This is a genomic window from Vibrio sp. A1-1 (genome assembly GCF_021728175.1).
Lineage (GTDB): Bacteria > Pseudomonadota > Gammaproteobacteria > Enterobacterales > Vibrionaceae > Vibrio > Vibrio diabolicus.
On record NZ_JAKKCL010000002.1, the window covers coordinates 1 to 57,671 of the forward strand.

Below are 57,671 nucleotides of genomic sequence, written 5' to 3' on the forward strand. Positions count from 1 at the left end.
TGGCAAATACCAACCTTCGTTACATTGTCAGACTCGCTACTTTATTCAGAGTCCTAGGTTCATCTGGTGATACAGATGGTTCACTCGTTGAGCGGTGAACAGCGCTTCATACGACCTCACGTCGCACACCCCAAGCCGATTTACCATCCACACTCATCGCAGCCAGTAACTGTTCTTCTGCGTTGCTAAGACGAGTATCCGCCAACTTTCTGGAATTCAAGATAGAAAAAGCTTGCCCACTGATATCAGGATTCTCATGATCTAACACGCGCAAGATAAACTCTTCGTCGGCATGCGTTAGCGTCAAATCAAAGGGACTGAACGCTTGGGAAAGCTCCGAAAAGATGCGGGTCATTTTACCAAGTAACGATTTCGCTTCGGCGTTTGTTGCATCAACAGAAGCATAACAACTCGCAAAATTTGCAACTGTGCCCGCTAAACGACTCGCGGCTTCATTGGTCAAAATCGCATTTTGCATGATCTCTACGTTGCCGCAATCTGCTGATTGTTTATTCAAAAGATCAATACATTGTTCCACAAGAGCAATATCGTCTTGAATTCGTGGGTCAGAAAGATCGTTATAAACGATGGACAAATCCCAACTCGGCGTTGTCATTTCTATATTTCCTTTTTATGTAACTGAGTCAATTTTCGCTTCCTGCACCTAGCAGATGGGCTTCCACTGACATCTTCCGTGACTATGCCCATAAGCAGTATCGCTTTGGGCATTTTAATATTTATAAATTAACGAGTTAAAAGAGGTACGCCAATCGAACGCACCGAGGCGTAAATTTGCTCATCTATGGTAATTGTTATATGCGTGACAGAAGCGTTTCCTATCGACAACGTCGAATACCACTTTGGGTTACGCCAATCTAACTCCAATACATGAGCAAGAATCATACGAATGACGCCACCATGCGTGACGATAAGTAGATTGTCATTGATATCGTTGATGATTTGAGACCAAACGCGACATATGCGCTCAGAAAATGTGCTTAAGCTCTCAGCGTTCGGCAACGTATGTTGTGCTGGCGATTGCCAAAAAGCATCTAGCTTTTTCCACTGCTCAGTGAGCATATCAAAAGGCATACCATCAAAATCACCAAATGCCATCTCTTGTAAAGATTCATCCGTCATTACTGGTAATAATTGCTGTTCAGCAATTATATTTGCCAGTTCTTGACAACGTGAAAGAGGAGAACAAATCACTCCACCCACACCTCGTCCACTCTCGATCCAAGCCCGAGCAATGCTTTCTTGGTCTGCAGGCGTAACTTTTACATCTGTTTGGCCATGGAGTCCTGGTGGAGCATCTACTTTTCCATGACGCACAAGATAGATATTGAGTGTTTTCATTTCTTCCATCCTACTCTTTAAGAACCAACGGCAAACCAGCAGCAACAAAGGTAACACGATGGCAAACACTGGCTAGTTTTTGATTCATCCGTCCTGCATTATCCACAAAGTAACGACTAACCGCCCCCAAAGGCACAATGCCCATTCCAACCTCATTAGAGACGAATATTAACGTCGCATCTGAGCCACGTACCACCTGTATAAGCTTTTCAATTTCTGCTTCTAGCTTCTCATTGGAACATTCATCACCTAACTCAAATATCCAATTATTGAGCCACAAGGTTAAACAATCGACCAGTACAACATCGGTGTTAGCGAAATTTGTCAGTAACTCAGATAAATGAAGGGGGCATTCATACTCTTGCCACTCGCCCCCTCGTTGCTTTTGATGATGCGCTATTCGCTCTCGCATTTCTTGGTCAAATGGCAGCGCGGTTGCAACATAATGTAATGAGTGTTGAGAAGTGGTCGATAATTGCTTGGCTGTTTTTTCCGCCAAATGCGACTTCCCAGAGCGCGCGCCACCGAGTATCAATTGCTTCATGAGATGTGATAAAACCCAATCATAGTGAGATAAACAAGCAGTTCCGATAGCTGCTGCGCTGCGCCAAGACAATCCCCCGTAAAGCCGCCAATTCGCTTGGTTAACCAACGTTTGAACATCAAACGAAATACCACGAGAACAAGCGATATAAAGATCGCCTGCGTGATACCAAGCACAAGCAATGTTATGCCACCAGTAAACAACAAAATGGAGACTTCTAGAGAAGACTGGCTATTTGCCAGCGGTTTACTTTTCGACGTATCACTGTCACTGACATAAGGCATGTCATAAATAAGCGTCGCGGCTAGTGCTCGGCTTGCGGTATAAGCGACGACAATGACCAACCAAAACTGCGGCAAGTTAGCCAGTTCACTCCAAAAAACATACTTAGCCAATAACGCCATAATGAGAGTGGCTGCACCATAAGTGCCAATGCGGCTGTCCTTCATAATAGAGAGGCGTCGCTCGACAGTCATGCCACCGCCAATGCCATCCGCCATATCAGTCAAGCCGTCTTCGTGAAATGCCCCTGTTAACAATAAGCTAAACACCATTGTTAATACTATGGCAACCGATTCTGGGAAAAGAATTGAGGTGAGCGAAAATACCAGAGCACAAAGCGCTCCAAGTACGAGACCAACTAACGCGAAATAACGTCCGGCCTGATTCATGCGTTCTTCACTGTATGGCAACGCTTGGGGTATGGGTAAGCGACTAAAAAAACTGATAGCTAATAGAAACAACTCCCACTGGTATCTTAACGATGACGGCGTGACGTTCTCAGAATTATCAGGGACTGACACTATACTGTAACTCCTGCACTCTCAAAGCTCGCCATCTTGTTGTAAAACTGGGCAGCAGCTTTTAACAAGGGTAAGGCAAGAGCGGCTCCGGTTCCCTCCCCTAATCGTAAACCAAGATCGAGTAGAGGTTCTGCTTTTAGGTACTCTAATACAAACTTATGTCCATTTTCTTCGGAGCGGTGGGCAAACAACATGTATTCGCGTACTTCTTCGTCTAGCAACGTTGCTATATACGCAGCAACCGATACGATAAACCCATCCACTAAAACTGGAGTTTTAAGCCGCTTGGCTTCTAAAAAAGCACCTACCATTTGTACGATTTCAAAGCCTCCAACCTGTGCGAGAATCGCTTTAGTATCAAGACCTCGACATCGGTTCACGCCCTGTGCCACTAGTTTATATTTACGGCTCAACTGCTGTTGATTGATTCCTGTACCGACACCAACACAATAGTCAATATCTAATGAACTCAGCGCCGATAACAGTGCGGAAGCCGAACTGGTGTTACCAATGCCCATCTCACCGAACATCAATAGATTTGAGCCAGACAAAATGGTTTGCTCAGCAATCTTCGCACCATACTCTAAACCTAGCGCCACTTGTTCTGGGGACATAGCTGATTGTTTAGAGAAATTAGCCGTACCGTTACCCAACCGTTGTTCAACCAAGTTTGGATGAAACTTAAATTCTGGAACCAGCACATCAATAGGTGCCAACATGCCGCAATCTATTACTTTGAGTTGGATGCCATTGATGTCGCAAAAGCAGTTGATGGCTGCGCCGCCGGCGAGAAAGTTAGCCACCATTTGCTGAGTGACTTCGCTTGGCGCAATACTTACGCCCTCCTCTGCAACGCCGTGATCTCCAGCAAATACCAGCATGCTCGGTTTACAGATAGCGATGGAATCAACTGGCTGAGGTTTATCCTGACTTTGAATAATAGCTAGCTGTAGTGCCACCTTTTCCAATAAGCCTAAAGAACCAATAGGTTTGGTTTTGTTATCTATGCGCGCTTGTATCTCCGCTGCAAAAGAGTCATCCATTTTTTACGTTCCTTTGATGTTGTCTGGGTGAGAAGTGTTCCATTGATTAAGAAATCTTGCTCAACCCCAGTTTTGAGCGTCCACTATTGTATACCCTTGCATCCACTTGGGGCAGCGCTAATCAGGTTTCTGTCAGGAAAGTCTACTGAGTTCGCAGAGCGTCTCACCTTTCGAGCATTCGATTATAAGTAACTCCTTGAAATCCGCTACAATAGCTTAGGCTATATTCCCATATAGGAGAAAGGACATGGATAACAACACCTGCGCCATCATCGCTGGGGCGACTGGCTTAGTCGGTTCAAAAGTCATTACAAACCTCATAAATCAATCAGGTGTTGGGACCTTATATTATCTTTCTCGCCGCCCACTCGATGGCGTCCTAGATGCGGACAATAAGCTTGTTCCTCTCATTGATGCCGACCTTTCTATCCACCAATGGGATGATAACCAACCAACACCGACCATCGGCTTTATCTGTTTAGGCACAACCCTTAAGCAAGCAGGCAGTAAGGATAATTTACGTAGAGTAGATGTTGATCTGGTGTGTAAAGTCGCCCAACAGATGAAAACGATCGGAGTCAAACGCCTTGCGGTTGTTTCTAGCCTTGGTGCAAATAGTAAATCGCCATCCCATTACCTAGCCTGTAAAGGACAAATGGAACAACGAATCGAAGCTATGGGTTTTGAGGAAATTGTGTTTGTTCGCCCGGGCCCGCTTGTTGGTCAACGTCAAAGCCCAAGAACGGACGAGAAGTTAGTGCAAACTCTGTTTAAGGTAATTCGCCCATTCATGCTTGGCAAACTGTCCAACTTTTTACCTATTCGAGCGGAAGATGTCGCCAAAGCTATGATTTATCAACTTTTCAGTTATCAAGAAGACTCGGTGGTTTACTTACAAAGGCAAGAAATGCGTGACTTACTGCATCACTACGAATAACCATTTTGTACATTTAACGTGCTAATTCACACTCTCACGCGACTTAGATCTCGTTTTTATATTCATTTTAGATCTAGCTAATACCCGTTTTTCATTTTTAAAGTTATATCGCGAGCGTTATCTTACGCCCCATAAACAAATCCGTATAAAACCCCGTATAAAAAACAACCGCCATTTCGGCAGGTTGATAAGGTCAGATTATGAATTTTGCAGTGATAGCCTCTCTAGCCGTCTTTGTTGGCATATTGTTCTTTCTTTTTAACCAACAACAAAAGAAACACACACTTTCTCGTCTCGTTTTAATCGGTCTTGTTACTGGTTCTCTTTTTGGTCTTGCTTTGCAACTCATTCACGGTGAAGGCAACAGCGCAATTGCTCAAACACTTGAATGGGTAAGCATTGTAGGCAGTGGCTACGTTGGTCTACTGAAAATGGTCATCATGCCACTAGTATTGGTATCGATGATCTCTGCAGTTGTTAAATTGGAGAAAGGTGGATCATTAGGTAAAATTTCTGGCCTGACCATCTCTGTTCTTCTAGTAACGACTGCAATTGCTGCACTTATCGGTATCTTGGTGACAACGACATTTGGCCTGTCAGCAGAAGGGTTAACTGAAGGCGCGCGTGAAACCGCTCGTATCGCCGTTTTAGAAAGCCGTGCTGGTACAGTAAGTGACCTGACTATTCCTCAAATGCTAGTTAGCTTCATTCCAACCAACCCATTTGCTGATCTAACAGGTGCTCGCTCGACCTCAATTATCGCTGTCGTTATCTTCGGTGTATTAACCGGTATCGCCGCTCGCAAAGTGATGATGGAAAAAGCAGAGTTAGAATCACCGATTCGTACTTTCGTAGAAGCAGCTCAATCAATCGTTATGCGATTAGTGAAGATGATCATGGCGTTAACGCCATACGGCATCGCAGCACTGATGGCAAAAGTGGTAGCGACATCAAGCGCAGGCGACATCCTAAACCTACTTGGCTTTATTGTGGCGTCTTATGTTGCTATCGCTCTGATGTTTGTTGTTCACGGCGTATTAGTCTCTTTTGTCGGCGTTAGCCCTGCGGAATACTTTAAGAAAATCTGGCCTGTACTGACCTTCGCGTTTACATCTCGTAGCTCAGCAGCAACGATCCCACTAAACGTAGAAGCGCAAATCACGAAACTTAACGTTCCACCAGCGATTGCAAACCTATCAGCATCGTTTGGTGCCACTATCGGCCAAAACGGCTGTGCGGGTATCTATCCTGCAATGCTTGCAGTGATGGTAGCTCCGACAATGGGCATCAACCCACTGGATCTGCACTTTATCCTGTCATTGATTGCGATTATCACCATCAGTTCATTTGGTATCGCTGGTGTGGGTGGCGGCGCGACGTTTGCAGCATTGATTGTTCTTCCTGCAATGGGCTTGCCTGTGACCATCGCGGCGCTGCTTATCTCTATTGAACCATTGATCGATATGGCCCGTACCGCACTGAACGTTTCAGGATCAATGACTGCGGGTACAATTGCTAGCCGAGTGTTGAAGTCACCAGAAAACGAAACAGCATTGGAAGAAACACGAGCGTAAAGCTCAAACTACTTCCCAAGCAATAAAACGTAAAATATCAAGCCGATGGTTCGCCATCGGCTTTTTCATTTTCAAAAATTCAACTTGCATCTTTCGTTGCTAGTCAAGGCGTTGAATGGTCTAATACTGTCATCGGTTTTGTAAACGGTAAGCAGAATGCACCAAGATAATCAGCCCACTTTTTTCTTCTTTGATTATGAGACATGGGGAACAAACCCCGCGAAAGATCGCCCAAGCCAGTTCGCTGGTGTTCGTACAGATGAAAACTTTAATATCATCGGCGAGCCTTTAGTCATGTACTGCCAGCCACCTGCTGATTATCTTCCGTCTCCTGAAGCTGCGCTTATTACTGGTATTACTCCGCAAAAAACGGTTCAAGAAGGCCTTTCTGAGCCTGAGTTTATCGCTAAGATTCACGCTGAACTCGCGAAACCAAATACCACCAGTTTAGGCTACAACAGCATTCGCTTTGATGACGAAGTGACACGTTATACTTGTTATCGCAACTTTATCGATCCATACGCATGGAGTTGGCAAAACGGTAACTCGCGTTGGGATTTACTCGATGTATTACGCGCGTGCCACGCCCTTCGCCCAGAAGGCGTAGAGTGGCCAGAAAACGAAGATGGCTTCACTAGTTTTAAATTAGAGCACTTGTCTGTTGCTAACGGCATAGAACATAGTAACGCGCACGATGCGATGGCAGACGTGATTGCGACTATCGAAATGGCGAAAAAAGTCAAAGCAGCGCAACCAAAATTGTTTGACTACTTCTTTTCTATGCGCCAAAAGCGCAAGCTCAATGAATTAGTCGACATCGTCAACATGACGCCGTTGATGCACGTTTCAGGCATGCTAGGGCGCGAATGCCAGTACACTAGCTGGATTGTGCCTGTTGCTTGGCACCCAACCAATAATAACGCCGTTATCACTATCGATTTAGCGAAAGACCCTCAGCCTATTCTAGAGCTATCCGCAGAAGAGCTACACGAAAGACTCTACACTAAGCGAGAAGATCTTGGTGAATTGCTACCAGTGCCTGTTAAGTTAGTTCATTTAAACAAATGCCCTATTCTCGCCCCTGCAAAAACGTTAACGGCTGAAAATGCGGAGTCTATTGGCATTGATCGCCAGCAATGTCTCGCTAATCTCGCTTTGTTGCGCCAACATCCTGAAATTAGAGAAAAGTTGATTAGCCTCTTTTCAGTCGAGCGTAAATTCGATAAAAGTGATGACGTCGATACGCAACTTTACGACGGATTCTTCTCTCCGGCCGATCGCGCAGCCATGGATATCATTCGAGAAACCGACCCGAACAATCTTGCCGCATTGGACATTGAATTTGATGACAAGCGCATTAAACCTCTATTGTTCCGCTATCGTGCGCGTAACTTCCCAGGCACATTAGACGAGCAAGAACAGAGACGCTGGGCATTACACTGTCGAGAAGTGTTTGAAAGCCAAATTGAAGAGTACATGCTGAATTTAGAAAACTTAGTTCACGAACATGAAAGTGACGAAAAGAAGATTGCGATATTAAAATCCGTGTACCGTTATGTAGAGAGCTTAGCTTCTTAACTCCTCCCAATACAAGCGCACCTTATGGTGTGCTTGTTGTTTATATACTGTCAAAATGATTAAAGAACGATTCTTACAACTGATCCAACTGCTCATTTCAATCTTCCTCATCATGGGGGCGCTTGGCATCGGAATTACCATTCAAAAGTTCACTGGCGTTTCCGTCCCAGGAAGTGTCATCGGTATGCTCGTACTGTTTTTCTCCATGACTCTTGGGCTTGTAAAGGTCGATTGGGTCAAACCGGGCGCCACGCTATTTATCCGCTACATGATTTTGTTGTTCGTTCCTATTAGCGTGGGATTAATGCAACATTTCGATATGCTACTCGCTAATGCCCTCCCTATCATTGCTAGCGCAGTTGGAGGCTCACTCATTGTACTGGTCAGCCTCGCTTGGCTGCTGGACTACTTGCTAAAGGAGAAGCACTGATATGTGGTTAGTTGTTACCATTGCGGTTTTTCTTGTCGCGCGCCAAATCGCAATCAAAGTGAATAATCCTCTAGCAAATCCTTTGCTAATCAGTATTGCAGTGCTCATTCCTTTGCTTACTTACTTAAATGTACCGTTTGAAACGTATTATGCGGATAACGAAGGGATCAGTTTTTTACTTCAACCAGCCGTAGTTGCTCTGGCTTACCCGTTATATGAACAACTACCACAGATTAAAGCAAACTGGCGAATCATCACTTTTGCTTGCACAGTAGGCAGTGTGATGTCGATGATGACAACCACCTTGATCGCAGTCGCTTTCAAAGCGGATATCAGTTTAATCGCAAGTCTAGTGGGTAAATCCGTCACTACGCCAATAGCAATGGAAATTTCGAGTCACCTCGGTGGTGAAGCTGCCGTTGCGGCGATCTTGGTTCTGATTGTTGGTTTATTGGGCGCGATTTTGGCATACCCAATTTACAACTTAATTGGAATTAAACACCCGATTGCACGTGGCCTAACAATGGGTACCGTGTCTCATGCCTTAGGCACCGCGACATGTGCAGAGAAACAGCCCATTGATGCCGCGTTCTCATCACTCGCATTGGTTTTATGCGGCATCATCACTTCTATTTTGGCTCCAAGCTTTTTTGCTTTGGCTGTCTGGCTATATCAATAGTTAAGCGCTCTCGGTCTGCCCTCCTTCCGGCAGGCCGTGGCCTTCCCGTTTCTTCCTTATCCCTTCCAAAATTCTGTATTACCTCATCTAACAACCCGTTCTAGTAAGATCGTTAAGGTACTCTGACGAGATACACACTAATAACTTCAACATTCAGTGCAATATTACTGACTCAACGTTGCTTAGATATCTAGGAATAACGTTGTGTGGACATGTAGGCATCGTAATTAACATATCCCAGCGTCTTGGTCATATGAATATATACTGATATGGTTAATTGTGAGACGGAGATAACGCTTCACGTCAGTGCAATCGAATACATGTGTGAGCTCACTCTAATTATGTAACAGAATTATCAATTGCATTATTTATCGTGATCTAACGCACGGAACATTTCTATCCTTCACATAGAATAACTGTCCATGCAATAACAAGGATTCAACATGAAAAGTCGCATTGAACAGGCGCTAGCAGGCGCTCCAGAAGCACTTTCCAAACAACTTGCTCCTATCATCCAAGCTGATGATTTTGATGCTACGCTTTCAGTTCAACAGTTTGAGCAGTTGCTTTCAGCTACCGGTCTATCAGATAAAGAGCTTCGTGTTGCTCTACTTCCTTTTGCCGCAGCATATTCCTATGCTCCTCTTTCTGAATTTTATGTCGGTGCTATCGTTCGTGGTCTCTCAGGTCGCCTTTACTTCGGTGCCAACATGGAATTCTTTGGTGTTCAGTTAGGTCAAACAGTTCACGCTGAGCAGTCTGCAATTAGCCACGCTTGGATGAAAGGTGAACGTGGTATTAAAGATATCACTATTAACTTCAGCCCATGTGGTCACTGCCGTCAGTTCATGAACGAGTTATCTACCGCAAACGAGCTTAAAATTCAGCTCCCAGAACGCGAAGAAAAGTCGCTGCATGAATACCTACCTGAAGCCTTTGGACCAAACGATCTCGGTATCGAATCCGGCTTAATGGCAGAAGTAAAGCATCAGTTCTCATGCGATGATGAAGACACTCTAATTCAAAGCGCTGTTGAAGCGATGAACATGAGCCACTCACCATATACCAACAACTTGAGTGGCTTAGCATTAGAAATGGCTAGCGGCCGTGTATTCCAAGGTGCTTATGCGGAAAATGCGGCGTTTAACCCTAGCTTGCCGCCATTACAAGTTGCGCTGATCCAAGTACTACTTGCGGGTGAAACTTTTGACAATATCAAAGCCGCTGCTCTGGTAGAAAACTCAGAAGGCAAGATCAGTCATTTGGCTGATACGCAATCAACGTTAGAAGCGTTGAATCCAGATATTCCACTTAGTTTTGTCAACGTATAAGCGACAATTTCAGTATAAAAAGCTCTACGCCATGTAGAGCTTTTTTATTGCCTAAAAACCAAAAGCAAACGTTTGCTTTGTCATGAAACTTCAGTATGATCTCCTGCAATTTCTGTCTCACCACTCTATTTTGTAAGGGAACACTATGTTTGGCACTGCAACCAGCGCAAATGCTACCCGTGTATTACTTTTAGGCTCTGGCGAACTCGGTAAAGAAGTCGCAATTGAATGTCAGAGACTTGGTTTAGAAGTGATTGCTTGTGATCGCTATGCTAATGCTCCAGCGATGCAAGTTGCTCACCGTAGTTACGTCATCGATATGTTAGATGGAAGCGCCTTAGAAGAAGTTATTACGAAGGAACAACCTACTTACGTCGTACCTGAAATCGAAGCTATCGCAACCGACAAACTGGTAGAGCTTGAAGAAAAAGGGCTGAATGTTGTTCCAACCGCTAAGGCAACCAAGCTAACAATGAATCGTGAAGGTATCCGACGTTTGGCTGCAGAAGAACTAGAACTGACGACATCACCTTATCGTTTTGCAGATACTTTTGAAGACTTCAACGCCGCGGTTGAGCATGTAGGCATCCCGTGCGTAGTAAAGCCAGTTATGAGCTCTTCAGGTAAAGGGCAAAGTGTCATCAAGACCGAAGACGACGTTGCAAAGGCATGGGATTACGCACAGGAAGGCGGACGTACGGGGGCAGGTCGCGTGATCGTGGAAGGTTTTATCGACTTCGATTACGAAATCACTTTATTGACCGTAAGAGCCGTTGACGGTGTTCACTTCTGTGCTCCAATTGGCCATCGTCAGGAAGATGGCGACTACCGCGAATCATGGCAACCGCAAGCCATGTCAGAAAACGCAGTAAAAGCAGCAGAATACACGGCAGAGAAAGTAGTCAACGCACTCGGTGGCTACGGCATCTTTGGTGTAGAGTTATTTGTTAAAGGCGATAAGGTCATTTTCAATGAGGTCTCTCCTCGCCCACACGATACAGGCATGGTCACTATGATTTCTCAGGAAATGTCAGAGTTTGCTCTCCACATACGTGCATTTACCGGAATGCCGATTAATAATATCGTACAATATGGCCCATCTGCGTCGGCCGTTATTCTTGGTCAAGGGACTTCCACAAACATTCGCTTTGACAACCTAACCAAAGCCTTAGCTCAACCTCAAACGCAAGTTCGTCTATTCGGCAAGCCAGAAATCGATGGTCGCCGTCGTTTAGGTGTTGTCCTTACGCGACGAAAAACCACCGAAGAGGCCGTTCAAGGTGCTATTGAAAGTGCATCAAAAGTGAATATTACTTATTAAACGAGCTCCAATCCTACAAAAAACAGCGCAGCTCTAATTGCTGCGCTATTTCGTGTTCCAAACCGAGAAAAACCTATTCACTCTCGATTAAGTACACTTCTTCAGAGAAGCGCCTTAAGCCTTTTTTAGCAATTTTAGGATGGTTTTCATCAGCTTCATCTACGTTCAAGCAGGTAACTTTGTAACCTGAAAATAACTGCTCAATCTCTTCAACTGGCACGCTAAATGGAGGCCCCGCCATCTCTTCTTGAGGATAGTTGAGTGTAACAAGCAAAATACGACCGCCTGGATTCAAAAGTTGCTTGAGACGCTCTACATACTCCTCTCTCATATCTTGCGGTAAAGCAACCAACGCAGCGCGATCATAAATGATATCGGCTTGAGATACTGGAGCAGTGAAAAAGTCCCCAGTATAAATAGAAAGCTCATCAAATTGATAAAGCTCGTGCATACCATTAACAGGCGTCACGGTTGGCGTATAAAAATGTTCAGCAAAAAAGGCACGAACAGCGATATGGCTCAGCTCAACACCTTCAACTGAATCATGCTTCATCGCTAACCAAATCAAGTCTTCTGACTTTCCACACAAAGGCACTAACACTTTGTCTTCACGCTTTGGGTTTGTGTGTTGCCAATATGCAGGTAATAGCGGGTTTACATCTTCCAAGTGAAATCCGATTTGATTACTGGCCCATTTATTATGCCAAAACTCTTGGTCTCTCATTTTACTTTCTACTTGTCGGCTGATTTTCATTTTGAGAAGTAAGACTAACGATTTTTTTCAATTTGTCTATGCCGTTCATCTTTGGTTAATACAGCGGTGATAGGATGTAAACGTTCTTATAGGAACCACGCCTTTATCTGATAAACAGAATAAAGAAAAGAGAAATGGTGATCTAACGCACGATTCCACTTCAAGACAAAACTGAAACCTTGGAATCTTTCGTAATGACCCCATTAATAAGTTAGTACCTGATTTGCCGAACTTAGCGACCTTTATGTTCCCTATTTTCTAAGTACAAGCAAGTTAAGGAGAGTGAATGAGCTTATTTCTTCGTACTACAGCATTGATGCTTTTGGTACTTAGCCGTGCACCGGCATTTGCCGCACTTCCAATTACCCCAGCGCCGAGTGGCGATCAAAATCGTTCAACAAGTCAAAACGAAGTTTGTTCGAAACTCTTTAAACATAGCCTTAGCGGCTTGTATGGTATTCAGTCAATCGACGCAACTCCAATTCAGCCATACACTGACTTCGACATTCTTTACAGCAAAGCTCACCAAGCACAATTTGAGCTTGAAACTATCTGTAAAAGTACCGCACTTCTTAATGATGCTCAGCCATACTTCGCAGGCGTAAAGTCCAAACAACGAGCAGAAGAAAAAATAGCTTTGGAGTTAGATGGAAAAGTCGAACGCATTACTGACCTAGCCCGTGCCACGATTGTTGCTGAAGACGTCGCGAGCTTAGTCTCCATTTATGAAACCTTAGAGCGTGAAACAACAATTGTTAAAGTAAAAAATCGCTTCAAAAAACCTGGTCCTTCAGGCTATAGAGACTTGAACTTACTCGTTCGTTTACCAAAGACAAATCTAGTTGCCGAAGTTCAACTGCACTTAAAAGCCATCGCAGATGTGAAAAGCGGTCCTGAACACGACCTATACGAAAAAATCCAGAAACTAGAACGCCAAGCGATGATGGAGAAACGCGAACTAAGCGAACTAGAACTCGCTTCTATTCGCAACATGCGTGCACAGTCTAAAAACTTGTACCAACAAGCATGGCAACCATACTTAACAACGCACCTAGAAGCAGCGTAATCCATATCATTAAGATATACTCAAAAACAGAAAAACCACCGCATTGCGGTGGTTTTCGTTTATATGCGACACAAGTTTTACGCAAAAAAAAAGACCACGCCTTAGCGTGATCCATTTATTCGGCTTACTGTACTTTCTTCAGGTTTTCTACACGAGCTTTTAACTTCTGACCCGGGCGAAAAGTCACTACACGTCGAGCAGTAATTGGAATATCTTCACCGGTTTTCGGGTTACGACCAGGTCGTTCATTCTTGTCACGAAGATCAAAGTTACCAAAACCTGACAGTTTTACCTGTTCGCCACTTTCCAGTGCCTTACGAATCTCTTCAAAGAACACTTCCACCGTTTCCTTGGCGTCCCGCTTACTAAATCCTAATTTATCAAACAGGTTTTCTGCCAGTTCGGCTTTTGTGAGCGCCATAAAACTTTCCTCAAAGCTATGTTAAACAATGCTACGTTAGTGTAGCGCCAGAGCAGTTTTACCCTACCAATTCAACAACATATCGGGGTTACATCAGGAAGTGTATGACAAGCTTATGATTTTCGCCAACTTTTTTCTTGGCGAACAAAAGGAATAGCACTATGTAAATTATTGTTAAACGCCAACATTTTGATATTTTTGTTTTTGTTTTCTCTTTAATAGGAAAAATATCCAGCTGATAAAACTAAAAGTAGTTTAAATATCAACATTAATCACTATTTAATAAAAATATCAGAGATTGGTTATTTAACAGACACTTGACATAGAACTTGTCGTAAATTCAGTGATTTGTATGTAACTCGATACGTAACAATTGAACTAAATGGTATGACCACCTGGCTTTGCAACTGTGCTTAGAAAGCTTGATTAAACCCACGCTTCTCACTGTTCAGCGATGACGCAATATATAAAGGTTGATAATGTGGTTCTTCGTGTATCTCCACATTAGCTCCTTACACTTCATCTAGGCGACCATGATTAATCAAATCATAAATATTCTTTTCCCTGTTTTTGCTCTTGTCGGCGTCGGCTATTTGGTAGGTCGTTACATCAAGCCTGACTTTCGTCCAATCAACCGCATTAACATTGAGGTTTTCACACCTGCGCTGGTGTTTTCTTCGCTCGTTAACATGCCGTTAGACTCGAATCAGGGACCACTCCTTTTTGCAGCAATTGTCGCGGTTTTGGTTCCCGCACTACTCATGATCCCAGTATGTCGATTGACGTCACTGTCGTTTAAAACCTGGGCACCACCACATATGTTTCGCAATAGCGGAAACCTTGCTATTCCTTTGTTTACCTATACGTTTGGAGAAATTGCGCTATCCTCAGCAGTACTGCTATTTGTCGTATCAGCATGCTTGCACATTAGTTTAGGTGTAATGCTACTTAGTCATGGCAACCCTTTTAAGCAAATAGTCAAGATGCCAATCTTTTTAGCTGCGTCGTTGGCTCTGTTTCTCAACGTGTCAAATGTGGGGGCATGGGCACCTTTATACGAAACGACTGCTCTACTTGGGCAAGCGGCAGTACCCGTGATGCTTTTATCCCTGGGGGCGCAAATGTGTCATTTAAGAGTGGACGGTTTAAAGGTTGGTGTATTGTGTACCGTGCAGTCGCTTGCAACTGGGGCGGTTGCATTTGCACTTATTTATTGGTTAATTCCCCTTCCAACGATGCAATTGCAAATGATGGTACTCTTCACAATGCTGCCACCAGCCGTCATGAATTACCTATTTGCGGAAAGGCTGAATATAGAGCCCATGAAAGTGGCGTCAATGGTACTATTTGGCAACTTTTTCAGTATTCTTACGCTGCCACTTCTGCTTAGCTATACCCTCTCACTCGCCGCCTAGCCGCCAATAAGCTAGCGTTAGCGTCTGTTGGCTGAAAAACGATATATGCCAAGTCTCGATTAAGCGTTACCTCAAGTTTGGTCCAGATTTTTGAGGTTGTTGGAGGAGACGTAAACGGCCTAGTACGTGAATCACAATAAGATAATGCTCAACATAAAAAAACCCTGCCGATTTGACAGGGTTTTTAGTTTCTTAAGAGAGATAGTTCGTCTAACGCTTAGTCACGTAGAGCAGCACCAAACTTCTCAGAAACGTGAGCAACGATAGCATCTACCGCACCTGCGATGTCTGCATCTTCAAGCGTGCGCTCAACTGATTGTAGAGTCAAAGCGATTGCTAGGCTCTTCTTACCGTCTTCAACGCCTTTACCTACGTACACGTCGAACAGCTTCGCATCTTTAAGGAACTCGCCACCTTGCTCTAAACAAGCATTAACGATGTCACCAGATGCTACCGCTTCGTCCACAACTACTGCGATGTCACGACGGTTTGATGGGAATTTAGAAAGCTGAACAGCTTCTGGGATCACTTTACTGTTGATTGCAGACCATTCGATTTCGAATACGATAGTACGACCGTTTAGACCGAACTTACGCTCAAGCTCAGGGTGAACGGTACCGATCACGCCCACTTCTTTGCCATCTACGATGATTGCCGCAGATTGACCTGGGTGAAGTGCTGGGTTAGCTTTTTTGCTTTCAGGTGACAGTGCAGCGAAAGAGTACGCTTTTTCGTTAGCAGACAGTTCTAGAACTGCTTCTAGATCGCCCTTAAGGTCGAAGAAATCAACGGTGTTAGTTTCGATATCCCAGTGCTCTTCACCACGAGTACCAGCAATAACACCTGCAAGCATAGGCTCTTGGCGCATGCCGTTTTCTGCAGATTCACATGGGATGAAACGTAGGCCGTATTCGAATAGACGAACGCGTGGCTGTTGACGTTTCTGGTTGTGAACAACCGTGTTCAGCAGCCCTTGGATAAGACCAAGACGCATTGCTGACATGTCTGCTGAAATTGGGTTTGGAAGCACTAGAGGCTCAACACCAGGTACAACTAGCTTTTGTTGCTCAGGCTCAACGAAGCTGTATGTAATTGCTTCGTGGTAACCACGGTCAACAAGAAGATCACGAACGCGTTTCAGTGGAAGATCCGCTTCAACGTGGTTGTGCATCTTAAGTGCTGCGGCTGGGTGTTGGTTAGGAATGTTGTCGTAACCGTAAATACGGCCAACTTCTTCAATCAGATCTTGCTCTATAGCGATATCGAAACGCCATGTTGGCGCTACTGCCACCCAACCTTCTTCTGAAGCTTCAACAGTCAAACCTAGGCGCTCTAGGATTTCTACTACGTCAGCATCAGCAATGTGGTGACCTAGTAGGTTGTCTAGCTTCGTACGACGTAGAGCAACTTTGTTTGGCTTAGGTAGGTCTGCTTCAGACTCTACTGCAACAACAGGTGCTACTTCACCGCCACAAATTTCAACAAGAAGCTGAGTTGCACGCTCCATTGCGTTCACTTGCAGTGCGTAATCCACACCACGCTCGAAACGCATTGAAGAATCAGTGTGAAGACCATAGCTACGAGCGCGACCGCGGATATGGTCAGGTGCAAAGAATGCACACTCTAGTAGAACGTCTTTAGTCTCAGTTGTTACACCAGACTCTTCACCACCAAAGATACCTGCGATTGCAAGTGCTTTGTTGTGGTCAGCAACAACTAATGTATCTGCGTTTAGTTCTGCTTCGCTGCCATCAAGAAGTGTTAGCTTCTCACCTTGCTCAGCCATACGAACTACGATGCCACCTTCGATCTTCGATAGATCGAATGCGTGCATTGGTTGACCTTGCTCTAGAAGAACATAGTTAGTGATGTCTACAACAGGGTCGATAGAGCGAATACCACAACGACGCAGTTTCTCTTGCATCCATAGTGGCGTTTCAGCTTGAACGTTTACGTTCTTAACTACACGACCTAGGTAACGTGGACACGCTGCTGGCGCTTTCACTTCAATAGACACTTTGTCGTCGATTGAAGGCGCAACTGCTTCTACTGATGGCTCAGTCACGTCAGCACGGTTTAGTACGCCAACTTCACGAGCTAAACCACGGATGCTGAAACAGTCAGCGCGGTTTGCTGTTAGATCTACGTCTACCGTTACGTCATCTAGACCTAGGAATTCACGGAAATCAGTACCGATTACTGCGTCTTCTGCTAGTTCCATGATGCCGTCTGACTCAACATCGATGCCTAGTTCAGTGAACGAACAAAGCATGCCGTGAGATGGCTGGCCACGTAGTTTCGCTTTTTTGATTTTGAAATCGCCTGGAAGAACAGCACCAACTGTTGCTACCGCTACTTTCAGACCTTGGCGACAGTTAGGTGCGCCACAAACGATGTCTAGAAGCTCTTCTTCGCCTACATCTACTTTAGTAACGCGAAGTTTGTCTGCGTCTGGGTGTTGACCACATTCAACAACGTGACCCACTTTAACGCCAGTGAAAGAACCCGCTACAGGAAGAACGTCGTCTACCTCTAGGCCGGCCATTGTAATTTGATGAGTGAGTTCGTCAGTAGTAACCGCTGGGTTTACCCACTCACGAAGCCATGATTCGCTGAATTTCATGTTGATGAACCCTCTGGATTACTTGAACTGTTTTAGGAAACGAAGATCGTTTTCGAAGAACGCACGTAGATCGTTCACGCCGTAACGAAGCATCGTTAGACGCTCAACACCCATACCGAATGCGAAACCAGAGTATTTTTCAGGATCGATGCCTACGCTACGTAGTACGTTCGGGTGAACCATACCGCAGCCTAGTACCTCTAACCATTTACCGTTTTTGCCTTTCACGTCTACTTCAGCTGAAGGTTCAGTGAATGGGAAGTAAGATGGACGGAAACGTACTTCTACTTCTTCTTCGAAGAAGTTACATAGGAAATCGTGCAGGATGCCTTTCAACTGTGCAAAGTTTACGTTCTCATCAACCAGCATACCTTCCACTTGGTGGAACATTGGGGTATGAGTTTGGTCGTAGTCGTTACGGTATACACGGCCCGGAGCGATGAAACGGAATGGTGGTTTACCATTTTCCATCGTACGGATCTGTACGCCTGACGTATGAGTACGAAGCATCAAATCTGGATTGAAGAAGAAAGTATCGTGGTCAGTACGCGCTGGGTGGTCAGCGGCAATATTTAGCGCATCAAAGTTGTGGAATGCATCTTCGATCTCTGGGCCAGCTTCGGTGTTGAAACCAAGTTCGCCAAAGAACTTCTCAATACGCTCTACAGTACGAGTTACTGGGTGTAAACCACCGTTCTCAATACGACGACCTGGTAGTGTTACGTCGATTGTTTCTGCTGCTAGTTTCGCTTCAAGCTCTGCACGTTGTAGTGCGTCTTTACGAGCTGCGATGGCTTGCTGAACGACGCCTTTCGCTTTGTTGATTTCTTGACCAGCTTCACGGCGTTCTTCTGGTGGTAGTTTACCTAGGCTTTGAAGTTGAGCAGTTAGCTCACCTTTTTTACCCAGATACTGAACACGCACTTCATCAAGTGCGACTAGCGATTCGGCAGCTTCAATTGCAGTGCTCGCGCTAGCAATGATCTCTTCTAGATGTTGCATCGTTTCCTCATCTACCTGTTGGTAGTGTCCATAAGGGAGTGATTGGTTTTTTGATAGCTGTACATAGTAGCCAAACCGGGCACCAATGCCAAATTGAATTACGAAAAGAAGAGGTTATTGAATAAAAAGAGCACAAAAACGTCAAAAATGTCATCTTTCATTAATCTGCCGTTAAGTTGTGCCCTTTGTGTTTTAGAAATAGTATTGAATAGATAGCTCGATAAAATCGTCATCTCGGGCGAAATAGAGCAAATCGTTTGGCGTTTCATTTTGGAACAACCAAGCATCAATTTGCCACTTAAAGTTATTCGATATTCGGCTCGAGGCTTCTAACTTGGCATTGTAAACATCGGCGTTATCTAAATCCTTTGTGATTCCCGTCAACACTTCCGTTCCGTCCTCGTCGTTGAGCGCCCAACGAATGCCTGCAAACACATCATTTTGACCGATAGTTTGTGCGTTATTCCCACGACTGTCGTAGAGGTACTCACCAATCACACCCACATCCCAAACCGTGTCAAATGCGCCAACGAAGGTGTACTCAAATCCCGTCACAAGACCGACATGATTATCAGCACTATCTCGATAAACACTTTCCAGCTTCCATAACCAATCGCCAACGATTCCTTGTACATCGAGACCGACATGACTCATCAGAGCGTAGTAAGGCTTTAATTCCCCGTACTCAAAACGAAAGTAAGGATCCCGGTTTGTTCCATATAAATAGCTCAGGCCTACGTCCCAATCGCCAAGCATTTTCGAATATCGAAAAGCCACATCTACCTGCTTTTCTTCTCTGCTTGATTCATAGATAGCATCATCTGAGACAACAGGTTCGGTTCGTAAACGACCGTCAGTACCCGCAAACGTTCGTTCCCTAAAGTAAGGTAATAACATTGCATGGACGGTGCCCCAGTCTTTGAATGAGGTGAAATGCAACATTGGCTGACCGAGTTTATCTTCACCATCGACGGCTTCAATGGCGTCTGTCTGGTTTACTACATCAACCAAATGGGCGGATTCCGTCACTCCCCAAAAGACCTTACTAATCCCAACTCGAAGCTCATAATCATCCCAATAAGTCAGATAAAGCGCCTCTCTTATGTCTCCGTGACTTCGCTCATCGTCTAGACTATCCAAACGATAGAAAGGTGTGAGGGTAAAGCTCGCATCACCATTTTGCATCTCCCAGTAAAATTCTGGCTGCAAAACCAATGACGTTTGCGCTTTGCTCTGACCCTGAGAGCCAGAATCAAAAAACTGACGATGCTCAATATTGACTTGTCCTGCAAGCTCAACGGCGGCAAGAGGCATCGAGTAAAGAGAGGTTGCTGCGCTAAGCAACAACCCAACATTTGATCGGTTCATTTCTCCTCCACTACCTCACTCGTTTTAACACATTCTTATGAAAATCATTGTCTTCGAGACCAGTGTTAAAGCGCATTTCACTTGTTGTTAGCTCAGTGCTTTTTCCTGTTTGATGATTTGTCATCGCCATAGTGTGCGCTCGCCAATATTGGTTGAGGTACTGCTTGTAATCGGAAAAAGAAAGCGTTTTTAACAACGACCCTTTGCGATCGTAAAACTCAACTTTCAGTGGGCGGTAATGCGCTTTATCTAACCACACCGTTTGCTTGGTATAACCTGAGTTCTTATCGGTCGGAATTTGCTCTACGACGAAAACATCTTGCCCGTTTATGCTGTCATCTTTTAGGTAGTTGAAACGGTATTTTTCAATCTCAAAGGAACTGAGATCCTCATACGCAAATTCACTGCCCATGAAAGGGCCTGATTTGTTACGCGAGGAAATACGTTTCACACGCTTCAATGCTGGAAGGTAAAGCCACTGGTCATCGGCACCCACTGTATGAGAGTGGTTGAGAAACGCGGTGCCTTTCACATCTCTTGGTTCATCAAATATTGTGAGTCCTTTGTCACCATCGTCCTCAACTTCGAGTGATTGGAGGCGCATTAAACGTGTGCTGCTTTCTCCTTGTGCGTTCCGCAGAATCATTTTCATGGTAGCAACAGAATCCCCCCACCCTTCATCACGGGCTTTGCGCTCTTGAGCAATTTCTAATCCTTTCGCTTCATCCGCTAACACCGCATGACTCATAAAAAGCGAGACAGAAAGTGCAGATACTTTTAAGGCATTTTTTAGTAAATTCATGTTCAATCCTTTGATTCGTTATGACTGAATAACAGCCGTGGTTTGAGAGTCAGTTGATTTAAGCTTGTTTCGGCGGTCCACCTCGTCGTAGACGCCTTTGTCAAACAACATCAGTAGAGTCGGTAGAAAGATGAAATCCACAACAAGAGCAATGAAGATAACAATGGCACTCAACTGCCCCATATCGGCATTTAAGCGGAAGCTCGACATCGCCAGAACGGAGAAACCAGCAACAAGCACGACAGTCGTAATCCAAAGCGCGCGCCCCACGGTGCGAAAAGCGTAACGAACCGCTTGTTCCGCGCTATGGCCATCTTTACGAGCGTGTTGGTATTTAGAGAGAAAATGAACGGCATCATCAACCACAACGCCAAGCGTCAACGTCACAACAACAGACAACCCCAAATTAATTTCACCAGAAACCAGCGCCCAAATACCAAAACCAATAAGCGCAGGGGCGATATTCGGGACCAGGCTGATTAAACCGAGCTTGAACGAGCGTAAGGCAAAGATCAGTAATGCCGAAATTAAGACCAGAGTGATAGGCAAGGTTGACAGCATGCTAGCCATATTCGTTTCGCCAATATGCGCAAACATCAGTGATGGACTAGAAGCAACAACATCATACTGAGGCGCGTTTTCGTTAAACCATTGGTAAATACGATTTTCCAAATCAACAAGCTCGACGCTGCCCAAGTTCTCCACAGTGAGAACCATCTTGATCGACGACTTATCAACATTGATTTGGTTGTTCAAATCTAAGCCATACGGTAGTGACATTTCATAAAGCAGCAGATATTGAGCCGCTAATTCTCTGTCTTGAGGGAGCGAGTAATAAGCCTGATCATCTCCATGCATGTTCTTGTTTAGACGCTTATAAACATCGCTCAAGGTCGCAACATGGTCCGTTTCTGGCTGCAACCTTAGCCAGTCAGTAAATTTACCCACGGTATTGAGAAAATTAGGATCCGCAATACCCTGCGATTCGTTAGTTTTTATCGCGATACTGATGTTCGCCATGCCACTGATTCGCTCTTCCATAAAATCAGCCGCTCGACGAAATTCATTGCTATGACCAAAGTACTCGACGGATTCATCGTTGACTTTGTTCAGCGGAATCAAACTCGCACTCGCGACAATAACAAGCACCGACAACGGCAATAACGCATGTCGCTTTGACACCACGAAATCCCCTAAGTGATCCATAAAGTGCTTTCTTTCATCAGCAGTGTCTGACTTCACCCTAACAGGAAGGATATGAAGTAACGCCGGAAGTAATGTGATGGAAAGGAAACAAGCAATCATGACGCCAAGGGCTGATAGGTTGCCGAAATCTCTCAGGATTGGAGAATCCGACATATTCATCATTAAAAAGCCGATCGCGGTGGTAATGGAGGTAATCAGGATGGGCATGAAATTGAGCGCAATACTTCGTTCAATAGAATGGGCTTTACTAAAGCCGTTTTGCATAGACTGACGCATCGTCGCTATAATGTGTACACAGTCGGCGACGGCAAGCGTCATCACCAAGGTAGGCACATTAACTGTCGCCGTGCTTAAGAACATACCAGCCCATCCTGATAATCCCATTGTCACCATAACTGAGCCGATAATAACGATGAGTGTCGCGATGACGCTAAGCAATGAGCGCAACATGAGAGTCAGGAAAACCAATATCACTAGTAGCATGGTCGGCACTAGCGTCGCGCTGTCATCTTGAGCTGCGGTCATAAACGCGTAGTTCATTGCAATAATACCGGCTTTGTGGAACTCAGTATCCGGGTACACTTGCTGATAACGCTCAATCATTCCGTTTATGTAGGCAACCACTTCTTGTACTTCAGCGGTTTTATCGACCTCAGGGAGTTGGACCGTAATATTCACGACCGTGACATCCCCTTTTTCGGAAATCAGTGAACTTTTCAAAACCGGCTCACTCAACGCAATGCTTTTGACTTTCTCGATTCGCTGAGGCGTCAATTCATATTCGCTATACAGTAAATCTTCGACAAGAAGATCATCTTCAAACGCTTCGGTATGCTGGTAGTTGGCAAGGGAATCAACACGGGTGGAGTATGGGACTTGCCACGCCTCGTCAGTGATCTGCTGAATAAGAGATAAGGTGTTAGGAGTAAAAACAGTGCCACTTTTTGGCGCTATGACCAAAGCAAGACTGTCAGATTTTGCAAAGGTAGTCTGAATTTCATCAAACGCAAGTAACTGCTCATTTGTTCCATCAAAAAAGATGTCGTAATCCCCTCTAAAGTAAAGATTTTTTCCTCCAATAGTTGCTATAACAATCAATAAAACGGTAGCAAGCACAACCAACACACTGTAATTCGTTGGTAGCTTGACCCAGCTCATTCGGGCTTGTTGTTGAACGTTGTGATGTGGCATCACACTCTCCTTTTGTGACGTTTCGTCAAATTTAAAAACTAAAAAAAACAGCGAATGCTGTGATAACCAGATAACTTCAACATATAAAAATCAGATCGAATTTATTTGGTTATATAAGTTAGTTTTTGAGTAACTTCCTATACTTCTCGAGATCGGTAACTTGAGTACCAATTTCTAATTTTTTGACGATTCGTCACAATGGTGTAATAAAAAAGCCAACTAAAATATTAGATGGCCTCTATAACGATTAGCGATTCACAGACTCTAAATAAGCAAGCTCTTCGCTGAACAATTCCTGTTCCACTCGACGCCACGTTTTACGGTAATCCCACTCTGTCGATAAAGGTGACCACCCTAAACCATCAAGTAACATATTCGCGTTATGCAGTACTGAGAATGGATCTTGAATTCGCTGAATACATCGACTGTTCGATGCATTTTGCGCTAGAGCGTTTGAACCGAAGGCAATAGACCAGTTAGCAAATACGATGGCATCAGAACCAATTGCGGGAGAGAACTTAAGGTCTCCACATTCCACCGCATTATTCACCAACGCATCAGCACCATCTATTACTTGTTCTTCTAAGTTGTTCAATTCATTCACACGCTTAGGCGAAGCTTTCTCTAGGACCCAAGGCGTCTTTGCAACAATCGCACAGGTTGATAGTACAGGCTCCATACGAGCGTAAATACGATAACCTACATGCATAGCAATGATTTTTTCTCTGGTATTGCCATTGAACTTAGCGGTACGTTCGAAAAATATTGCCTCGCTTCTCAGCGAGTGAATACAAAGCGCAAGAATCACATCTTCTTTGCTGCAAAAATGATTGTAGATCGTTCCCTTCGAGTAAGGGCTTGCCGCGGTGAGCTTGTCCATCGTTAAGTTGGCAAAGCCTTGCTCTTGAACCAGAGACTTAGCCAATTGAATAAGCTCTATTTCACGATCAGCAATCGCCTGTTGTTTTTTAGTTAGCCCTGAAGACGTACGACATCCGTCTTGCTTGCTATCTTTTTTACAGCGAAAGTTAAACATAATCCTTTGATCCGTATACCAACACACTCCCAATAATTGTAACACGATTCTTGAATACAGGAACGCCACTAAATTTGACGAACCGTCATAAATGACACTTCGTCATAATAGATCAAAAAACAAACATTGCAAGTATGAATTTATAGCTAACCGAAAAATAAGCATTACTTATATATAACCAAGTAACATCAAGATGCTTGGTTCAGCGAGAATGATTTGATTGTAAGGAAAATCTAGAGTGGAGTGCGGGGACACAACCCCAAAAATCAGAACTTTAAAAATTGGACAACGAGTGATATTGAAATGATGTTATTCAAAAAAGCCCAAAACACTTAAAGTTTGGATTCAAAACAGCAACTGATAGATGCTCTATTTACAAAGTGTGTTCTGTCTTGGGCTTTTCTTTTACTGCTTCCTTTCAATATTAGAGCTGAAAAACTCAATAACATGGTGAGAAAGCGATTCTCTTTAAGTAAAAGACTGAATTTCTAAATCGAGAGGCTTGGTTTATCACCTGCAGATGCAATGGCATAACGAATATCGTCAATAAATCGCCCTTCTGTCTCGATAATTCCATCAGAGAATGTGACTGGTTGATGTGGCCCTGCAAGTAGAACAATATTTGTAAAATCAGAGACGTTAAAGTTCTCTGCCACAACATTTTTGGAATGAAAATCGATAACCGTTTTTGCGACTTGATCTTCCAATTGCAAAAGCTGCTCTTCAGTAATTTTCATGCGTGCCAAAGCCACACGAACGCATTTATCGTGGGTTGTTGTCTGTTCTTTTATGATTTCCGTATATTTATCATTGAGCTTGGAGTTTTCTGCATAGCTGTAATATAACGGCCCGTGCAACGTTATATTTTTATCTTCATCAACGTAAACAAGATCCAATAACTCCAAAGCTTTTAGGTAATCAGACATGCTTTGCTCAGACAAATCATACTTTTTCTTTAAAATGGAGTATCCATCTTTGCCTCGCAGCATTCTCAATTCACGATAAAAATCGTAAAGATGGGGAAATTGAAAAAAAACTTCATCTTGCGTACGGCTAAAGTAATCCTCGTCTTCGCCTTGTAATTGATTCGCAAGCTTTTGTAGTTCATCTAACGTGCAATCAACAGCTCTACAATATTCAAGCAGTTTATCCAAAGCGAGATTTGTGCTTGTTAAGTGTCTCTTAAAAGTGGACAGCGGCATGCCCATTTTCTCAGATAGCTCTCGATATGTTAGCCCTTTTGTTTTAATCGCTTGGCGTAATGCGGCTAGCAAGTATTCGGGAGTCAGATCTCTCATCTACAATTCCTTTTGGCAATGTTACAGCTGTATAGTATTTGTAACAATTTAGAACCGCTTGGCAAGGTATAAGTTCATATTTTTATAAGAAAAATATGAATTAATATATCGAAATCAAAATTCACACGATAAATGGAAAATTCAATATGAATTCAATTTCATTATGAATATAAAATAATACACAAAACAAAAGTGAAGCAATTACTCTAAATCATCGCAATTAATTTTAATAGTAACGTAGAGTTGAGAATATAAACCTATTCGCTCTGCAAAAATCTAGAATAATTAACCTAAAAGGAACAGAACGGTAAATGCATAATAATTCACCACTCTCTATTAGCATTTTTGCACTGCTATTCAAGTAGACTAGTCCGCCAGTTTCACTGCAGTACCAAATGCCAAAATTTCCGAAGAACCATCTACGATTGAGCTTGTGGTAAATCGAATCCCTACAATTGCATCGGCACCTTTAGATTCAGCGTCTGCTACCATGCGCTGTATAGCTATATCACGCGCGTCGGTCATCATTTCCGTGTAACCGCGAATTTCACCGCCAACAATGCTTTTGATACCCGCCATGAGGTCACGACCGATGTGTTTTGATTGAACAACATTACCAGTTACAACCCCTCTTATTTCAGAGATCTGCTTGCCCGGAATGCTTTCTGTCGTTGTGTAGATCATTTTTAGTCCCTTATAAACGTAAAATATATACCCAAGCCATTTTATTACCAACAGAGCAGTGATCACTAATCAAATCGGGAAGACTGATAGACAAGATTCTGAATGGCAAAACTGAAAAATATTTGGGTATATATTTTAGCAATAAAAAAGGAGAGCTAATGCTCTCCTTCTCTTAATCCTAAACTGCTAATTAAAGAGCAGCTTTCGCTTTTTCAACTAGAACTGCAAATGCAGCTTTGTCGAATACTGCGATGTCCGCAAGGATCTTACGGTCGATCTCGATAGATGCTTTCTTAAGACCGTTGATGAAACGGCTGTAAGATAGACCATTTTGACGAGATGCCGCATTGATACGTGCAATCCATAGTTGACGGAATTGACGTTTCTTAGCGCGACGGTCACGGTAAGCGTATTGACCAGCTTTAGTAACTGCTTGGAAAGCTACGCGGTAAACACGTGAACGCGCACCGTAGTAACCTTTAGCTTGTTTTAGAACTTTCTTATGACGTGCACGAGCTTGTACACCACGTTTTACGCGAGGCATTATGCTTCTCCTAAACTAAACGATTGATAACTAAAAAGAATTAAGCGTATGGCAACATACGGATTACTGCAGCCACTTCACATTTTGGAAGGATTGCATTCGGACGTAGTTGACGCTTGTTCTTAGTAGTACGCTTAGTCAGGATGTGACGTTTTGTAGCGTGCTTGTACTTAATACCACCAGCAGTTTTCTTAAAACGCTTAGCAGCACCTTTGTTGGTTTTCATCTTAGGCATGATGAACAACTCCGCATTGAGTAGGTTTAATAAACAACGTAATTAGGGCGAACAAAACCCAGCCGTTATGCCTTTATCGAAAGGAAAGCGGCTAGGTTTTAATTACTTGATGAGCCGTTAATTACTTCTTTTTAGGGGCTAGCACCATGATCATCTGGCGACCTTCAATCTTCTTAGGGAAAGATTCAACTACAGCAAGTTCTGCAGTATCTTCCTTAAGACGATTTAGAACGTCAACACCGATGTCTTGGTGTGCCATCTCTCGGCCACGGAAGCGAATTGTTACCTTCACTTTGTTGCCTTCTTCAAGGAAACGCGTCAGGTTGCGTAGTTTTACCTGATAGTCTCCAATATCAGTTCCAGGACGGAATTTTACTTCCTTGATCTGGACCTGCTTTTGCTTCTTCTTCTGCTCTTTAGCAGTTTTGCTCTTCTCGAAGAGGAACTTACCATAGTCCATCACACGACAAACAGGTGGCTCGGCGTTAGGACTGATCTCAACGAGATCCATACCAGCTTCTTCAGCAGCTGCAATGGCTTCTTGAATCGATACAACACCAACTGATTCACCGTCAGCGCCTGTTAGTCGAACTTCACGAATACCACGAATTTCACCGTTGATACGGTGCGGGTTTTGTTTTACCGGCTGTTGGCCACGTCTTCCGCCTTTAATAGCTTATTCCTCCAGATTGAGCTTACGGCTAGAGATCTCGTCTTGGATGTATGCAATAAAATCATCCACTTTAAATTTACCAAGATCTTTACCTTTACGAGTACGTACTGCAATTTCGCCAGCTTCCATTTCTTGGTCACCAACAACAAGCATATACGGTACACGCTTCAAAGTATGTTCGCGGATTTTAAAGCCAATCTTCTCATTTCTCAAGTCCGCTTTAGCTCTAATTCCACTTTTTTGTAGTTTTTGTACTATTTCTTGAACATAACCTGACTGTTTATCAGTAATGTTCATAAGAACTGCTTGTTCTGGCGCCAACCAAGTTGGGAAGAAACCAGCATATTCTTCGATAAGGATACCAATGAAGCGCTCTAGTGAACCTAGAATCGCACGGTGAATCATTACCGGTACAAGACGTTCGTTATTTTCACCTACATAAGTAGCGCCTAGGCGACCTGGTAGGTTGAAGTCTAGCTGGACAGTACCACACTGCCAAGCGCGGTCTAGACAATCGTATAGTGTGAATTCAATCTTAGGACCGTAGAACGCACCCTCACCTTCTTGAATTTCGTATGGGATATCCATCGATTCAAGAGACTGCTTCAATGCTTCTTCAGATTGATCCCAGATTTCATCTGAACCTACACGTTTCTCTGGACGAGTAGACAGTTTCACTACGATGTTATCGAAACCAAATGTTTGGTACGTATCGTACACCATCTTGATGCAGTTTGTTACTTCTTCTTGAATTTGGCTCTCAGTACAGAAAATGTGAGCGTCATCCTGAGTAAAGCCACGTACACGCATAATACCGTGTAGTGCACCAGATGGTTCGTTACGGTGACATGAGCCGAACTCTGCCATACGTAGCGGTAGGTCGCGGTACGATTTTAAACCTTGGTTGAAGATCTGTACGTGACCTGGACAGTTCATTGGCTTAATTGCGTATTCACGGTTCTCAGAAGAAGTTGTGAACATTGCATCAGCGTATTTATCCCAGTGACCTGAGCGTTCCCAAAGAACACGGTCCATCATTAGCGGACCTTTTACTTCTTGGTAACCGTACTCATCTAGCTTAGCGCGGATGAATACTTCCAGATCACGGAAAATAGACCAACCATTGTGATGCCAGAACACCATACCCGGTGCTTCTTGCTGCATGTGGAATAGGTCTAGTTGCTTACCAATCTTACGGTGGTCACGCTTCGCTGCTTCTTCTAGGCGAGTTAGATGCGCTTTCAGTGCTTTCTTATCGTGGAAAGCCGTACCGTAGATACGTTGAAGCATTTTATTGTCGCTGTTACCACGCCAGTAAGCACCTGCCACATTCAATAGGGTGAAGTGTTGACAGAAGCTCATGTTAGGAACGTGAGGACCACGACACATGTCGATGTATTCTTCATGGTGGTAAAGACCTGGACGATCATCACGAGATACGTTTTCGTCTAGGATTTCCACTTTGTATGGTTCGCCACGTGATTCAAACGTATCACGCGCTTCCTGCCAGCTTACTTTTTTCTTAACAACTTCGTACTTGGTTTTCGCTAGCTCTTTCATACGCTTTTCAATCTTTTCAAGATCTTCTTGCGTTAGAGACTCATCTAGGTCGATATCGTAGTAGAAGCCGTTGTCGATGGTTGGACCAATCGCCATTTTAGCTTGTGGGTAAAGCTGCTTAAGAGCGTGACCAAGAAGGTGAGCACAAGAGTGACGAACGATTTCTAGACCGTCTACTTCATCTTTTACGGTGATGATTTCAAGGCTTGCGTCTTCTTCAATTAGGTCACACGCATCAACGCGGTTACCGTTTACACGACCAGCGATCGTTGCTTTTGCAAGACCAGGACCGATCGATTGCGCAACTTCCATAGTAGAAACTGGGTTGTCAAATTGACGCTGACTGCCGTCAGGAAGAGTAATAATAGGCATGCTATGTCCTTTACAGTGGTGTTGCACACCAAGCAACACATGTTATTCAAATTAGAAGCTATTTGTTGAAAATAGTTGAGAGTCAATAGAGGCCTCTCGGTAACACGAATACCGGACCGTTATCGAAAATGGGATTGTACCTAGCTCACATTTAGATTGCAAAGCGCGATTTTGTTTTATCATAAGAACTTAACCTCATGCCCCGTCACGACAATCTGATGATTATTCTTAAGGGCTCACATCATTTGTAAACGGAGTTACCCCCTCCCAATAGAACTTGAATACACAACTGGTATAATAGTTCCTGATACATATTAACCAACACAGGACCCAGCACACCTAGTTCCACCTCAAAGTGCAATTTAGGTATATAGTTGTTTTATTGAGTAGTTTGCATGTAGGTGTTCATCATGATCTATTTCAAATCGCGCTTTATGGGGCTTCTAAGCATTTCGATATGCTGTGTACCAGCCATGGCATCAGATGACCTGTATGGGCCGCTACGTTCTTACGCACAATCTCCGATGCAAGTGGTTAGCCATACCAATATACTGCGCTCAGGACATAGCCTTCCCTCTGACTTTGTCGAAACCTATGGCTCAGGAACCGTGGCTAGTGTTTGGGCTCATACTGATGAATACGCACTGGATTATTACCACAACCAAATCGAAATTGGCAGCAAGTGGCAAATCAATAGCCGTTGGCAATGGGAACTCAATTATCGGTGGGTTTTTGCCGCTGATAACCATTTAGATGGACTGACTAAAAGCTTCCATAACCTTTTCGGTATCGGACAGAATGGCCGAGACAAAGTAGACAGAGATCGTTTTTACATTTCAATGCCGCAATATGATGTGCTGGAAGACGACTTCGAAGGACAAACGCTTGCCAATAACTTATCTACTTATTTGCAATATCAAGTGTTTCAGAATGAACATCACGGCCTATCTATTGGTGGCAGCTTATATTTTAATGATGTTGCTCACGGGACTTTTCAAGGCAGTAATTTCGAGCAAGGTTTCCAAATAAATTACAGTTATTTGAGTGACGCCCATGCATTTTACTCGATGGTTGGCATGACGTTTCGCTCAGATGATCGCGCCTTGCTGGATCTACCCTATCGGCATAATACGATTGCCGTTGCAGCTGGGTACCGTTATGCGTTGGAAGATAACCACCACCTGATGTTTGAATACCATTGGTATCAAGGATCGACAGAAGGACCCGCAGAGTTTGCTGATGCCTCTAATGAACTGGTATTAGGCTATCGATATCTAATGGAAAACTCCGCGCTTGAGTTTTTAGCCGTAGAGAACGCACGAAACATGGATAACAGTACCGATATCGCTTTCACAATAGGATATCGGTACATATTCTCATCAAGTTGATGAGAACTATAGATTTAGCGTTGGTGCAACCGCGGCAGCGACTTGAGCATCAGTTGCATTGATCGGCAACGTAAACGAGCGATATTGGTCACCAGCCAAGCTGAGCGAACGGTCAATCTCCGCCAAACAATGCATGACTTGCCCTTCCAGAATAAAAGAAAGCTCAATTTCTTTTGATGAGATAAAGCCGTTATTTCGGAACTCTAACTCTTGATAAATTCCAGAGCGAGAAGCAAACGAGCCACCGCGCAAAAAGCCTTTTTCAACATCGGCTTTAACCATAGTGAAACCAGCTTGCTCGATCGCTTGAATAACGCGAGATGCTACTGGTAGTGGTTTCACTTCAATATAGTCACGGTCACGCGGGTCAATCGCAAAATCAATATCTAAAGTCGTTTCAACCCAAACATGGCATTGATTCTTAAGTGCGCTAACCGCAGTAATTGGCGTTTCATCATGCAGTTTTAGCTCAAACGGAATCTGCTTCTCTTCATTAGGTTGAATCACAAAGGGGTCTACCGCCTTCAGCTGATCAATAGTGAACGTTTGGTAACTTACGCTATCATCCACTTCGACTTTCATCTCTGTGTTCAACTTAATAGTAATAGCATCAATTTGTTGTTCGACGTCTCCGCCTTTGATATGAACATGCCCTTTCAGCGTCGCTCCTTGAAACACGCTCATTTCGTCTAAAATCGTATCTACTTTTGCAGAACCGATCCCCAGTGATGCTTTCAATTTTTTAAACATGTTTTTCCTTTTTAGCGACTTTTCTTCTAATAATCGTTTGTTTACACAATTGTTTTATACTCTGCAAGCAATAGACCACAAGAAAATGTTCGAATTCCATCATCAATCCAAATAATACTCAGCAGCAAGAGTCATTCAGCCCCGCAATAGGATTGTTCTGTCACTAAGTGGGGCGTTCGTCTAGAAATGTTTGCAATTTGTACCTAAATTAAGCAGTATTTGTATAGTCAAATAAAAGGGAACCATTATGTCTGCACCACTCTACATTCAAATCAAACAATTTATCCTCGATAAAATTGATGCTGGAGAGTGGATAGTCGGTCATCGTATCGCCACAGAGATTGAGCTTACCGAGCAATTTGGTGTCAGTAGAATGACAGTGAACAAAGCAATTCGGGACTTAGTTAATGAGGGCCGATTACAACGTCGCCCACGCTTAGGTACGTTTGTGTGTGATCCTGGTGAAAAGTCAGAATCTCCTCTGTTAGACATTCGAAACATTGCCGAAGAAGTCAGCGACCGAGGGCGACAATATAGCAGTAAAGTGCTCAAACAAGTTGCCATAAAAGCAGATGACAGCATTGCGACAAAACTCGGCGTCATGCTTGGCACAACGGTGTTTTACAGTGAAATCATTCACTATGAAGACCAAACGCCTATTCAATTAGAACTCCGCTGGGTGAACAGCCAATATGCCCCGAGTTATTTAAATCAAGACTTCACACAAATCACTCCGAATCAATACCTGTCAGATAATTGCCCACTCAACGCTATTGAACATACTGTAGAGGCAATTGTGCCTGACGGCCGTATTAAGCAAGACTTAAAAATGCAAGCCAATGAGCCTTGCCTTCTCTTGAATCGCAGAACGTGGAGCCAAGATAAGTTAGTCAGTACCGCCCTACTTTATCACCCTGGTAACAAATATAAGCTGAGCTCAAAAGTGCTCATTTAATGACAAGATTGGTCCTCTAGATCTACGTTTTGATCACATTTTAGCAACATCAATCTTGTCAGTGTTCTTATTTTGCTCTATTTATTTGTATATACATTTAATGATACAAATAAACACAGGGACACAAACATGGATTTGCTGATTGAAAACGCACGTCTGGTCACCATGCAGTCGGGAGAGCGCGGTTATCTGCCAACGTCTCCTGCTCGTATTGGCATTCAATCTGGAAAAATCGTTGCGATCAGCACCTGTGTAATTGGTGAAGACGAACCGCAAACCGAGTCTCTGCTGTCTGCCCAACATTACGCTCAGAGTATCGACCTTCAAGGCAAGTTAGTTCTGCCAGGTTTGATCGACTGCCACACTCATCTTATTTACGCGGGCAATCGTGCCAACGAATTTGAAATGCGCTTAAACGGCGTGCCATATCAAGAAATTTCCAAACAAGGCGGTGGGATACTTTCAACGGTGCATGCGACGCGTTCAGCAACCGAAGCGCAATTAGTTGAGTTAGCGTTGCCACGTTTAGACGGGCTACTCGCGAGCGGCGTCACTTCTGTCGAAGTGAAATCAGGCTACGGATTGACACTGAATGATGAAGTAAAAATGCTCCGTGCAGCCAAAATGCTTGAACAAGAGCGTAAAGTTAAAATCACCACTACACTTCTTGCCGCTCACGCCATTCCGCCGGAGTTTCAAGGCCGTGCAGATGACTATATTGAGCACATTTGTCAGGACATAATCCCTGTCGTCGCAAAGGAAGAGTTAGCCACGAGTGTCGATGTGTTTTGTGAATCGATTGGCTTCAATCTTGAACAAACAGAAAAAGTGTTTATAGCTGCAAAACGCCACGGCTTAAAGGTTAAAGGGCATACAGAACAACTTTCGAATCTCGGTGGTACAGCCCTCACTGCGCAATACAACGGTTTGTCAGCGGATCACATCGAGTTTTTAGATGAGCAAGGTGTTAAAGCACTTGCTCGCTCAAACACTGTCGCCACTCTACTGCCTGGCGCTTTTTATTTTCTAAGAGAAACTCAGTTACCACCGATTGAGTTGTTGAGAGAGCATAACGTGCCGATGGCAATTGCTACGGATGTCAACCCAGGTACATCACCGTTTTCTGATCTCACACTCATGTTGAATATGGCGTGCACACTATTTCGCCTTACGCCGCAAGAAGCTCTGCGTGGTGTAACGCAACATGCAGCCAAAGCTCTGGGTTATCAAAACTCACGTGGCACCATCAAAGTAGGGTTTGATGCGGACTTCTCTATCTGGGATATCGAAAGTCCTGCAGATTTAAGCTATCAAGTCGGAACAAAACGTCTGGTAGGTCGTATAGTAAATGGTGAATACATTTCACACGGAGGCCAATAATATGTCTCAATTCGACCTACACTCCCCCCTATTTCATTGGCAAGGCCGTCATGATGCCGAGGACGGCAAACTTGGTCAGCGAATTCATCACGTGGTTCAACGCCAGAAAGCAGATGAGTTGGGGGCCGTTGCAAGTGGCGTCTCATTACTGGGTTTTGCTACGGATGCTGGCGTAGCGAGAAACAAAGGACGCATTGGCGCGAAAAAAGCGCCAGACTTAATCCGACGAGCACTCGCTAATTTAGCATGGCACCAAGACGTCCCACTATATGACTTAGGCACCGTGGTGTGCGAAGACGACTTACTGGAAGAGAGCCAATCTCTATGTGCGGCAACCATTTCAAGCGCACTACCTCATACGCCTGTCATCGTGTTAGGTGGCGGGCATGAGATTGCGTGGGCCTCGTTCTCCGGCTTAGCGGAGTATTTTAAAGCGCACTATCCAGAGAAGAAGCCTAAAATCGGTATCATAAATTTCGATGCGCATTTCGATTTACGCGCATTCGAGAGCAGCATCGCCGACATCAAACCAAGCTCTGGCACTCCCTTCAACCAAATTCATCATTTTTGCCAACGCAATGATTGGGACTTTCATTACGCTTGCATTGGCGTAAGCCGCAGTAGCAACACTAAAGCGCTGTTTGAAAAAGCAGATGCGTTAAATGTTTGGTATGTAGAAGACAATCAGCTTTGTTACCTAAACCACAGTTATCACTTAACTCAGCTTCAACATTTTATTGACGACTGTGACTACCTCTATTTGACCATTGATCTGGATGTATTTCCCGCCGCAACCGCACCTGGGGTCAGCGCCCCTGCGGCTCGAGGAGTAAGTTACGACACAATTGCACCATTTTTAGATCGAATTCTTCATTACAAAAATAAGCTCATGCTGGCTGATATCGCCGAATACAACCCTAATTATGACGTCGATAGTCAAACTGCACGCTTAGCTGCCCGTTTGTGTTGGGATATCGCCAACGCGATGGCGGAAAAGCAACACAAACCATAACGCATCCTAGATGCCACTTATTATTACGACCAAGCAAGTACTTGGTCATCACGAGAAACTAAAGGAGTCTGAAATGACACAGCGCCAGGGACAAGATCCACGACTTGATACAAGCAGAACAATTCGTGCACCTCACGGAGATAAACTGCGCGCAAAATCTTGGCTAACCGAAGCCCCTCTTCGTATGCTGATGAACAACCTCGATCCTGATGTTGCAGAACATCCACATTCGCTGGTTGTATATGGCGGCATTGGCCGTGCGGCACGAAACTGGGAATGTTACGACAAGATTGTTGAAGTACTTGAAAGACTCGAAGATGACCAAACGCTTTTAGTTCAATCAGGCAAGCCTGTTGGTGTTTTCCCTACCCATAAAAACGCCCCACGCGTGCTTATCGCAAACTCAAACCTCGTTCCTCATTGGGCAAACTGGGAACACTTCAACGAGCTCGATAAACAAGGCTTGATGATGTACGGCCAAATGACCGCTGGCAGCTGGATATACATTGGCTCACAAGGCATCGTCCAAGGCACATACGAAACATTCGTATCTGTTGCGAAAAAGCACTTTGACGGCGAAGCAAAAGGCCGATGGATTCTGACGGGCGGTCTTGGTGGTATGGGTGGTGCTCAACCTCTCGCTGGTACGATGGCAGGCTTCTCCATGATTGCGGTAGAGTGTGATGAATCGCGTATCGATTACCGCTTACGTACAGGCTATGTCGATAAGAAAGCGACATCTTTGGATGAAGCGCTTGCTATCATCAAAGAATCGGACACACCAGTATCGGTTGGTCTACTGGGTAATGCAGCAGACGTTTTCTCTGAGTTGGTAGAACGTAATATCACGCCTGATGTAGTAACAGACCAAACATCTGCACACGACCCGCTCAATGGCTACTTACCACAAGGCTGGAGCATGTCTCACGCTGCAGAAATGCGTTTGCAAGATGAAGCAATGGTTGTTAAAGCAGCCAAAAAATCCATGGCAGTGCAAGTTCAAGCCATGCTAGAACTACAAAATCGCGGCGCCGCAACACTCGACTACGGTAACAACATCCGCCAGATGGCCTTGGAAGAAGGCGTAGAAAACGCATTCGATTTCCCTGGCTTTGTTCCAGCCTACATTCGCCCACTATTCTGCGAAGGTATCGGTCCTTTCCGTTGGGCTGCTCTCTCTGGCGATCCTGAGGACATTTATAAAACCGACCAAAAAGTAAAAGAGCTAATTCCAGATAATCCGCACTTACATAACTGGCTAGATATGGCTCGCGAGCGCATCCAGTTCCAAGGTTTACCTGCGCGTATTTGCTGGGTTGGTCTTAAAGATCGTGAGCGTCTTGGTCAAGCATTCAACGAAATGGTGAAAAATGGCGAACTTAAGGCGCCTGTTGTCATTGGTCGTGACCACTTAGACTCTGGCTCCGTAGCAAGCCCGAACCGAGAAACAGAAGGCATGATGGACGGTTCTGACGCCGTATCAGACTGGCCACTATTAAACGCACTACTCAATACGGCGGGCGGCGCAACTTGGGTTTCACTGCACCACGGTGGTGGCGTAGGTATGGGCTTCTCGCAACACTCAGGTATGGTTATCTGCTGTGACGGCAGTGAAGATGCCTCAAAACGTATTGCCCGCGTGCTGCATAACGACCCAGCAACAGGCGTGATGCGTCATGCTGATGCGGGATACGATATTGCTAAACAATGTGCAGCAGAGCAAGTGCTAGATTTGCCAATGCTCAACGAAGAACTGAAGAAGCTCAAGTAAGGATGAAAGAGATGTTAAATTTAACGCTAAAGCCAGGTCATATTAGCTTAAACGAACTACGCCAAGTGAGCCGTTCACCAGTCAACCTTACTTTGGATCCTGAAGCCATTCCGGCCATTGAAGAAAGCACGCAAGTCGTGGATCGTGTCATCGCGGAAGATCGAACGGTTTACGGAATTAACACTGGTTTTGGTCTATTGGCTAACACACGAATAGCCCCGGAAGATTTAGAAACACTGCAACGCAGTATCGTTCTTTCTCATGCAGCAGGCATCGGTGAGTTTATGTCAGACGAAACGGTTCGTCTGATGATGGTATTGAAAGTCAATAGTCTGTCTCGTGGTTTTTCTGGGATTCGCCTAAAAGTCATTAATATGTTGACCGACCTAGTTAACGCACAAGTTTACCCTTGTGTACCTAAAAAGGGCTCTGTTGGCGCATCAGGTGACTTAGCTCCTCTGGCCCACATGAGCACAGTATTACTAGGTGAAGGACAAGCTCGTCACAACGGTAATATCATTTCTGGGCAAGAAGCGTTAAAAATCGCAGGTCTAGAACCCATAACTCTGGCGCCGAAAGAAGGTTTAGCGCTGCTAAATGGTACCCAGGCATCAACAGCGTTCGCATTAGAAGGTCTGTTTATCGCGGAAGATCTTTTCGCTTCGGCTACAGTATGTGGGGCAATGTCTGTCGAAGCCGCTCTCGGCAGCCGACGTCCATTCGATCCGCGCATTCATCGTGTACGTGGTCATCGCAGCCAAATGGACGCTGCACTGGCCTATCGTCATCTATTGGATACATCAAGTGACATTGGTGATTCGCATACTAACTGTGAAAAAGTGCAAGACCCGTATTCGTTGCGCTGTCAGCCTCAAGTAATGGGGGCGTGTTTGCAGCAAATCCGCAACGCCGCCGAAGTATTGCAAGTAGAAGCGAACTCCGTATCAGATAACCCGTTGGTGTTTGCTGAAGATGACGACATCATCTCTGGCGGTAACTTCCACGCTGAGCCTGTTGCAATGGCAGCTGACAACCTAGCACTTGCGATTGCTGAGATCGGCAGCCTGTCTGAACGTCGTATGGCATTGCTTATCGATAGCGCATTATCAAAATTACCACCGTTCTTAGTTGATAATGGCGGTGTGAACTCTGGTTTCATGATTGCCCAGGTCACCTCTGCTGCGCTAGCAAGCGAAAACAAAACGCTCGCTCACCCAGCGTCAGTAGACAGCTTGCCAACATCAGCAAACCAAGAAGATCACGTGTCAATGGCAACATTCGCGGCTCGCAGATTGAAAGAAATGGGCGAAAACACTCGCGGTATTCTAGCGGTCGAATACCTATCAGCAGCACAAGGCCTAGACTTTAGAGCACCAAACAAGTCCTCTGAGCGTATCGAGATTGCCAAACAAATGTTGCGTGAAAAAGTATCGTTCTACGATAAAGATCGCTACTTTGCGCCGGACATTGAACAGGCCAATACTCTGCTTAAGCTGGCTATTCACAACACGCTTATGCCAGAGAGTCTGTTACCAAGTGTTCAGTAATCCAGCATTACCAGCACTTAATCTAAAAACCGGATGATAATTTGAAGGCTCCACGTTTAGCGTGGAGCTTTTTTATCTCCTCATTAAACGTATTCCCAGCGATCTTTATGAACACTTGCATATTGTTATTGCTATACTTTTAAAAATAGCCGACGTAATAAAGTCGCTGTTTATTGCTTTCACAAATAAAAGCGTTGCTAAAGTATGCGTTTTTAACGATTTATCCGCCGAAATAGTGTCTTATTGTTAGGATACGGTGAAGTTTTCACTGGATGGACCATTGCTACGCAGATATTCGCATATAATCCCACACAGTTTTGGTTACTACGTAAAAATTATGTTTCTAACACCTTATTTTTCAAACACTAATCACCAGTTTCAGTTCACTCGCGAACAAGCAAGCCACTTTGCAAAACGTGTCGCAGGTGACTACAACCCAATCCACGATGAAGATAACAAACGTTTTTGTGTCCCTGGGGACTTACTTTTCGCAGTGCTTCTTAGTAAAGAAGGCGTCAGCCAAAAGATGCGTTTTAACTTCTCTGGCATGGTAAACGATGGTGTAGCACTTCATATTGAAAATAAGTGTGAAAAAGAAAGCGCCGTTGTTGACGAGGCAGGTAAAGAATACTTACACATGTCCCGTGAAGGTGAGACTAACCACGATCCGGCATTTATCGAGCATGTCGTAACAAATTACGTGCAATTCTCTGGCATGAACTTCCCTCACATCATGGTTCCTCTTATGGAAGAGAAGCAAATGATGATCAACTGCCAACGTCCATTAGTTATTTATGAAAGCATGGAAGTTGAATTTTCACGCTTAGACCTTACGCATCCTGAAGTGGATTTCACTGGCGCAACGTTTGACGTGGAAGGCAAACGTGGGGTAGTCACCTTAAACTTTGCGTTCAAAGAAGACGGTGAAGTCGTTGGCAAAGGCATCAAACGCATGGTTGCAAGCGGCTTGAAGCCATATGACCAAGAAGCGGTTGACGATCTTGTACGCCGTTTCAATGAACGTAAGGATGCATTCCTAGCAAAGTTCGTTAAGGCAGCCTAATCGACTGCCCTATCAGAAGCGCTCAAAAAAAGTGTTTACTAAAAGAAAGCCCAACGTCGATCGTTGGGCTTTCTTTTTACTTCTTATCCAAAATGAAACCGAACTCGACGCTCAAATCCAGCGGCGGACGTGGTTTTTATAATCCACATACTCTTCACCAAACAATCGCTCTAGAACACGTTCCTCTGGCTTGATTTGAAATCGATTCATATAACTGACAAATACAACGCTACAAAGCACCACACTCAAGTGCTGCCACCACAAACCAATTGCAATGATTAGAAGCAGTAGCGCCATATACATCGGGTTGCGCGAAAAAGAAAATACGCCAGTTCTCACCACGGAAGAGGCCGTATCAGGCTTTACAGGGTTAACCGTCGTTTTTACTTTATGGAATTCATACACACCAGCAATGCCCATATAACCAGAGAGCAAAGTTAACCCGCCAACCACAACCTCGACAAAGGGCACGCTAATATTCAGGCTCGGCACCAGAACTGTCAGTCCATACATGAGTAGTATGACCAACAAAAACACCGCAACAGGTGGGACTTTGAGTTCAAGTTTTCTCAAGATTCATATCCTTTGAAATTGTTGTATGTGACTTCTAAAAAAGCCCAGTAAAACTGGGCTTAATTTGATGTGATTATATCAAAGTTAACAGCGCCTGAACGGGATGTTTGGGCTTTGTTCCTTCAAAGCGTTTCACTTGGCTGCGGCAAGAGTAGCCAGTAATCAAACATCTCTCGTTATCTAACTTATCTAAGCTTGGCTTCCAGCTTAAATTGTAAATGTCTTTCGACATCGACAACTTATCGACCTCGTGACCAAACGTACCCGCCATACCACAACAACCAACCGGTACAGTATTTAAAACCGCACCAAAGTGAGCAAAAATAGCGCCCCACTCTTTTTCCGCATTCGGCATTTTGGTTTTTTCAGTACAGTGCGCAAACAGATACCAAGGTTCCTGCGCGTTATGCTCTCCGCTTTCAAACGCTTCTAGTCTTGGGTAAAGCCATTCGTGGGCCGTTAGTACATCGAAATCACCTCGCTTACTGCCAAGTACTTCAGCGTATTCATCTCGATAACACAGCACCAATGCAGGGTCGACACCAACTAAAGGAATACCCAGATCCGCTACCATCGCCAAAAACTTCGCTGTATCGGCTGCTGTATCCTTAAACTGACGTAGAAAGCCTTTAATGTGTTGTGCTTTACCATTCGGCTTAAATGGCAGAAGTACCGGATTCATGCCAAGCTTTTTCAATAATTTAACGAAGTCTTCTACAACATCGGCGTCGTAGTAGCTAGTGAATGGGTCTTGAACAATTAAAACATGCTTGCTCTTTTCAGACGACGACAAACCGCTGAGCGCTTGCAGATCATAAGGCGTTGTCAGCGACTCTACTCGCTGTTTCAATGTAGGTACTGATAACAACGGCGCATCGACATACCCAACTGTTGAAGCCGTTAAGCTCTTGACCCACGACTGCTTCAAAACACCGTTTACGACACCTGGCGCTTTCGCCATCATCGGCAGCATAGTCTCAATGTTGGCAACCAGATAGTCTTTTGCAGGACGTTGGTAACGAGAGTGATAGATGTTTAAAAAGCGTGAGCGAAAGCTCGGAACATCGACTTTAATCGGACACTGGCTCGCACATGCTTTACACGCCAAACAACCATTCATCGCTTCATACACTTCGTGAGAGAAGTCATACTCGTGACGACGATTGATAGAATGACGTACGCGGTCAATCATGGTTTTGATTGATGTTTTGTTTTCTAGTGTTTGCTTTTCTAAGTCAAGAATATCAATGCCTTGCTCAGTAAGCTGACGCAACCACTCGCGAACCAAACCTGCACGACCTTTTGGTGAATGACGACGATCGGCTGTTACTTTCATCGATGGACACATTGGCGAGCTGGTATCGTAGTTAAAACACAAACCGTTACCGTTACACTCCATCGCTTGTTTAAAGCTGTCACGTACTTGAACGTCAATCTGACGGTCATAGTAACCACGTTTGGTATCGGTAACTTTGACAAGCTCTGCATCACTATCTAGCGGTGTACAGATTTTGCCCGGGTTCATTTTGTTGTGTGGATCGAATGCCGCTTTCACACGTCTCAGTTCAGTAAACAACTCGTCGCCGAAAAACTCAGGGCCATATTCTGAACGGAAACCTTTGCCGTGTTCACCCCACATCAAACCGCCGTATTTCGCCACCAGCTTGACCACCTCATCAGAAACTTCGTGCATCAATGCTTCTTGGTGCGGGTCACACAAATCCAACGCAGGACGTACGTGAAGCACCCCGGCATCGACGTGGCCAAACATGCCGTAATTCAGAGACTTGCTGTCTAACAGCTCTCGAAACTCTACAATGAAGTCTGCCAGGTTTTCTGGTGGCACACAGGTATCTTCAGCGAATGCGACCGGTTTAGCACGACCTTTTGCTGCGCCTAACAAACCCACCGCTTTTTTACGCATGTTGTAAATACGCCCAATGCTCGCTACATCTTTACAAACCTGGTAGCCGATGATGCCCGCTTCTTCTGTTTCCAACATGGTATCGAGCTTGGCGGTCAACGCTGCAACCTGAGCAGCGACTTCCTCTTCGTCCTGACCTGCGTATTCCACCATATTGATGCCAAGCATCTCTTTGTTTGGAACATCGGTAAGCAAATCACTCACGGTGTGCCAGACGATATCTTGCTTCGCGAGATTAAGTACTTTCGAGTCAACGGTTTCTACAGATAGCGCTTTCGCTTCGACCATAAACGGTGCATTACGCAGCGCAGAGTCAAAACTGTTGTATTTAACGTTAACCAAAGTACGTGCTTTCGGAATTGGCGTCAGGTTTAGCTTCGCTTCAGTAATAAATGCCAATGAACCTTCCGCGCCACACAGCACTCGTGTGATATCGAAACGATCATCGTCTTCATCTAGCGCGTTCTTTAAGTCATAGCCCGTTAGGAAGCGGTTGAGAGGAGGAAATTTATCCACGATCTGCTGGCGTTTTTCACGACATACGGATTCCGTTACTCGTAGCGCCTTGGCAGCAAACTCGCCCTCTTTTGGGTAACCATGAGACAAGTCCGACTCTAAAACTGAACCATCAGCAAACACCGCTTGTAGCGACAATACATGATCGGATGTTTTTCCGTATTTCAGAGATCCTTGACCAGAAGCATCGGTGTTGACCATTCCGCCAATCGTGGCACGGTTACTGGTAGATAAGTCTGGAGAGAAGAAGTAACCGTAAGGGCGAACCGCATCATTTAACTGGTCTTTCACTACACCAGTTTGTACACGAACCCAGCCTTCTTTCTCATTAATCTCAAGCACTTTGTTCATGTGGCGAGACATATCCACCACAATACCTTTGGTTAGCGACTGACCATTGGTCCCTGTGCCGCCACCACGAGGTGAAAAGGTAATTCGTTCGTACTTTTCTTTATTGCTTAGTTTCCCGAGGAGAGAAACATCTTCTGTCGTTTTGGGATGAACGACAGACTGAGGAAGTTGCTGGTAAACACTGTTGTCAGTGGCAACCGCTAGTCGGCTTGAATATTGGCTTTCGATATCACCAGTGAATCCGGCGTGCTCAAGCTCTTTCAGAAAACTAAGAACAAGAGGATCGACATCAGTTTGCGAGTGTAATCTTGGTAACATTTGCTTCCTGCCCCTACGACGCTGAATCCGATCAGCTGCGGGTTATGTAATTATTTGCTCACTTATCATACAAGTTGGCGTTCAGCGAAACAAAACACCACAAAAGAGTAAGTGAAGTAATATTCTTTGAATTTCGTCACTTTACAACATTTAAAAAGACGAGCAAATCAGAATCTCGATACAATAATTAAACTTATGCTTTATTTTTTCACGCTTGATGCCTTACATTGGGGAACGAATCGCGTTTATAGATGAGTTTTCAGAATGAAAAAAAATAAAATTGTGACCACTGAAGATATCCTTCTCAAACTTTGCCAGTCTGTTTCTGGCGTCCTTACCTCGGCGACATCTTCTCAAGTAAATTACTCTGCAATGGTGCAAAAAATCCACAAGACTAGCCTCAAGCCAGATTTTGGCTGTTTTGTTCTGTTTGATGGCGGGTTTACCGGGCTGGTCGTAATTAATTTTACGGCAAAAGCCGCATTAGAGATCTACACCAACTACATGCGTAATATGGGTATGCCAGAAGAAGAACTGGCAATATCTCATACTTCTGACGAGGTAGGAGATGTTCTGGGTGAACTAATGAACCAACTGGTTGGAGATTTCACCAATAAAATTCGTAAAGAGCTGCAAACGAACATCACACAAAACCAGCCAAAAATGATGGCGCTGAATAAGCAAGTCATCTTACAAGTGGATACCAACCTTGACCGCCCTCAAGCTCGCCGAGTGACGTTCTCCACCGAAAATAACAACATTTTCTACCTAGAGTTGGCAATGGACAAAACTGAGTTCATCCAACTAGAAGAGTTTGAAATCGCAGAAGACGAAAATCCAGACGATATTTTAGAAGCAACACGTAAAGATATGGCTGAGAAAGAATCTAAATCGTCGAGTTCGAACGATGACGCCGATGATTTACTCAACCAGCTCGGATTGTAATTCCAACTAATCTTAATGAAGAATGGCTTCTTAGACACAAGTACGACTTCATACTGATTATGACGAACTAAAACGCCTAGCCTCGCCTTCCGCGGGGCTTCTTTTTATGTCCATAAACCACCTTCACTCCCACCTTGTATTTCGTTTTTATGTCAAAAAAGGTAATATGTCTGACTTCATAAATTTTCTGCTTTCGTTACTGGTTGTCGATGGATAAACAAAAAGCTCTGAAAAAAATCGCCAAGTGCTTAGAACTGGGCAATTCCGCTAATGTTAATGAGGCTGCCAATGCTATCAAAATGGCACATCGCCTCATGCTCAAATATGGTCTGGATAAAGACGATATTGAGTTTATCAGAATGGGGAAAACACAATCTTCCCACCTACTACCAGCGAATATCAGTTCTACCATATTGCGAGTGATTCGCGGCATTAATACTAAATTCGGTGTTGAAGCGGTGTTGTTGAATCACAAAGGGCTCAAACGTGTCGAGTTTATCGGTGAAGCAGATCGCGCGATTTTTGCTGCATTTGCTTTCGATATTATTTATCGCGAGATGAACGAAAGTACCGGACAATTCCGAAACAGCTTCGCAGGTACGGGCACCTCTTCTCAAGAGGTGACTCGCCGCGTGAACTCATTTGTATCTGGTTGGGTAGAGGGCGCGATAGAGAAACTTCCAGTCATTTCCCCAGACGAAGAGTCGGCCAACAAAATCAATGATTATATTGATAAAGAATTCCAAAACATTGACCGCGAAACCTTCAAGAAGCAACTGAAAGAAGCGATGAAAAACCTAACCGAAGACTACGAAGTGGGCTTGAAAAAAGGTAGAAGAGTCTCCGTTAACCGTGGTGTTGGCGGCGAGCAAGCGCGTAAAATGTTGGGCAATCCATCGAAATAACCAGAGCAGCAATTGATTGACATAGGTTCCAATATTCCAATGTTATTGGGACCTACTTTTTGAAGTTGTGATAGTAACGATAAGAATTTTCTTACAGAAACTCTTATCAATCTTACTTTCTCATAACAAATATCAATGCTTACTTATTCATAATTCGCATCCCATTATGAGGCATGGTTTCGCCTCAGTTTTATACGGAGATTTTCCCTTGAAAAAGATGCCTATTGCACTAGCTCTAGTGCTAGCTCTTACTGGCTGTCAAGCCACTCAACGCCAAAATGCAACAACGGGTGAATACGAAACTAACTCAACCACGCAAGGCGCGCTTATTGGTGCTATCGCTGGTGCAGCAATCGGTCTAGCAACGGGCGATGACGCTAAAGAACGTCGTCAGCATGCGCTCATTGGTGCGGCCGCAGGCGGTGCGACAGGCGCTGGCGTTGGTTACTACTTTGACCAACAAGAAGCAGAATTGCGTCGCGCTTTGCTAAATTCTGGTGTACAGGTTCAGCGCGTTGGTGAGAACCAGCTTTTACTGCGTATGGAAAATGGTATCGGCTTCTCTTCAAGCTCTTACCAGCTTGATGCTAGCATTCATAATACACTACGCGGTGTTGCTCGCATCTTGGTTGAATACCCAGATACCAGCCTTGTTATCGACGGTTACACTGATAGCACGGGCAGTGAGTCATACAACCAAACGTTGTCTGAGCGTCGTGCAGAGTCCGTACGTCAATTCCTAGTATCTCAAAACGTTGCACCTGGTCGTGCAATTGCACGTGGCTACGGCGAACGTAACCCAATTTGCTCAAACCAAACTTCTGAAGGTCGTGCGTGCAACCGTCGTGTTGAAATCCAGATCTTGCCACTGAAGTAATTTGGTTGCACCATAGCGGTAATAATAAAAAATTACCGGAGCAGGCCTAACCATAATCGTTAGGCCTGACATATCAATGTCTGTCAAAACGTCTGCCCTACTCTGCTTATTTAGCCTCAGCTTTTCTGGTTACTCGCTTGCCTCTCAAGCTCCAATTGACCCCATCGAACAATATGAGTATGCACAGCAATTATTGGCATCAAACAAAGCTGAAGCCTCACCAGAAACGCGCTACTGGCTAGAGCAATCCGCCAACCAAGGTTACCTCCCCGCGCAAAAACAGCTCGCGAACGACTTTGCTAAAGGGATAAATGGCGAAAGAAATGAAACACAAGCGTTATATTGGCTAACCTCTATCGCACTCAATGATCCAACCGATCGGGGCTTTCTTCTCGCTAACTTTATTCAGCGCAATCAAGATAAGGTCACAGCTTCTCAATTGACTGAAGCTTTGTATCAAATGGCTTCTCAGCATAATCCAGCAGCAGAACAGGCTTATAATCAACTGTTAGAGCAGCGATTCAATCAACTGCGAGCTAAACAAGTCTCGCAAATAAAGTCGCTCGATAAAAAGGCGGAGCAAACAAAAGAAGAGAAAAGCACAACAATTGCAAAACCCAACGTAGAATACTCGCAGTTTTTATGGCTGATCTGGCTAGCGGCGATACTCATCATCAGCGGCTTAAGTTTTCTCGTAATCAAGAAACTTAAGCAGAATAGAAAAGCGCTTGAAGCCAAAGAGGACAGCCAAAATCAGAGAATGGCGGAAAAAATAAAAGAGCTAGAGTTTACGAACAAGCAACTGAAACGCCAGCTAGAGAAAGTATTCAAAGAATTTAAGAAATCCAAAACCCAGGCAGAAAACCATAAGCTAAGCGTCGCATGCGCCATGTTTGGCTACACACCACAACACATCCCTGATTTACAAGCAATCAAGCTACGCTATAGACAGCTATCAAAGCTTTATCATCCGGACACAAGAGGCAGTGAAGAAGAAATGAAGCGACTCAATCATGCCTTTAAGCTTGTCTCACAAAATGTTACAAAACAGTAAAAATCGGTCAAGATACTTTGGCTAGCATGCTTTTAGACCTATATAATCAAGCGCCGCAATCGATCTCCCTCTCAAACAAATTAACAGACATTTAACTTAAGTCTCGCTTTTATGCCATAATGCTCAGCGCAAAATAACACCTAACGACTCAAATTAATCTAGGTGGGGAGAAAATCAATGTTCACTGAAGAAGGCACCTGTGATTGGTGTAAAAAACCTAGTCTTGTAACTCGTCACGATTATTTAGATGGCAAGCACCATTACTCATGTAAAGCTTGTTACGACATGGCAAAAATCGACGTGCGCCTATTTAACCAAGGCGAATTGCAAATGCGCGAACGATTGCAACGAGCAAGCTAAGCAAGACGGAATCAATGGAACTGATTTTCAAAGGCGCCTTTTAAGGCGCTTTTTTGATCGGCCAAGCCCTATTTCCAATCTCTATCTCGTATTTCCTCCTATCCTACATAGCATGTCGCATCGGTTATCAGCCTCTCTCCTACTGTATACAAACCACTGTCCGTGAAACAACACCTGTATATACAGTAGTGAACCCCTGTATGTATCTCGTCCAATTTTCTACTCATCTCACATTTTTAAATTGATGTTAGACATATCAGAAATAAAAAATAACCAAATAAATTCAAATACTTAAAGTATAAACCTTTTATTTTCTTCTCAAGAAACCGCAAATAACTTTTGAGAAACGGGTTGATCAGGTCGTCAAAACAAACTACTGTATACACATACAGCATGTATAAAGGAACAGTAAGATGCAGTTACAAAGTCAATCTCATACATACTCTCGTTACAACGTATTGGCACAAGCAACTCAGCCCATGGCCGTTTCGAATCAGCTTCTATCTAAGCTGGCTGTTTTATCGCAGCAGAAACAATGGATTTTGTTTACAGCAGACTGCCCTCGCCCAGACTTTGAACAACTCACTGCTTCTAATATTTGCTGTAAAAACGTGATTCAAATGAAGCCTTCTCAACAGCTTTCAGAAGTCGAGATCGTGATCAAAGCCATCCGATCAGGCAATGCCAGTGCTGTTGTCGCATCAAATAAAATTGCACTTATGAATCAATCTATGTTGCGCGACATGGCGCAGCGCTATCAGTGTGAAGTCTTTTTCGTCGAAGGCAGAGTTAATAAGTACCACTAATAAGTTCGACGTTATCCATCCTGCATCTCGCCTCCTTTTTAAGGAGGCTTTTTTGTATTAAAGAAAACAAGCAAACGTTTGCTTTTTCTCTGGCGAGTTAAAATAGTTCTGGTATGATGCCCACATTCGATTTATTCAGCGCCCACATTTCGCTGAATATCTTCTCTTTCTGACGTTTGATTAAGATGATAGGAATGTCGCAATGAGTCTTGCTAATCAAGTACTTGCCGTCAATGACGACCTGCCAATTCGCACCCATAAACCCGTTCACAGCGGAAAAGTTCGTTCAGTTTACTGGTTAACTGAAGAAGACAGTGCCCGACTGATCAAAGAAAAAGGATACGATGTCGCTCCAGATGCGCCTTTGGCTATCATGGTGATTAGCGACCGAATCTCTGCATTCGATTGTATTTGGCATGCTGAAGGTGGTCTTAATGGTGTCCCGGGTAAAGGGGCTGCGCTTAATGCGATTTCTAATCACTGGTTCAAACTGTTCAAAGAAAATGGCTTAGCAGATAGCCATATTCTAGACATTCCTCACCCTTTTGTTTGGATTGTACAAAAAGCTAAACCTGTAAAAATCGAAGCCATCTGCCGCAAATACATCACGGGTTCGATGTGGCGCGCTTACGCAAATGGCGAGCGCGAGTTTTGTGGAATCCAACTTCCTGAAGGGTTAGAAAAAGACAAAGCACTGCCAGAGTTACTCATGACCCCATCCACAAAAGGCATTCTAAAAGGCATTCCCGGTGTGCCAGAAGCGGATGACGTGAATATTACTCGTCAAAACATCGTAGACAACTACGAAGCATTTAACTTCTCAAGTGCCGACGATATCGCACTCTACGAAAAACTGCTGAAAGAAGGCTTTAACGTTATCAGCCAAGCGTTAGAAGAAATCGACCAAATCTTTGTCGATACCAAATTCGAATTTGGTTATGTTCATGATGCTGCTGGCAATGAAAAGCTGATTTACATGGATGAAGTGGGTACACCAGACTCGTCTCGTATATGGGATGCTAAAGAATACCAAGCAGGTCACATCGTAGAGAACTCAAAAGAAGGTTTCCGCCAGTTCCTACTTAACCACTTCCCTGACCCAGATATCTTGCTAAACAAAGAACGTATGCCAGAGCGCGAAGCACTCGCTCGTGATAATGCTTTACCCGTCGAATCTTTGATGGCGATTTCGAGCACCTACATTGGTATTGCCGAGAAGATTACAGGCAAGCCGATTCATTTGAGTGAGAATCCGAAAGCGGAAATCATCGAAGTACTGAGCAAAGAATACGGATTGATTGACTAGCACTGTCGCTAGATTGCTAAACGCTTTCCAATAAAAAGTCCGCACTAGCTTGCGGACTTTTTTCGTATTAGGCTCAGTTTAGCCGATATTTAACGTAGTGCCATCTGTTGTAGAGGCTGACTTAGTCGTCACCTGATATGTTTTGTCTTTAATCGTTGATACGAAATACCAGGTCGACTCTGCCTTGTCGGGCGTAAAAGTAACGCGCATAAAGCCACGCTGTTTGATGTCTGCCCACTGTAATTCTGACACTAAGTGCGGCAACGTGTATTCCATTTGAGCGATCGCAACAGGATCTAACGCTAGGTAGGCCTCTAGCCCAGGGGAACTCACCGAGCTAGTTGCAAACTCTATCCCGATAGGATGCTTAGATACGTCTTTCAGCTCACTTGCCCATGCGTTGTGCGTATCTCCTGCCAAGCAGACAAAGTTACCACTGTTGGCTTTGGCCAGTTGATAAACTTTCTCTCGCTCAACGTAGTAACCATCCCATGCATCTAGGTTATATGGCAAAGCAATGGTATCTGAACTTGGGTCAGAGAGGTAACCCGTAATCGCAGAGTTTACTGCTAATAACGCCTCTGTTTTTTGTTCTTCAGTGGCAGTAAACAATTGAAACATCGCGGCTATAACCGAACTTGGCAACTCCATACGAGACATTAACACTTGTTGCCCTAGCACATTCCAAGTTGCGTCGTGCGTACTGAACGCATCCATCAGCCAAGCGAGTTGGTCAGCGCCTAACAGCTCTCGGTCTTCGCTGCGCGACTGAGCAACTAAACCGCCAATCGCTTCCATCGTTGGAGAGCTGAGCGAGAAGTAATCCAACGGTTTATCACGCCCCACAAGTCGCGTATCGAGCATCATCAAATTGACTAAACTTCCAAACGAAAACTGACGGTAAATCAGCATGTTTGAGAAAGTGTTTTCACGAACGGGCAACCATTCTGTCCACGCGGCAGCCGCAGCTGCACGACGATCATTAAAACTGCCTTCCTCTTCTTGATGGTTTTCCGCACCATTTTTCCAACTATCATTTGCAAGCTCATGGTCATCCCAGACTGCAATCATTGGTAAGCTCGCATGTAACGCTTGCAGATCAGCATCTTGGCGATATTGCGCATACCGTTTTCGGTAATCATCTAAGGTAATGCATTCAGTGCCTTTGCTTGGCTCTCGTCCTAGTGCCTCAGCATCTTCACTAGCGTAGCCACCAGCACCATACTCATAAATGTAATCACCGAGATGAAGTACCACATCAAACGGCTCTTGCTCATGTTGATTTAGGATCTCTCGATACACATGGAAATAACCAGCAGGATAGTTTGCGCAAGAAACAACGGCCATGGATGCCTTTTCTACACCACCCTCTGGTAATGTTTGAGTTTGCCCGACTTCGCTAGTGACATCTCCAACCATGAATCGATAGTAATAGTGAGAATTTGCGTTGAGGTTTTGAACATCAACTTTTACCGTGAAATCTCGGCTCGTGTCTGTGGCAAAAGTGCCACTTTGCACGATATCAGTAAAATTTTCGTTAGATGAAACTTGCCAGCTTACATCTGCGTAGCTTGCTGAGGTCGTAACACGAGTCCAAATGATTACTTGTGTTTGAGTAGGATCTCCACTCGCCACCCCGTGCTCGAAGGTAACCGCAACAGATTCACTAGCATCGCTACCACAGCCCACCAGCCCGGTAACAATCGCCGTTGAAGAGGCAGCTTTCATAAAGTCTCGACGAGACAAAGACATATTGACTTCCTTTCTTATTGTGTTTGTTTTTATGCCCAAATGACGTGGTGACTCGATCATCCTTGTATGCCAATAAGGGACGTTAATTCGAACTTACAGTACCAACCACTTAGTCGGTAATTTGTCCTAAAAACACAAAGTTAGAAGCTAGTTATGACAATTGCATTTCCAAACGTTACATTTTTGTTAATTTAAGTGCAAATACTCTATATTCATCACACTTCCAAGACCTGTGACAAAAACCTCAAAATAAAAAAGCGACCTACTTTGAGGTCGCTTTTCATTGCACTATTGTTAAGTAGTACATCGATGAAGTGGAAATACTTAGCCTAAAACTTGATGTTAAGAACATCTTGTTCTGACGTGTCCACTTTCAACTGACTGCGAGATTCTATGTACTCGATTTGCTGAACATCGAGCGAATATGGCATAACGACTCGCAATTCATTGATCCCTTCATGTTTAGCTAACTGGGTTAAGCGGACCAAATTGGATTCATCACTTTTACGAGAAGACATCGATTTTAATGCGGCATCCCACAACCGATCTTCAGGCTTGCTCAATTCCGCAATGTTCTGTTTCCACATCAAACCGAAAATAGGCGCGATGGTGGCAAATGCCTCTAAGAAGGTCCATTTTTTACTACCTGTCGCCCCTAAAAAGCTAGTGTAGTCGAATTCAATGCACGTCTTTCCTTGTTGATCCATTCTATGCCCCCGACACTCGAAAATGAGATATACCAAATATCGTTCAACTGTTTTGATATAGCAATGGGATATAAAACATTCGTCTTTTATGCACTAATTTACATGCAAAAGGAAATATTAAAACCAGCTTTGTAACAACTGATGTACAGCTTCGCCATATATAAGCATTCAATTGATTAATATTTCAATTAAGAAACTAAAAACAACACGTAAGTAACGCTATCAATATGAAATCATTATAGATTCACCAAGAAAATATCAATTCTTGTCACAACGTCATCCGCCTACCTACTTCACATCAATCACTCGACTGGCCTTTTTATACTGTATCTTCCAACCAGCCCAGCGTGGCAGCTCCCAACGCTTTGGATCCCCCTTACGGTTTCCCTCTCGATAAACGACCTGCACCAGTTTGCGAGACGCATAATACTCAACATCCAGTTGGAGTTCTGGCAGCGAAAGTTCTAAAGGGTACTGCTCCGTGAAATCGTCGTATTCCCATTCTGGAACACCGTTAAATGTTAAGTCTTCCGGTTCAAACAACGCCATATCATCGACATTTTCAACGCCTAATGTTTCCAACTGATCCTTTAACCAGCTAGAAAATGTCAAGGAGGCCAAGTCGTTAACCTCTTCTTCTTCGACATTAAGGCCCAATGCGTTGTAGAGTTTCCAGTGTTGGATTTGTTGTTTTCTTTGAGAAGCAAAACCTGGTAACAGTGTCTCGTCTTCTATCATTTCGACAATAGACTGAACAGCAACATCACCTTGTAACGCTTGGTGTTCAGAACAGACTGTTCGCCCGGCGTAGACCAAATGCATTGTTGCTCTTGGCGTCTCTTCTTCATAATTAGTCTCACCTTGTTGCCACTCCCCAAATTCAAGTTCGCGTAATAATGTCAGCGGGATAGGCATCATGACCGATGCGAGGTTCAGTGTTTGCTTAACACCTCGTCCTGGCACGCTATGGCTATCTAGCACAATGGCCGCTTCTTCTTTATCAGGAAAGCGGCTGTTACGCCCAACCAGCATCTCGACTACGCCATTTCCTAGAGCATCTCTTCGACGAGCTCGTCGGACAAACACAAGCTCAGGGTGCAATGAGGCGATGGAGAAAAAGAGCGCTTCACGTTTATATCGAGAGGCAACGTCAAGTTCCGGTAATTCAAATACTTCTCGCATTTGTTTTGCTAAACCTTGTGCCTCTTCGAGTGCGCTGGCATCAATGACAATACCAGGGAGTCGCTCCCCCCGAACCAAACGGATCAGCAAAGAGGCATCACATCCGTATGGCTCCTCTTGAGATAGAAGCTCAGCAACTTCACCACTTTGTCGCTGATAGAGCTGCGCAGGCACAGATAAGGCGGCAGCCAAATCAATCATTGCTTCCTTCTCTGGCTTCGCTTGAATTCTGGTAACAAGATCGGCAAACAGTGCATCAATGGGTAGTGGATATACTTTTCTCCCGTGCTGCGTAACATTGCCATCCTCATCAATCGCTTCCATAGATAACAACGTCGAATGAGATGCCTCTAGCGACTTTGGAGGAATTGAGTCGAGAAAATCGAGTGTTGAAAGACGGTATCCACAACAAGCAGCTGCCAGCATGGGCTCGACGAGCTCTTCTCTGTGCAATTCTGGAGGCGTCACTAATTCTAAAGGCGCGTGTTCACCATATAGACGAATACAAGCTCCTTCAGCAACACGGCCCGCCCGCCCCATTCGCTGCGCGGCGCTGGCCTTAGAAATGTGGGTCAGCGTCAGTGCTGTACGTCCATTTCGTTGTACTGTTCTGCGCTCTAAACCACTATCGATTACTACCCGGATATTAGGAATGGTCAGAGAGGTTTCCGCAACATTGGTTGCCAATACGACTTTTCGTTGTTTTTGCGTAGTTAACGCGCGGTGCCGTTCTTCATCACTAACCGAGGCATGAAGTTTGACCACCATGACTTCGCCGCAACTTTGTAGCATCTGAGCACATTGGGTGATCTCTTTGCGTCCAGGCAGGAAAACAAGAATATCGCCATCTTCATCTTCCAATGCTTCTTTTACTGCTCTGACAACCTCTTGTTCACATCCCTTCTTATTCGGTAAATAACGGCTGTCTAAAGAACGATGTGTCACCGTGACTGGAAAGCAACGCCCTTCGGATCGCAGACGCTTCGCATTCAGGTAACGCGCTAGCTTTTCGCCCTCCAGCGTAGCGGAAGTGACGATCAACCGATGTTGATTTTCTTGCTTCAAAATTGCGGTTAATAGATCAATATCCCAGCGTCGCTCGTGAAATTCGTCCACTATCACGATATCGAAGCCTGCTAGCTTGTTTTCCGCAAACCAACGCAGTGCGACTCCCGGAGTCACAAATACAACTTCGGTTTTTTCATCAAAGTAGGCATGAAGCTTGATCGCGTAACCAACTTTGCGACCTATTGGCTCACCAGATTGCTCCGCAAGATATTCAGCCAACGAGGTACAAGCAATTCGACGTGGTTCAATAACCAGCACGCGTCCGTGTTTTGCCGCCCACATAGGCAAACGGGTAGATTTACCTGACCCGGTTTCGGCTTCCACCACGAGATGGTTTTGGTTCACATGTTGGTCAAACTCAGCTTGCAGGCTGTCGATAGGTAGTTGAAACATAGAAATTGGATTTGATTTGATGATGCAGAACATTATACCCAAGTAAAAAAATCCTGCTTTAGGTATCTCTAAACAACCAATATTGCCGATATTTTCGGCGGTATCTGAATTTTTTTGCGACATTACATTGATGTGCATCAACGCATGTTTACAACTAAATGGTGAACCCGTTAAAATTTGGTGCGCATCCTTCAACCCTACATAAGGCACCCAATGAACAACGATAAACGCCCACTATATATTCCATATGCGGGTCCGGCTCTTTTAGCAACCCCTCTTTTGAACAAAGGCAGTGCATTCTCTGCTGAAGAACGTAGTTCATTCAACTTAGAAGGCTTGCTTCCAGAGTCTACCGAAACAATCCAAGAGCAGGTGGAACGTGCCTACCAGCAATACAAGAGTTTCGAAAGCGATATGGATAAGCACATTTATCTGCGTAATATCCAAGACACCAACGAAACACTGTATTACCGCCTAGTGCAAAACCACATTTCTGAGATGATGCCTATCATCTACACGCCAACTGTCGGCGCAGCATGTGAAAACTTCTCTAACATTTACCGTCGTGGTCGTGGTCTATTCATTTCATATCCGAACCGTGACCGTATTGACGATCTGCTGAACAACGCAGCAAACCACAACGTTAAAGTGATTGTTGTGACAGATGGCGAACGTATCCTTGGCTTGGGTGACCAAGGTATCGGCGGCATGGGTATTCCTATTGGTAAACTGTCACTCTATACCGCGTGTGGTGGTATCAGCCCTGCTTACACGCTACCAATCGTGCTTGATGTGGGTACCAATAACCCGCAACGTTTAGCTGATCCGATGTACATGGGTTGGCGTCACCCTCGTATTACGGGTGCAGAATACGATGCATTTGTAGAAGAGTTTATTCAAGCAGTACAGCGCCGTTGGCCTGATGCCTTGATCCAGTTCGAAGACTTTGCTCAGAAAAATGCGATGCCTCTTCTTGAGCGTTACAAAGATCGCGTGTGCTGCTTCAATGATGATATTCAAGGCACGGCGGCCGTTACTGTTGGCTCTCTACTTGCCGCCTGTAAAGCAGCAGGCACTCAGCTGTCTAAGCAGCGTATCACCTTCTTGGGCGCTGGCTCTGCTGGTTGCGGTATCGCAGAAGCGATCATCGCACAAATGGTATCGGAAGGGATTTCTGACGAGCAAGCTCGCTCACAAGTTTACATGGTTGACCGTTGGGGTCTGTTACAAGAAGGCATGCCTAACCTTCTTGATTTCCAACAACGCCTGGTGCAGAAACATACCAATACGAAAGAGTGGGAAAATGAAGGAAATGGCTTCTCACTCCTCGACGTTATGCGTAACGCCAAACCAACGGTACTAATTGGTGTTTCTGGTGCTCCTGGCCTATTTAGCCAAGAAGTCATCGAAGAAATGCATAAACACTGTAAGCGTCCGATTGTCTTCCCACTGTCGAACCCAACAAGCCGCGTAGAAGCAACACCGAACGACATCATTCGTTGGACAAATGGTGAAGCACTGGTTGCAACAGGTAGCCCATTTGAGCCTGTGGTTCATGAAGGTCGCACTTACCCTATTGCCCAATGTAACAACAGCTACATCTTCCCTGGCATTGGCCTTGGTGTACTTGCTGTAAACGCAAAACGTGTCACCGACGAGATGCTAATGGAATCAAGCCGTGCGCTCGCAACATGCTCTCCTCTAGCAATCAACGGTCGTGGTGCGCTACTTCCACCGTTGGAAGAGATCCACTCGGTATCGAAAAAGATCGCGTTTGCTGTTGGTAAGAAGGCAATCGAGCAAGGTGTGGCGTTAGAAATTACTGATGAAGCATTGAACGTGGCGATTGAACAATCGTTCTGGCAACCGGTTTACCGTCGCTACAAACGCACTGCGTTTTAAGCTTGAGACATTTCGTTTAATAATTAGCCCCTACCATGTAGGGGCTTTTATTTTTTTATCATCCTAACCAGATTTTGGCATAAATGGGCTTCTCTCTTTTTGTTTCTATCAGATATGATGAGAACTACATTTTTAGTTAAGGATATAAAACGTTTTGTTGTTTTCTCGCATAAGATCAAAGTGGAAGCTGAAATTTTCCTGGAAGCGACTTGCTTTGATTTTGTCGATCTCTGTACTTAGTCTGCTTGTTTCTGTTATTGCCATCGACCGGTGGGTGGTTTTACAAGCCAAAGAAAGCATTTTCACTGAATACGAACAAATACCTCAACATGAGGTTGCTGTGGTTCTCGGTACCAGTAAATACATCGGTAAGATCCTCAACACTTACTACACTCATCGCATTAATGCGGCGATTGAGCTTTACAACCAAGGCAAAGTAAAACAGTTTTTATTGAGTGGCGATAACGCCCATCGCTCCTACAACGAACCGTGGACGATGAAACGCGACTTACTTAAAGCCGGCGTGCCTGAGGAAGTGATTCACCTTGATTATGCTGGCTTTCGTACTCTAGATTCGATTGTGAGGGCGAAAAAGATTTTTGCTTCGGAGCGCTTTCTGATTGTGACTCAGCGCTTTCATTGTGAGCGAGCGCTGTTTATTGCCGATGCTTACAACATTGATGCGCAGTGTCTTGCGGTAGCAGGACCTACGACAAACAAACAAAAAACATCAATGCGTATTCGAGAGTTGCTCGCCCGTGTGAAAGCCTTTTTAGACCTCTACATTATTAATACGCAGCCCAAGTTTCTTGGTCCTCAAGAGCCTATCGTTGCAGTAAAAGAGCCTGAAAAAATCTCTAATGAGCCTCTGCAAGTTCCCGTCGAATAGAGGAATCACGCAGCTCACAAGGCTAATAACATTTCTATAAAACAAATGGGTAGTTTTCTACCCATTTCCAATTCTCAACATCACATTTTCTAATTTGCTCTACGATTCAGGCAAAACTCTTTTTTGCA

The 57,671-nt window shown here is 44.4% G+C and carries 49 protein-coding genes and 1 pseudogene; 25 read left to right on the forward strand and 25 right to left on the reverse strand.

What is annotated here, in order from left to right:
* Window positions 1-127: 127 nt before the first annotated feature.
* The 5 genes and pseudogenes from L3V30_RS04105 to cobT form a co-directional block, all read right to left on the reverse strand.
* Window positions 128-616 (reverse strand): annotated as a pseudogene (locus L3V30_RS04105) (oligoendopeptidase F); the annotation flags it as partial.
* Between the two features lie 128 nt (window positions 617-744).
* On the reverse strand, window positions 745-1,359 hold the full coding sequence (cobC, locus tag L3V30_RS04110; protein WP_074191208.1) for an alpha-ribazole phosphatase: 615 nt from the start codon (window positions 1,357-1,359) through the stop codon (window positions 745-747).
* A gap of 10 nt (window positions 1,360-1,369) precedes the next feature.
* Entirely contained in the window at window positions 1,370-1,903 is a 534-nt protein-coding gene (gene cobU / locus L3V30_RS04115; protein ID WP_237308366.1) for a bifunctional adenosylcobinamide kinase/adenosylcobinamide-phosphate guanylyltransferase, read from the reverse strand.
* Window positions 1,900-2,706, reverse strand: a complete 807-nt coding sequence (locus tag L3V30_RS04120; protein ID WP_237308367.1) for an adenosylcobinamide-GDP ribazoletransferase — start codon at window positions 2,704-2,706, stop codon at window positions 1,900-1,902. The genes cobU and L3V30_RS04120 overlap by 4 nt, the downstream gene beginning before the upstream one ends.
* On the reverse strand, window positions 2,706-3,749 hold the full coding sequence (gene cobT, locus L3V30_RS04125) for a nicotinate-nucleotide--dimethylbenzimidazole phosphoribosyltransferase (protein WP_237308369.1): 1,044 nt from the start codon (window positions 3,747-3,749) through the stop codon (window positions 2,706-2,708). Before cobT ends, L3V30_RS04120 begins: the two co-directional genes overlap by 1 nt.
* Window positions 3,750-3,996: 247 nt before the next feature.
* Between cobT and L3V30_RS04130 the strand changes: the two genes are divergently transcribed.
* The 7 genes from L3V30_RS04130 to purT all read left to right on the forward strand — a co-directional run bounded on the left by L3V30_RS04130 (window position 3,997) and on the right by purT (window position 11,599).
* Complete coding sequence (locus tag L3V30_RS04130; RefSeq protein WP_005397784.1) at window positions 3,997-4,686, forward strand: NAD(P)H-binding protein; 690 nt, start codon at window positions 3,997-3,999, stop codon at window positions 4,684-4,686.
* A 200-nt stretch (window positions 4,687-4,886) separates the two neighbouring features.
* Entirely contained in the window at window positions 4,887-6,260 is a 1,374-nt protein-coding gene (locus L3V30_RS04135; RefSeq protein WP_237308371.1) for an L-cystine transporter, read from the forward strand.
* A 156-nt stretch (window positions 6,261-6,416) separates the two neighbouring features.
* Window positions 6,417-7,838, forward strand: coding sequence for an exodeoxyribonuclease I (gene sbcB, locus L3V30_RS04140; RefSeq protein WP_005397785.1), 1,422 nt, complete (start codon window positions 6,417-6,419; stop codon window positions 7,836-7,838).
* 55 nt (window positions 7,839-7,893) lie between these two features.
* Window positions 7,894-8,268: a CidA/LrgA family protein gene (locus L3V30_RS04145; RefSeq protein ID WP_005397786.1), complete on the forward strand. Its 375-nt coding sequence runs from the start codon at window positions 7,894-7,896 to the stop codon at window positions 8,266-8,268.
* Window position 8,269: 1 nt separating this feature from the next.
* A complete protein-coding gene (locus tag L3V30_RS04150; RefSeq protein ID WP_005377888.1) occupies window positions 8,270-8,947 on the forward strand; it encodes an LrgB family protein in 678 nt (225 codons plus the stop codon).
* 443 nt (window positions 8,948-9,390) lie between these two features.
* On the forward strand, window positions 9,391-10,278 hold the full coding sequence (gene cdd / locus L3V30_RS04155) for a cytidine deaminase (protein WP_005397788.1): 888 nt from the start codon (window positions 9,391-9,393) through the stop codon (window positions 10,276-10,278).
* 145 nt (window positions 10,279-10,423) lie between these two features.
* Window positions 10,424-11,599, forward strand: a complete 1,176-nt coding sequence (gene purT / locus L3V30_RS04160; protein WP_237308373.1) for a formate-dependent phosphoribosylglycinamide formyltransferase — start codon at window positions 10,424-10,426, stop codon at window positions 11,597-11,599.
* Between the two features lie 73 nt (window positions 11,600-11,672).
* Here purT and L3V30_RS04165 read toward each other — a convergent pair whose 3' ends face one another.
* Window positions 11,673-12,323, reverse strand: a complete 651-nt coding sequence (locus tag L3V30_RS04165) for a thiopurine S-methyltransferase (protein WP_152812305.1) — start codon at window positions 12,321-12,323, stop codon at window positions 11,673-11,675.
* Window positions 12,324-12,639: 316 nt separating this feature from the next.
* Between L3V30_RS04165 and L3V30_RS04170 the strand changes: the two genes are divergently transcribed.
* The gene (locus L3V30_RS04170) at window positions 12,640-13,419 is read left to right on the forward strand and encodes a hypothetical protein (protein WP_005395912.1); all 780 of its coding nucleotides are present in this window, start codon (window positions 12,640-12,642) and stop codon (window positions 13,417-13,419) included.
* Window positions 13,420-13,543: 124 nt separating this feature from the next.
* Here L3V30_RS04170 and ihfA read toward each other — a convergent pair whose 3' ends face one another.
* The gene (ihfA, locus tag L3V30_RS04175) at window positions 13,544-13,840 is read right to left on the reverse strand and encodes an integration host factor subunit alpha (protein ID WP_005377899.1); all 297 of its coding nucleotides are present in this window, start codon (window positions 13,838-13,840) and stop codon (window positions 13,544-13,546) included.
* 533 nt (window positions 13,841-14,373) lie between these two features.
* Between ihfA and L3V30_RS04180 the strand changes: the two genes are divergently transcribed.
* Window positions 14,374-15,255 (forward strand): AEC family transporter, encoded by an 882-nt coding sequence (locus L3V30_RS04180; protein WP_237308375.1) that lies wholly within the window; start codon window positions 14,374-14,376, stop codon window positions 15,253-15,255.
* Between the two features lie 217 nt (window positions 15,256-15,472).
* Here the strand turns inward: L3V30_RS04180 and pheT are convergent, their stop codons facing one another.
* The 12 genes from pheT to thrS all read right to left on the reverse strand — a co-directional run bounded on the left by pheT (window position 15,473) and on the right by thrS (window position 29,849).
* Window positions 15,473-17,878, reverse strand: coding sequence for a phenylalanine--tRNA ligase subunit beta (gene pheT / locus L3V30_RS04185; RefSeq protein WP_237308383.1), 2,406 nt, complete (start codon window positions 17,876-17,878; stop codon window positions 15,473-15,475).
* A gap of 18 nt (window positions 17,879-17,896) precedes the next feature.
* Window positions 17,897-18,880, reverse strand: coding sequence for a phenylalanine--tRNA ligase subunit alpha (gene pheS, locus L3V30_RS04190; RefSeq protein ID WP_005385470.1), 984 nt, complete (start codon window positions 18,878-18,880; stop codon window positions 17,897-17,899).
* Window positions 18,881-19,072: 192 nt separating this feature from the next.
* A complete protein-coding gene (locus tag L3V30_RS04195) occupies window positions 19,073-20,248 on the reverse strand; it encodes a hypothetical protein (protein WP_085343168.1) in 1,176 nt (391 codons plus the stop codon).
* A 10-nt stretch (window positions 20,249-20,258) separates the two neighbouring features.
* The gene (locus tag L3V30_RS04200; RefSeq protein WP_048626274.1) at window positions 20,259-21,050 is read right to left on the reverse strand and encodes an outer membrane lipoprotein-sorting protein; all 792 of its coding nucleotides are present in this window, start codon (window positions 21,048-21,050) and stop codon (window positions 20,259-20,261) included.
* Between the two features lie 18 nt (window positions 21,051-21,068).
* The gene (locus L3V30_RS04205) at window positions 21,069-23,447 is read right to left on the reverse strand and encodes an MMPL family transporter (RefSeq protein ID WP_104971560.1); all 2,379 of its coding nucleotides are present in this window, start codon (window positions 23,445-23,447) and stop codon (window positions 21,069-21,071) included.
* A 247-nt stretch (window positions 23,448-23,694) separates the two neighbouring features.
* On the reverse strand, window positions 23,695-24,483 hold the full coding sequence (locus tag L3V30_RS04210) for a TetR/AcrR family transcriptional regulator (protein WP_005395898.1): 789 nt from the start codon (window positions 24,481-24,483) through the stop codon (window positions 23,695-23,697).
* 488 nt (window positions 24,484-24,971) lie between these two features.
* Window positions 24,972-25,781 carry a helix-turn-helix domain-containing protein gene (locus tag L3V30_RS04215; RefSeq protein ID WP_006741660.1) on the reverse strand — a complete coding sequence of 270 codons (810 nt, stop codon included), beginning with the start codon at window positions 25,779-25,781 and terminating at the stop codon, window positions 24,972-24,974.
* Between the two features lie 366 nt (window positions 25,782-26,147).
* Window positions 26,148-26,465, reverse strand: coding sequence for a heavy metal-binding domain-containing protein (locus L3V30_RS04220; RefSeq protein WP_005377919.1), 318 nt, complete (start codon window positions 26,463-26,465; stop codon window positions 26,148-26,150).
* A 190-nt stretch (window positions 26,466-26,655) separates the two neighbouring features.
* A complete protein-coding gene (gene rplT / locus L3V30_RS04225; RefSeq protein WP_004727974.1) occupies window positions 26,656-27,009 on the reverse strand; it encodes a 50S ribosomal protein L20 in 354 nt (117 codons plus the stop codon).
* 40 nt (window positions 27,010-27,049) lie between these two features.
* Window positions 27,050-27,244, reverse strand: a complete 195-nt coding sequence (gene rpmI, locus L3V30_RS04230) for a 50S ribosomal protein L35 (RefSeq protein ID WP_005377932.1) — start codon at window positions 27,242-27,244, stop codon at window positions 27,050-27,052.
* Window positions 27,245-27,365: 121 nt separating this feature from the next.
* Complete coding sequence (gene infC, locus L3V30_RS04235) at window positions 27,366-27,917, reverse strand: translation initiation factor IF-3 (RefSeq protein ID WP_074191168.1); 552 nt, start codon at window positions 27,915-27,917, stop codon at window positions 27,366-27,368.
* A gap of 3 nt (window positions 27,918-27,920) precedes the next feature.
* A complete protein-coding gene (gene thrS / locus L3V30_RS04240; RefSeq protein WP_005395892.1) occupies window positions 27,921-29,849 on the reverse strand; it encodes a threonine--tRNA ligase in 1,929 nt (642 codons plus the stop codon).
* 410 nt (window positions 29,850-30,259) lie between these two features.
* Between thrS and L3V30_RS04245 the strand changes: the two genes are divergently transcribed.
* Window positions 30,260-31,237: a DUF3187 family protein gene (locus L3V30_RS04245; protein WP_237308386.1), complete on the forward strand. Its 978-nt coding sequence runs from the start codon at window positions 30,260-30,262 to the stop codon at window positions 31,235-31,237.
* 6 nt (window positions 31,238-31,243) lie between these two features.
* Here L3V30_RS04245 and L3V30_RS04250 read toward each other — a convergent pair whose 3' ends face one another.
* Window positions 31,244-31,987 (reverse strand): sporulation protein, encoded by a 744-nt coding sequence (locus L3V30_RS04250; protein WP_134646802.1) that lies wholly within the window; start codon window positions 31,985-31,987, stop codon window positions 31,244-31,246.
* Between the two features lie 247 nt (window positions 31,988-32,234).
* Between L3V30_RS04250 and hutC the strand changes: the two genes are divergently transcribed.
* The 6 genes from hutC to L3V30_RS04280 all read left to right on the forward strand — a co-directional run bounded on the left by hutC (window position 32,235) and on the right by L3V30_RS04280 (window position 39,715).
* Window positions 32,235-32,942, forward strand: a complete 708-nt coding sequence (hutC, locus tag L3V30_RS04255; RefSeq protein WP_046874833.1) for a histidine utilization repressor — start codon at window positions 32,235-32,237, stop codon at window positions 32,940-32,942.
* A 129-nt stretch (window positions 32,943-33,071) separates the two neighbouring features.
* Window positions 33,072-34,322: an imidazolonepropionase gene (gene hutI / locus L3V30_RS04260; RefSeq protein WP_237308388.1), complete on the forward strand. Its 1,251-nt coding sequence runs from the start codon at window positions 33,072-33,074 to the stop codon at window positions 34,320-34,322.
* A gap of 1 nt (window position 34,323) precedes the next feature.
* Window positions 34,324-35,334 (forward strand): formimidoylglutamase, encoded by a 1,011-nt coding sequence (gene hutG / locus L3V30_RS04265; RefSeq protein WP_012841908.1) that lies wholly within the window; start codon window positions 34,324-34,326, stop codon window positions 35,332-35,334.
* Between the two features lie 73 nt (window positions 35,335-35,407).
* Window positions 35,408-37,105, forward strand: coding sequence for a urocanate hydratase (gene hutU, locus L3V30_RS04270; protein ID WP_237308396.1), 1,698 nt, complete (start codon window positions 35,408-35,410; stop codon window positions 37,103-37,105).
* Window positions 37,106-37,116: 11 nt separating this feature from the next.
* Entirely contained in the window at window positions 37,117-38,652 is a 1,536-nt protein-coding gene (hutH, locus tag L3V30_RS04275) for a histidine ammonia-lyase (RefSeq protein ID WP_237308398.1), read from the forward strand.
* A gap of 337 nt (window positions 38,653-38,989) precedes the next feature.
* Window positions 38,990-39,715: a DUF3581 domain-containing protein gene (locus tag L3V30_RS04280; RefSeq protein ID WP_005395883.1), complete on the forward strand. Its 726-nt coding sequence runs from the start codon at window positions 38,990-38,992 to the stop codon at window positions 39,713-39,715.
* 111 nt (window positions 39,716-39,826) lie between these two features.
* Here the strand turns inward: L3V30_RS04280 and L3V30_RS04285 are convergent, their stop codons facing one another.
* Both L3V30_RS04285 and L3V30_RS04290 read right to left on the reverse strand, forming a co-directional pair.
* Window positions 39,827-40,288, reverse strand: a complete 462-nt coding sequence (locus tag L3V30_RS04285; RefSeq protein WP_053807257.1) for an isoprenylcysteine carboxylmethyltransferase family protein — start codon at window positions 40,286-40,288, stop codon at window positions 39,827-39,829.
* A 73-nt stretch (window positions 40,289-40,361) separates the two neighbouring features.
* Window positions 40,362-43,397: an FAD-binding and (Fe-S)-binding domain-containing protein gene (locus tag L3V30_RS04290; RefSeq protein WP_237308400.1), complete on the reverse strand. Its 3,036-nt coding sequence runs from the start codon at window positions 43,395-43,397 to the stop codon at window positions 40,362-40,364.
* Between the two features lie 264 nt (window positions 43,398-43,661).
* Here L3V30_RS04290 and L3V30_RS04295 point away from each other — a divergent pair, with 264 nt between their 5' ends.
* The 7 genes from L3V30_RS04295 to L3V30_RS04325 all read left to right on the forward strand — a co-directional run bounded on the left by L3V30_RS04295 (window position 43,662) and on the right by L3V30_RS04325 (window position 49,650).
* Window positions 43,662-44,342: a DUF3334 family protein gene (locus L3V30_RS04295; protein ID WP_237308402.1), complete on the forward strand. Its 681-nt coding sequence runs from the start codon at window positions 43,662-43,664 to the stop codon at window positions 44,340-44,342.
* 209 nt (window positions 44,343-44,551) lie between these two features.
* Window positions 44,552-45,247, forward strand: coding sequence for a DUF2786 domain-containing protein (locus L3V30_RS04300; RefSeq protein WP_005395879.1), 696 nt, complete (start codon window positions 44,552-44,554; stop codon window positions 45,245-45,247).
* Between the two features lie 217 nt (window positions 45,248-45,464).
* Window positions 45,465-46,124, forward strand: coding sequence for an OmpA family protein (locus tag L3V30_RS04305; protein WP_005377956.1), 660 nt, complete (start codon window positions 45,465-45,467; stop codon window positions 46,122-46,124).
* Between the two features lie 76 nt (window positions 46,125-46,200).
* Window positions 46,201-47,178 carry a J domain-containing protein gene (locus tag L3V30_RS04310; protein ID WP_237308404.1) on the forward strand — a complete coding sequence of 326 codons (978 nt, stop codon included), beginning with the start codon at window positions 46,201-46,203 and terminating at the stop codon, window positions 47,176-47,178.
* A gap of 177 nt (window positions 47,179-47,355) precedes the next feature.
* Window positions 47,356-47,538 (forward strand): hypothetical protein, encoded by a 183-nt coding sequence (locus L3V30_RS04315; protein WP_005377960.1) that lies wholly within the window; start codon window positions 47,356-47,358, stop codon window positions 47,536-47,538.
* A 413-nt stretch (window positions 47,539-47,951) separates the two neighbouring features.
* Entirely contained in the window at window positions 47,952-48,344 is a 393-nt protein-coding gene (locus tag L3V30_RS04320; RefSeq protein WP_065645308.1) for a SulA-like leucine-rich domain-containing protein, read from the forward strand.
* A gap of 202 nt (window positions 48,345-48,546) precedes the next feature.
* Window positions 48,547-49,650: a phosphoribosylaminoimidazolesuccinocarboxamide synthase gene (locus L3V30_RS04325; RefSeq protein ID WP_006742604.1), complete on the forward strand. Its 1,104-nt coding sequence runs from the start codon at window positions 48,547-48,549 to the stop codon at window positions 49,648-49,650.
* Window positions 49,651-49,728: 78 nt separating this feature from the next.
* On the opposite strand, the gene L3V30_RS04330 is transcribed toward L3V30_RS04325, so the two are convergent.
* The 3 genes from L3V30_RS04330 to L3V30_RS04340 form a co-directional block, all read right to left on the reverse strand.
* Window positions 49,729-51,402, reverse strand: coding sequence for an alkaline phosphatase D family protein (locus L3V30_RS04330; RefSeq protein WP_237308405.1), 1,674 nt, complete (start codon window positions 51,400-51,402; stop codon window positions 49,729-49,731).
* Window positions 51,403-51,731: 329 nt separating this feature from the next.
* Window positions 51,732-52,109 carry a hypothetical protein gene (locus L3V30_RS04335; protein ID WP_005377965.1) on the reverse strand — a complete coding sequence of 126 codons (378 nt, stop codon included), beginning with the start codon at window positions 52,107-52,109 and terminating at the stop codon, window positions 51,732-51,734.
* Between the two features lie 288 nt (window positions 52,110-52,397).
* Window positions 52,398-54,752, reverse strand: a complete 2,355-nt coding sequence (locus tag L3V30_RS04340) for a helicase-related protein (RefSeq protein ID WP_237308407.1) — start codon at window positions 54,750-54,752, stop codon at window positions 52,398-52,400.
* A 213-nt stretch (window positions 54,753-54,965) separates the two neighbouring features.
* Here L3V30_RS04340 and L3V30_RS04345 point away from each other — a divergent pair, with 213 nt between their 5' ends.
* Together L3V30_RS04345 and L3V30_RS04350 are read left to right on the forward strand one after the other, a co-directional pair.
* A complete protein-coding gene (locus L3V30_RS04345) occupies window positions 54,966-56,654 on the forward strand; it encodes an NAD-dependent malic enzyme (protein ID WP_005395857.1) in 1,689 nt (562 codons plus the stop codon).
* 154 nt (window positions 56,655-56,808) lie between these two features.
* On the forward strand, window positions 56,809-57,543 hold the full coding sequence (locus L3V30_RS04350; protein WP_031780501.1) for an ElyC/SanA/YdcF family protein: 735 nt from the start codon (window positions 56,809-56,811) through the stop codon (window positions 57,541-57,543).
* Window positions 57,544-57,671: the final 128 nt, after the last annotated feature.

Coding starts and splice junctions, on each gene's coding strand:
- cobU (WP_237308366.1), bottom strand. CDS start 1,903: ATGAAGCAATTGATACTCGGTGGCGCGCGCTCTGGGAAGTCGCATTTG.
- L3V30_RS04245 (WP_237308386.1), top strand. CDS start 30,260: ATGATCTATTTCAAATCGCGCTTTATGGGGCTTCTAAGCATTTCGATA.
- L3V30_RS04145 (WP_005397786.1), top strand. CDS start 7,894: ATGATTAAAGAACGATTCTTACAACTGATCCAACTGCTCATTTCAATC.
- L3V30_RS04200 (WP_048626274.1), bottom strand. CDS start 21,050: ATGAATTTACTAAAAAATGCCTTAAAAGTATCTGCACTTTCTGTCTCG.
- L3V30_RS04290 (WP_237308400.1), bottom strand. CDS start 43,397: ATGTTACCAAGATTACACTCGCAAACTGATGTCGATCCTCTTGTTCTT.
- L3V30_RS04340 (WP_237308407.1), bottom strand. CDS start 54,752: ATGTTTCAACTACCTATCGACAGCCTGCAAGCTGAGTTTGACCAACAT.
- L3V30_RS04300 (WP_005395879.1), top strand. CDS start 44,552: ATGGATAAACAAAAAGCTCTGAAAAAAATCGCCAAGTGCTTAGAACTG.
- L3V30_RS04170 (WP_005395912.1), top strand. CDS start 12,640: ATGAGCTTATTTCTTCGTACTACAGCATTGATGCTTTTGGTACTTAGC.
- L3V30_RS04345 (WP_005395857.1), top strand. CDS start 54,966: ATGAACAACGATAAACGCCCACTATATATTCCATATGCGGGTCCGGCT.
- L3V30_RS04325 (WP_006742604.1), top strand. CDS start 48,547: ATGAGTCTTGCTAATCAAGTACTTGCCGTCAATGACGACCTGCCAATT.
- L3V30_RS04280 (WP_005395883.1), top strand. CDS start 38,990: ATGTTTCTAACACCTTATTTTTCAAACACTAATCACCAGTTTCAGTTC.
- cobT (WP_237308369.1), bottom strand. CDS start 3,749: ATGGATGACTCTTTTGCAGCGGAGATACAAGCGCGCATAGATAACAAA.
- L3V30_RS04250 (WP_134646802.1), bottom strand. CDS start 31,987: ATGTTTAAAAAATTGAAAGCATCACTGGGGATCGGTTCTGCAAAAGTA.
- sbcB (WP_005397785.1), top strand. CDS start 6,417: ATGCACCAAGATAATCAGCCCACTTTTTTCTTCTTTGATTATGAGACA.
- pheT (WP_237308383.1), bottom strand. CDS start 17,878: ATGAAATTCAGCGAATCATGGCTTCGTGAGTGGGTAAACCCAGCGGTT.
- cdd (WP_005397788.1), top strand. CDS start 9,391: ATGAAAAGTCGCATTGAACAGGCGCTAGCAGGCGCTCCAGAAGCACTT.
- L3V30_RS04330 (WP_237308405.1), bottom strand. CDS start 51,402: ATGTCTTTGTCTCGTCGAGACTTTATGAAAGCTGCCTCTTCAACGGCG.
- hutG (WP_012841908.1), top strand. CDS start 34,324: ATGTCTCAATTCGACCTACACTCCCCCCTATTTCATTGGCAAGGCCGT.
- L3V30_RS04210 (WP_005395898.1), bottom strand. CDS start 24,483: ATGTTTAACTTTCGCTGTAAAAAAGATAGCAAGCAAGACGGATGTCGT.
- L3V30_RS04215 (WP_006741660.1), bottom strand. CDS start 25,781: ATGAGAGATCTGACTCCCGAATACTTGCTAGCCGCATTACGCCAAGCG.
- purT (WP_237308373.1), top strand. CDS start 10,424: ATGTTTGGCACTGCAACCAGCGCAAATGCTACCCGTGTATTACTTTTA.
- L3V30_RS04180 (WP_237308375.1), top strand. CDS start 14,374: ATGATTAATCAAATCATAAATATTCTTTTCCCTGTTTTTGCTCTTGTC.
- cobC (WP_074191208.1), bottom strand. CDS start 1,359: ATGAAAACACTCAATATCTATCTTGTGCGTCATGGAAAAGTAGATGCT.
- L3V30_RS04310 (WP_237308404.1), top strand. CDS start 46,201: ATGTCTGTCAAAACGTCTGCCCTACTCTGCTTATTTAGCCTCAGCTTT.
- L3V30_RS04130 (WP_005397784.1), top strand. CDS start 3,997: ATGGATAACAACACCTGCGCCATCATCGCTGGGGCGACTGGCTTAGTC.
- L3V30_RS04335 (WP_005377965.1), bottom strand. CDS start 52,109: ATGGATCAACAAGGAAAGACGTGCATTGAATTCGACTACACTAGCTTT.
- L3V30_RS04295 (WP_237308402.1), top strand. CDS start 43,662: ATGAAAAAAAATAAAATTGTGACCACTGAAGATATCCTTCTCAAACTT.
- L3V30_RS04205 (WP_104971560.1), bottom strand. CDS start 23,447: ATGCCACATCACAACGTTCAACAACAAGCCCGAATGAGCTGGGTCAAG.
- hutU (WP_237308396.1), top strand. CDS start 35,408: ATGACACAGCGCCAGGGACAAGATCCACGACTTGATACAAGCAGAACA.
- pheS (WP_005385470.1), bottom strand. CDS start 18,880: ATGCAACATCTAGAAGAGATCATTGCTAGCGCGAGCACTGCAATTGAA.
- L3V30_RS04320 (WP_065645308.1), top strand. CDS start 47,952: ATGCAGTTACAAAGTCAATCTCATACATACTCTCGTTACAACGTATTG.
- hutH (WP_237308398.1), top strand. CDS start 37,117: ATGTTAAATTTAACGCTAAAGCCAGGTCATATTAGCTTAAACGAACTA.
- L3V30_RS04305 (WP_005377956.1), top strand. CDS start 45,465: ATGCCTATTGCACTAGCTCTAGTGCTAGCTCTTACTGGCTGTCAAGCC.
- ihfA (WP_005377899.1), bottom strand. CDS start 13,840: ATGGCGCTCACAAAAGCCGAACTGGCAGAAAACCTGTTTGATAAATTA.
- L3V30_RS04165 (WP_152812305.1), bottom strand. CDS start 12,323: ATGAGAGACCAAGAGTTTTGGCATAATAAATGGGCCAGTAATCAAATC.
- L3V30_RS04315 (WP_005377960.1), top strand. CDS start 47,356: ATGTTCACTGAAGAAGGCACCTGTGATTGGTGTAAAAAACCTAGTCTT.
- L3V30_RS04195 (WP_085343168.1), bottom strand. CDS start 20,248: ATGAACCGATCAAATGTTGGGTTGTTGCTTAGCGCAGCAACCTCTCTT.
- L3V30_RS04135 (WP_237308371.1), top strand. CDS start 4,887: ATGAATTTTGCAGTGATAGCCTCTCTAGCCGTCTTTGTTGGCATATTG.
- hutC (WP_046874833.1), top strand. CDS start 32,235: ATGTCTGCACCACTCTACATTCAAATCAAACAATTTATCCTCGATAAA.
- rpmI (WP_005377932.1), bottom strand. CDS start 27,244: ATGCCTAAGATGAAAACCAACAAAGGTGCTGCTAAGCGTTTTAAGAAA.
- L3V30_RS04150 (WP_005377888.1), top strand. CDS start 8,270: ATGTGGTTAGTTGTTACCATTGCGGTTTTTCTTGTCGCGCGCCAAATC.
- L3V30_RS04220 (WP_005377919.1), bottom strand. CDS start 26,465: ATGATCTACACAACGACAGAAAGCATTCCGGGCAAGCAGATCTCTGAA.
- thrS (WP_005395892.1), bottom strand. CDS start 29,849: ATGCCTATTATTACTCTTCCTGACGGCAGTCAGCGTCAATTTGACAAC.
- hutI (WP_237308388.1), top strand. CDS start 33,072: ATGGATTTGCTGATTGAAAACGCACGTCTGGTCACCATGCAGTCGGGA.
- rplT (WP_004727974.1), bottom strand. CDS start 27,009: ATGCCTCGCGTAAAACGTGGTGTACAAGCTCGTGCACGTCATAAGAAA.